The organism is Natronobacterium texcoconense, from assembly GCF_900104065.1.
In the GTDB taxonomy this organism is placed as follows: domain Archaea; phylum Halobacteriota; class Halobacteria; order Halobacteriales; family Natrialbaceae; genus Natronobacterium; species Natronobacterium texcoconense.
Window position 1 is genome coordinate 834497 of the sequence record NZ_FNLC01000002.1, and the last position, 57252, is coordinate 891748.

The 57252-nt window shown below is 63.0% G+C and carries 53 protein-coding genes and 1 tRNA gene (2 of these 54 only partly in view); 22 read left to right on the plus strand and 32 right to left on the minus strand.

Annotated features, from left to right (window positions below; translation table 11 throughout):
• Positions 1-1073: the 5' portion of a peptidase gene (locus tag BLR35_RS11485; RefSeq protein WP_090381867.1), read on the minus strand. Its footprint begins 25 nt before the window's first position; the window shows 1073 of its 1098 coding nt (coding positions 1-1073); it begins with the start codon at positions 1071-1073; the stop codon falls past the left edge of the window.
• A gap of 314 nt (positions 1074-1387) precedes the next feature.
• On the opposite strand from BLR35_RS11485, the gene BLR35_RS11490 reads away from it, so the two are divergent.
• The 3 genes from BLR35_RS11490 (at position 1388) to BLR35_RS11500 (ending at position 3441) form a co-directional block, all read left to right on the plus strand.
• A complete protein-coding gene (locus BLR35_RS11490) occupies positions 1388-1618 on the plus strand; it encodes a hypothetical protein (RefSeq protein ID WP_090381870.1) in 231 nt (76 codons plus the stop codon).
• A gap of 43 nt (positions 1619-1661) precedes the next feature.
• Complete coding sequence (locus BLR35_RS11495; RefSeq protein WP_090381872.1) at positions 1662-3152, plus strand: replication factor C large subunit; 1491 nt, start codon at positions 1662-1664, stop codon at positions 3150-3152.
• Positions 3153-3237: 85 nt separating this feature from the next.
• A complete protein-coding gene (locus BLR35_RS11500; protein ID WP_090381874.1) occupies positions 3238-3441 on the plus strand; it encodes a hypothetical protein in 204 nt (67 codons plus the stop codon).
• 24 nt (positions 3442-3465) lie between these two features.
• Here BLR35_RS11500 and BLR35_RS11505 read toward each other — a convergent pair whose 3' ends face one another.
• On the minus strand, positions 3466-4665 hold the full coding sequence (locus BLR35_RS11505) for an aminotransferase class I/II-fold pyridoxal phosphate-dependent enzyme (protein WP_090381877.1): 1200 nt from the start codon (positions 4663-4665) through the stop codon (positions 3466-3468).
• A gap of 366 nt (positions 4666-5031) precedes the next feature.
• Here BLR35_RS11505 and BLR35_RS11510 point away from each other — a divergent pair, with 366 nt between their 5' ends.
• The gene (locus BLR35_RS11510) at positions 5032-5910 is read left to right on the plus strand and encodes a prolipoprotein diacylglyceryl transferase (protein ID WP_090381879.1); all 879 of its coding nucleotides are present in this window, start codon (positions 5032-5034) and stop codon (positions 5908-5910) included.
• A gap of 69 nt (positions 5911-5979) precedes the next feature.
• On the opposite strand, the gene BLR35_RS11515 is transcribed toward BLR35_RS11510, so the two are convergent.
• The 3 genes from BLR35_RS11515 to sucC all read right to left on the minus strand — a co-directional run bounded on the left by BLR35_RS11515 (position 5980) and on the right by sucC (position 8542).
• Entirely contained in the window at positions 5980-6420 is a 441-nt protein-coding gene (locus BLR35_RS11515; RefSeq protein WP_090381881.1) for a universal stress protein, read from the minus strand.
• 104 nt (positions 6421-6524) lie between these two features.
• Positions 6525-7394 (minus strand): succinate--CoA ligase subunit alpha, encoded by an 870-nt coding sequence (gene sucD, locus BLR35_RS11520; protein ID WP_090381883.1) that lies wholly within the window; start codon positions 7392-7394, stop codon positions 6525-6527.
• On the minus strand, positions 7391-8542 hold the full coding sequence (gene sucC / locus BLR35_RS11525; RefSeq protein WP_090382950.1) for an ADP-forming succinate--CoA ligase subunit beta: 1152 nt from the start codon (positions 8540-8542) through the stop codon (positions 7391-7393). Before sucC ends, sucD begins: the two co-directional genes overlap by 4 nt.
• A 231-nt stretch (positions 8543-8773) precedes the next feature.
• Here sucC and BLR35_RS11530 point away from each other — a divergent pair, with 231 nt between their 5' ends.
• Entirely contained in the window at positions 8774-9643 is an 870-nt protein-coding gene (locus tag BLR35_RS11530; protein WP_090381885.1) for a UbiA family prenyltransferase, read from the plus strand.
• Between the two features lie 11 nt (positions 9644-9654).
• On the opposite strand, the gene BLR35_RS11535 is transcribed toward BLR35_RS11530, so the two are convergent.
• Positions 9655-9882, minus strand: a complete 228-nt coding sequence (locus BLR35_RS11535) for a DUF5795 family protein (RefSeq protein WP_090382952.1) — start codon at positions 9880-9882, stop codon at positions 9655-9657.
• 132 nt (positions 9883-10014) lie between these two features.
• Here BLR35_RS11535 and BLR35_RS11540 point away from each other — a divergent pair, with 132 nt between their 5' ends.
• Positions 10015-10332: a hypothetical protein gene (locus tag BLR35_RS11540; protein WP_090381888.1), complete on the plus strand. Its 318-nt coding sequence runs from the start codon at positions 10015-10017 to the stop codon at positions 10330-10332.
• Positions 10333-10336: 4 nt separating this feature from the next.
• Here BLR35_RS11540 and BLR35_RS11545 read toward each other — a convergent pair whose 3' ends face one another.
• Positions 10337-10585, minus strand: a complete 249-nt coding sequence (locus BLR35_RS11545; protein WP_090381890.1) for a DdfA family disk-determining factor — start codon at positions 10583-10585, stop codon at positions 10337-10339.
• Positions 10586-10840: 255 nt separating this feature from the next.
• On the opposite strand from BLR35_RS11545, the gene BLR35_RS11550 reads away from it, so the two are divergent.
• From BLR35_RS11550 to BLR35_RS11560, 3 genes are all read left to right on the plus strand, one after another.
• Positions 10841-11050 carry a DUF7979 domain-containing protein gene (locus BLR35_RS11550; protein WP_090381892.1) on the plus strand — a complete coding sequence of 70 codons (210 nt, stop codon included), beginning with the start codon at positions 10841-10843 and terminating at the stop codon, positions 11048-11050.
• A 129-nt stretch (positions 11051-11179) separates the two neighbouring features.
• Entirely contained in the window at positions 11180-11584 is a 405-nt protein-coding gene (locus BLR35_RS11555; RefSeq protein ID WP_090381894.1) for an SPW repeat domain-containing protein, read from the plus strand.
• Positions 11585-11629: 45 nt separating this feature from the next.
• Positions 11630-12079 carry a universal stress protein gene (locus BLR35_RS11560; RefSeq protein ID WP_090381896.1) on the plus strand — a complete coding sequence of 150 codons (450 nt, stop codon included), beginning with the start codon at positions 11630-11632 and terminating at the stop codon, positions 12077-12079.
• A 28-nt stretch (positions 12080-12107) separates the two neighbouring features.
• Here the strand turns inward: BLR35_RS11560 and BLR35_RS11565 are convergent, their stop codons facing one another.
• From BLR35_RS11565 to BLR35_RS11575, 3 genes are all read right to left on the minus strand, one after another.
• Positions 12108-12581, minus strand: coding sequence for a response regulator (locus BLR35_RS11565; RefSeq protein ID WP_090381899.1), 474 nt, complete (start codon positions 12579-12581; stop codon positions 12108-12110).
• Positions 12582-12664: 83 nt separating this feature from the next.
• Positions 12665-13240, minus strand: a complete 576-nt coding sequence (locus BLR35_RS11570; protein ID WP_211704973.1) for a hypothetical protein — start codon at positions 13238-13240, stop codon at positions 12665-12667.
• 48 nt (positions 13241-13288) lie between these two features.
• Positions 13289-13363, minus strand: a tRNA-Glu gene (locus BLR35_RS11575).
• A gap of 263 nt (positions 13364-13626) precedes the next feature.
• Here BLR35_RS11575 and BLR35_RS11580 point away from each other — a divergent pair.
• Positions 13627-14364 carry a fumarylacetoacetate hydrolase family protein gene (locus BLR35_RS11580; protein ID WP_090381903.1) on the plus strand — a complete coding sequence of 246 codons (738 nt, stop codon included), beginning with the start codon at positions 13627-13629 and terminating at the stop codon, positions 14362-14364.
• 8 nt (positions 14365-14372) lie between these two features.
• On the opposite strand, the gene BLR35_RS11585 is transcribed toward BLR35_RS11580, so the two are convergent.
• Positions 14373-14660: a DUF357 domain-containing protein gene (locus BLR35_RS11585; RefSeq protein WP_090382954.1), complete on the minus strand. Its 288-nt coding sequence runs from the start codon at positions 14658-14660 to the stop codon at positions 14373-14375.
• A 117-nt stretch (positions 14661-14777) separates the two neighbouring features.
• Between BLR35_RS11585 and grxC the strand changes: the two genes are divergently transcribed.
• Entirely contained in the window at positions 14778-16097 is a 1320-nt protein-coding gene (grxC, locus tag BLR35_RS11590; protein WP_090381905.1) for a glutaredoxin 3, read from the plus strand.
• Between the two features lie 155 nt (positions 16098-16252).
• Here the strand turns inward: grxC and BLR35_RS11595 are convergent, their stop codons facing one another.
• From BLR35_RS11595 to BLR35_RS21140, 3 genes are all read right to left on the minus strand, one after another.
• Positions 16253-16846 (minus strand): class I SAM-dependent methyltransferase, encoded by a 594-nt coding sequence (locus tag BLR35_RS11595; RefSeq protein WP_090381907.1) that lies wholly within the window; start codon positions 16844-16846, stop codon positions 16253-16255.
• Between the two features lie 255 nt (positions 16847-17101).
• Complete coding sequence (locus tag BLR35_RS11600) at positions 17102-17710, minus strand: TetR/AcrR family transcriptional regulator (protein WP_090382957.1); 609 nt, start codon at positions 17708-17710, stop codon at positions 17102-17104.
• Complete coding sequence (locus BLR35_RS21140) at positions 17703-17834, minus strand: hypothetical protein (RefSeq protein WP_280139366.1); 132 nt, start codon at positions 17832-17834, stop codon at positions 17703-17705. Before BLR35_RS21140 ends, BLR35_RS11600 begins: the two co-directional genes overlap by 8 nt.
• A 205-nt stretch (positions 17835-18039) precedes the next feature.
• On the opposite strand from BLR35_RS21140, the gene BLR35_RS11605 reads away from it, so the two are divergent.
• From BLR35_RS11605 to BLR35_RS11615, 3 genes are read left to right on the plus strand one after another with little or no spacing between them, the layout of a single operon-like run.
• Positions 18040-19635, plus strand: a complete 1596-nt coding sequence (locus BLR35_RS11605; RefSeq protein WP_090382959.1) for a COG1361 S-layer family protein — start codon at positions 18040-18042, stop codon at positions 19633-19635.
• Positions 19636-19638: 3 nt separating this feature from the next.
• Positions 19639-22326 (plus strand): efflux RND transporter permease subunit, encoded by a 2688-nt coding sequence (locus tag BLR35_RS11610; protein WP_090381910.1) that lies wholly within the window; start codon positions 19639-19641, stop codon positions 22324-22326.
• A 33-nt stretch (positions 22327-22359) separates the two neighbouring features.
• On the plus strand, positions 22360-23409 hold the full coding sequence (locus tag BLR35_RS11615; RefSeq protein WP_244510232.1) for a hypothetical protein: 1050 nt from the start codon (positions 22360-22362) through the stop codon (positions 23407-23409).
• 198 nt (positions 23410-23607) lie between these two features.
• Here the strand turns inward: BLR35_RS11615 and BLR35_RS11620 are convergent, their stop codons facing one another.
• The 3 genes from BLR35_RS11620 to BLR35_RS11630 form a co-directional block, all read right to left on the minus strand.
• Entirely contained in the window at positions 23608-24396 is a 789-nt protein-coding gene (locus BLR35_RS11620) for a VOC family protein (RefSeq protein ID WP_090381915.1), read from the minus strand.
• A gap of 48 nt (positions 24397-24444) precedes the next feature.
• Entirely contained in the window at positions 24445-26145 is a 1701-nt protein-coding gene (locus BLR35_RS11625) for a Na+/H+ antiporter NhaC family protein (RefSeq protein WP_090381918.1), read from the minus strand.
• Between the two features lie 110 nt (positions 26146-26255).
• On the minus strand, positions 26256-27368 hold the full coding sequence (locus tag BLR35_RS11630; RefSeq protein ID WP_090381921.1) for an OBG GTPase family GTP-binding protein: 1113 nt from the start codon (positions 27366-27368) through the stop codon (positions 26256-26258).
• 199 nt (positions 27369-27567) lie between these two features.
• On the opposite strand from BLR35_RS11630, the gene BLR35_RS11635 reads away from it, so the two are divergent.
• Positions 27568-27771, plus strand: a complete 204-nt coding sequence (locus BLR35_RS11635; RefSeq protein ID WP_090381924.1) for a VNG_1110C family protein — start codon at positions 27568-27570, stop codon at positions 27769-27771.
• 431 nt (positions 27772-28202) lie between these two features.
• Here BLR35_RS11635 and BLR35_RS11640 read toward each other — a convergent pair whose 3' ends face one another.
• Entirely contained in the window at positions 28203-29132 is a 930-nt protein-coding gene (locus BLR35_RS11640) for a branched-chain amino acid transaminase (protein WP_090381927.1), read from the minus strand.
• 182 nt (positions 29133-29314) lie between these two features.
• On the opposite strand from BLR35_RS11640, the gene BLR35_RS11645 reads away from it, so the two are divergent.
• Both BLR35_RS11645 and BLR35_RS11650 read left to right on the plus strand, forming a co-directional pair.
• On the plus strand, positions 29315-30562 hold the full coding sequence (locus BLR35_RS11645; RefSeq protein WP_090381929.1) for a beta-propeller fold lactonase family protein: 1248 nt from the start codon (positions 29315-29317) through the stop codon (positions 30560-30562).
• Between the two features lie 3 nt (positions 30563-30565).
• Positions 30566-32626 carry a copper resistance CopC/CopD family protein gene (locus tag BLR35_RS11650; RefSeq protein ID WP_090381932.1) on the plus strand — a complete coding sequence of 687 codons (2061 nt, stop codon included), beginning with the start codon at positions 30566-30568 and terminating at the stop codon, positions 32624-32626.
• A gap of 33 nt (positions 32627-32659) precedes the next feature.
• Here the strand turns inward: BLR35_RS11650 and BLR35_RS11655 are convergent, their stop codons facing one another.
• Complete coding sequence (locus BLR35_RS11655; protein WP_090381935.1) at positions 32660-33178, minus strand: winged helix-turn-helix transcriptional regulator; 519 nt, start codon at positions 33176-33178, stop codon at positions 32660-32662.
• A gap of 168 nt (positions 33179-33346) precedes the next feature.
• Here BLR35_RS11655 and BLR35_RS11660 point away from each other — a divergent pair, with 168 nt between their 5' ends.
• Positions 33347-33706 (plus strand): DUF7471 family protein, encoded by a 360-nt coding sequence (locus tag BLR35_RS11660; protein WP_090381937.1) that lies wholly within the window; start codon positions 33347-33349, stop codon positions 33704-33706.
• Positions 33707-33783: 77 nt separating this feature from the next.
• Here the strand turns inward: BLR35_RS11660 and ribB are convergent, their stop codons facing one another.
• From ribB to glpK, 9 genes are all read right to left on the minus strand, one after another.
• A complete protein-coding gene (gene ribB, locus BLR35_RS11665; protein WP_090381940.1) occupies positions 33784-34497 on the minus strand; it encodes a 3,4-dihydroxy-2-butanone-4-phosphate synthase in 714 nt (237 codons plus the stop codon).
• Positions 34494-35201, minus strand: a complete 708-nt coding sequence (locus BLR35_RS11670) for a DUF120 domain-containing protein (protein WP_090382960.1) — start codon at positions 35199-35201, stop codon at positions 34494-34496. Before BLR35_RS11670 ends, ribB begins: the two co-directional genes overlap by 4 nt.
• Before the next feature lie 141 nt (positions 35202-35342).
• Positions 35343-36371, minus strand: a complete 1029-nt coding sequence (gene twy1, locus BLR35_RS11675) for a 4-demethylwyosine synthase TYW1 (RefSeq protein ID WP_090381943.1) — start codon at positions 36369-36371, stop codon at positions 35343-35345.
• Between the two features lie 58 nt (positions 36372-36429).
• Positions 36430-36729, minus strand: coding sequence for a hypothetical protein (locus BLR35_RS11680; RefSeq protein ID WP_090382963.1), 300 nt, complete (start codon positions 36727-36729; stop codon positions 36430-36432).
• Positions 36730-37035: 306 nt separating this feature from the next.
• Positions 37036-37503, minus strand: coding sequence for a type II toxin-antitoxin system VapC family toxin (locus BLR35_RS11685; protein WP_090381948.1), 468 nt, complete (start codon positions 37501-37503; stop codon positions 37036-37038).
• Entirely contained in the window at positions 37496-37780 is a 285-nt protein-coding gene (locus BLR35_RS11690; RefSeq protein ID WP_090381950.1) for an AbrB/MazE/SpoVT family DNA-binding domain-containing protein, read from the minus strand. The genes BLR35_RS11685 and BLR35_RS11690 overlap by 8 nt, the downstream gene beginning before the upstream one ends.
• Positions 37781-37876: 96 nt before the next feature.
• A complete protein-coding gene (locus tag BLR35_RS11695) occupies positions 37877-38557 on the minus strand; it encodes an HAD-IIB family hydrolase (protein WP_090381953.1) in 681 nt (226 codons plus the stop codon).
• Positions 38558-38687: 130 nt separating this feature from the next.
• Positions 38688-39779, minus strand: coding sequence for a DUF7973 family transport facilitator (locus BLR35_RS11700; protein WP_090381956.1), 1092 nt, complete (start codon positions 39777-39779; stop codon positions 38688-38690).
• Positions 39776-41317, minus strand: coding sequence for a glycerol kinase GlpK (glpK, locus tag BLR35_RS11705; protein WP_090381959.1), 1542 nt, complete (start codon positions 41315-41317; stop codon positions 39776-39778). The genes BLR35_RS11700 and glpK overlap by 4 nt, the downstream gene beginning before the upstream one ends.
• Positions 41318-41515: 198 nt before the next feature.
• Here glpK and glpA point away from each other — a divergent pair, with 198 nt between their 5' ends.
• The 4 genes from glpA to BLR35_RS11725 all read left to right on the plus strand — a co-directional run bounded on the left by glpA (position 41516) and on the right by BLR35_RS11725 (position 48067).
• Entirely contained in the window at positions 41516-43219 is a 1704-nt protein-coding gene (gene glpA / locus BLR35_RS11710) for an anaerobic glycerol-3-phosphate dehydrogenase subunit GlpA (protein WP_090381963.1), read from the plus strand.
• The gene (gene glpB / locus BLR35_RS11715; protein WP_090381965.1) at positions 43220-44503 is read left to right on the plus strand and encodes a glycerol-3-phosphate dehydrogenase subunit GlpB; all 1284 of its coding nucleotides are present in this window, start codon (positions 43220-43222) and stop codon (positions 44501-44503) included.
• Positions 44500-45900, plus strand: coding sequence for an anaerobic glycerol-3-phosphate dehydrogenase subunit C (locus BLR35_RS11720; protein ID WP_244510233.1), 1401 nt, complete (start codon positions 44500-44502; stop codon positions 45898-45900). Before glpB ends, BLR35_RS11720 begins: the two co-directional genes overlap by 4 nt.
• A gap of 61 nt (positions 45901-45961) precedes the next feature.
• On the plus strand, positions 45962-48067 hold the full coding sequence (locus BLR35_RS11725; RefSeq protein ID WP_090381967.1) for a hypothetical protein: 2106 nt from the start codon (positions 45962-45964) through the stop codon (positions 48065-48067).
• Between the two features lie 26 nt (positions 48068-48093).
• On the opposite strand, the gene BLR35_RS21145 is transcribed toward BLR35_RS11725, so the two are convergent.
• From BLR35_RS21145 to BLR35_RS11745, 4 genes are all read right to left on the minus strand, one after another.
• On the minus strand, positions 48094-48228 hold the full coding sequence (locus BLR35_RS21145; RefSeq protein ID WP_280139367.1) for a DUF7503 family protein: 135 nt from the start codon (positions 48226-48228) through the stop codon (positions 48094-48096).
• A 419-nt stretch (positions 48229-48647) separates the two neighbouring features.
• Positions 48648-51818: a BGTF surface domain-containing protein gene (locus BLR35_RS20700; protein ID WP_090381973.1), complete on the minus strand. Its 3171-nt coding sequence runs from the start codon at positions 51816-51818 to the stop codon at positions 48648-48650.
• A gap of 448 nt (positions 51819-52266) precedes the next feature.
• On the minus strand, positions 52267-54999 hold the full coding sequence (locus tag BLR35_RS11740) for a BGTF surface domain-containing protein (protein WP_090381975.1): 2733 nt from the start codon (positions 54997-54999) through the stop codon (positions 52267-52269).
• A 503-nt stretch (positions 55000-55502) separates the two neighbouring features.
• On the minus strand, positions 55503-57252 hold the 3' portion of the coding sequence (locus BLR35_RS11745) for a BGTF surface domain-containing protein (protein WP_090381978.1). 1148 nt of this gene lie beyond the right edge of the window; 1750 of the gene's 2898 nt are visible here — the last part of the coding sequence; its start codon lies off the right edge, out of view; the stop codon is at positions 55503-55505.

The window sequence follows — 57252 nt, forward strand, 5'->3', positions numbered from 1 at the left end:
CGCTCGCGAAGGCGCTCGATTCGTTCCGCAAGCGGCGGTGTTTTCGAAAATAGGTTCCACCCTGGCGCGTCCTCGAGGTCGACGCCCGCCGCTTTCGCAGCGCGTTCGAACGCGTCGGCCAGCGTTTCGGCACCGACAGCGGCACCAGCACGAGCATCGGTGTAGTACCGGAGTTTCCGGGTTCCGAGGAGTCCGACCGCGGCGACAACGAGAGCCGCCACGAGCCCCGGAACCAGCGAGACCGAATCGGAGCCAAGCACGAGTAGAACCACGATCAGGGAACCCACGTATGGCGCTACCGAAAGCAGTTGTTCGAAATGAGTCGCCTGCTCGCGACGGGACGCGAGCAGCGCCGTCAGCGTCTCGTCGTCGAACGTCTCGAGTGCGGCTTCCGGAACGAACAGGAACCGACCGCCGGGCGCGCCGGCCACCTCGACCCTGAGATACTGATCGTCGGCCTCGACGATCCGAACGTCCCGGATCGACAGGTCGACGCGCTCGAGCAGCGGATCGATCCGCGCTCGTTCGTCGTCGGTCGGACGACGCGTCCTCGAGGAGAGTCCGGAGAACAACGGTGAGCCCGCCCAGGCCGCGATCCATAATCCGAAGAGTAAGAGGACGAGACCGACCGGTCCGCCGTCGAGTGCCGTTACGATTCCGGAGGCAAGCAGAAAGACGAAGACGAAGAGAACGGTCAGATACCGCAAGTAGTGACGCCGGACCGTCGGCACGTGGTCGACGCCCGGCAGGTCAGGGTCGGCACGGAGGATCGCGGTAATCGTCGCGCCGCTGACGACGATCGCTGCGCCGGCACTGGCGAGAATCGTGACGAGAGTATCCACGAACCCGTCTCCCGGTGCGAAGAGGCCGGCGTTACCGACGACCCAGGTCACGACGCCGGCGAGAAACCCCGTCGCACCCGTGAGGACGTTCGTCCAGCGGGCGGCGGCCTCGCCGGACCAGTTCCGGGCGAGTCGACCGTACAGGTAGCCAACGGCGAGCGAACAGACCGCACCGATTGCGACGAAAACCGCGAGCAAGGTCCATGAAACTGCGGTGACCAGCAGGGACATACGTGGCCGCTCGTAATGGGTGTGCTAATATATTACTACTCCAACGTATCTCGAGGCGGTAGCGTTGCCCGCGAGCGCGCTGAACGTCCTCTCGGCCGACCGGGACCGTGCCGTTCCCGGGCCGTCTCGCACACCCCTGTGACCGACGAGCGGAGCGGACGCCCCCAATAGTCGAACCCTCGAGAACGACGGGACGTGTCCGACTCGAGGTGAAACCGATCGGTGAAGAAACACCCCTCGTCGAACGCTTTCGGCGGTCGGTAACGAAATCGGCCCAGGGAACGCTTTTGATGGTATCCACTGTAACCGAAGCCATGGCCGACGTAGCGTTGGACGACCGCGGTCGTCTCATGCTCCCGAAGGAAATCCGGGAGAAATACGGTGAGCGCTATCACATCGTTCCGCTCTCCGACGGGATCAAGCTAGTTCCGATCGCGGACGACCCGCTCGAGGCGCTGCGAGACGAGTTCGCCGACGGCGAGAAGTCGGCTGTCGAACATCGTGAGAAGGGACGCAACACTGCCCTCGACGAAGCCGGCCGGTAACGCTCCGCAATCCCTAAACGCGACTCTCACCAACTACGTTTCAATGAGCGACTGGACCGAGAAGTACCGACCGACGACGCTGTCGGAGGTACGCGGGAACAACAAGGCCCGAGACAAGTTGAAAGAGTGGGCCGACACCTGGGACGAGCACCGGGATGCGGTGATCGTCCACGGCAGCCCCGGCATCGGGAAGACCTCCGCCGCCCACGCGCTGGCCAACGACATGGGGTGGCCCGTAATGGAACTCAACGCCAGCGACAGCCGCGGCGCGGACGTGATCGAACGCATCGCGGGCGAAGCCGCAAAGACCGGCACGCTCACGAGCGGCGGCGCGGGTCGACGACTGGTCATCCTGGACGAAGCGGACAACTTCCACGGCAACGCCGACTACGGCGGCTCTCGAGAGGTTACTCGCGTCGTCAAGGACGCCAACCAGCCGATCGTTCTCGTGGCAAACGAGTTCTACGACATGAGCCAGTCGCTTCGCAACGCCTGCGAGACGATCGAGTTTCGGGACGTCTCGAAGCGGTCGATCGTCCCCGTGCTGCGTGACATCTGCCGGCGCGAGGGCATCGAGTTCGAGGAGGAAGCTCTCGAGTCGATCGCCGAGGATACGAGCGGCGACCTTCGTTCGGCAGTCAACGACCTGCAGGCGGTCGCCGAGGAAGCCGAACGGCTGACCGTCGAGGACGTGGTGACGGGCGAACGCGACACCACTGAGGGAATCTTCGACTACCTCGATACGCTCATCAAGGAGGAAGACGCCGAGGGTGCACTGCGGGCGTCCTACGACGTCGACGAGACGCCCGACGACCTGCTGAACTGGATCGAGGACAACGTGCCGAAAGATTACGAGGGGGAGGAACTGGCTGACGCCTACGAGTTCCTCGCGAACGCCGACCGCTGGCTTGGCCGGGTTCGGTCGACGCAGAACTACTCGTACTGGCGCTATGCGACCGACAACATGACCGCTGGCGTCGCCGCGTCCCGACAGGAGCCGAAAGGCGGCTGGACCCGGTACGGTCCGCCGAGCTACTGGTCGAAACTCGGGCGGACGAAAGGTACGCGAAACACCCGCGACGCGATCGCCGAGCGGATCGCCGAGCGAGAGGGGACTAGCGTCGCCACGGCTCGTCGCGAGATCCTCCCGTTCCTCTCGGCGATGACCCATCACTGCAAGAACCGTGAACTCACCGTCCAGATGGCGGCCGTCTACGAACTCGACGAGAAGGAGGTCTCGTTCGTCACCGGCAGCGGAAAAGACACCAACAAGGTCCAGTCGATCGTCGAGGATGCCGAAGAACGGCGAACGGAAGCGACCGTCGAACACTCTGGCTCTGCCTTCTTCGGCGGCGAAGACGACGGAGACGAATCGCGAGACCAGACCGACGACGAGCCGACCGGAGACTCGAGCGACGACGAGCAAGCGACGATCGCGGCCTCGAGCGACGACGGTGGCTCGACGGAGGTCGAGTCGACGTCCGAGACGGGAGAGACCGACGACGACCAGTCGGGTCTAAACGACTTCCTCTGATCGCGGCCGATGGCTCCTCATCTATCAGGGTTCCGACCAGCGATAGTATTAGGTCGCTGAGCAGCGTCACTGGGTAGTGACCGTTATGACGACCGACCAGCAGCGCTGTCCGCTCTGTACGGAACAGTACGACGATCGAACGGATCTCCGGGTCCACCTCGAGGTACAACATCGGAAATCCGAGATCGTCTCGTCGCTGCTCGACCTCCACGGATCGTCCTATTTTGTGCCAGTGGAGGAGTCTGGGTCGGTTCCAGGCGATCGAGAGCAGCCGGTGCCGCCGGCCTGATTGACCGGTTTCCTCCAGCCTCAGTCACAACAACCCGACTTCTTCGCCGGCCGCCTGGAACGCCTCGAGACAGGCGACGACGTCGACGGGTCGATGCGTCGCCATCGGCGTCACCCGGACTCTGCTCGCACCAGTGGGTACTTTCGGCGGCTGGATCGGCGTTGCGACGACGTTTCGCTCCCTGATCCCGTCGGCGAGGGCGGTCGCGTCCTCCCGGTCGCCGACCACGACGGGGAGAATCTGGGAATCGCCGAGAACCTCGAACCCCATTGCCTCGAGGCCGTCCCGGAGGTGGGCGACGTTCTCCCAGAGTTGTTCGCGGGCATCGCTGTGTCGGGCGACGTGCAACGCCTCACTCGCCGTGGCAGCGGCCGTCGGCGAGAGCCCAGTCGAGGAGACGAACGATCGAGCGTCCTGAATCAGACACTCGATCAGCGCGTCGCTGCCTGCGACGTAGCCGCCCTGACTGGCGAGTGCCATCGAGAGCGTTCCCAGTTGAACGTCGATGCAATCCTCGAGCCCTTCAGCCTGGACGATCCCGCCGCCGTCGGCGTAGAGCCCGGTAGCGTGGGCCTCGTCGGCCAGCACCCACGCACCGAACTTCTCGGCGAGGTCACAGATCGACGAAAGCGGTGCGACCGTACCGACCGCCCCGAAGACGGTGTCAGTCGCGATCAGCCAGGACTCGTCGTCGTCGCCGCGTTCGGCTCGCGTCTCGAGTTTCGACCGCAAATCCTCGAGGCTACAGTGATCGTAGACGACCGTGTCGGCACCCGAGAGCCGACAGCCGTCGACGATCCCCGCGTTGTTCGACTCGTCGGAGAAGACGACGTCCGGCTCGAGTGCTGTGAGCGTGCCGACGTTCGCGGCGTACCCCGAGGAAAACGAGAGGGCGCGATCGGTGCCCTTGACCTCGGCCAGCTGGCGCTCGAGGTCGTGGTGGACGAGCGTGTCACCAGTGGCTGGCCGGCTCGAACCGGCACCTGTTCCGACTGTCGCGGCGGCCTGTCTGGCGGCGTCCTGTACTCGCTGGTCGGTGGTCAGCCCCAGGTAGTTGTTCGATCCGAACACCAGCACCTCGTCTGACTCGAGGACCGGTAGATCACCCTCCGGTGGCGGAGCGAAGTGACCCCGCTCGGCCACTCGATCCGCAGGTGACAACGTCCGTCGTCGCGCCTCGAGAGACGTCACCCGATCTTCGAGGTCGAACCCGCGGTCTTCCATTCGCGTGAACGGAATCCTCGGCGTGCTTTTATTCTCACGGTTCCGTTTTGTCGTCTATCATTGACAGAAATAGCGGTCGGATACAGTACACGAACGCGTCTACGGGTCGAAAACGGTAGGGAGAGCCAAAATACGTTCGTCTCGGCTGACGTTTTTCGCCGTGTTTCGATCGAGTCGTTCGCTGGACAACGTGATCGAGTCCGCCGATCGGACGAACTATCACGTGACTGATTAATTGTCGAACGAGTGTCGAATTAAATACTCGAAACGGCCAGTACACTAATATGGAAGTGCTCTAACTCATTCCGATTGGAATAATTCCAAAAGTTAAATACGTGTGAAAATGTAGTTCGGGCAAGCCGACCCATGACTAACAGTACGATCGACGACGAGACCGGGGACGGGGGTGGGTTCGACGTCGGCTCGAGCGGGGACGAACTGTTCGGCGGGATCGCGGAGGACTCCCAGGACGAGCCGGCAGTCGACGACTGGGCGACCGATCACGAGCGGGTCAGCCAGGCGGTGGAGGATCGAACTGCCGACTCCGTTTTCGGCGAACTCAAGGCAGACGTCGGGAACGATGCCGACGACGTCCTCGGCGACGAGAGCCCCGACGACATCATCGCGAGCGCGGACGAGCCGGAACCGGAACCCGAGTGGCCTGTCGGCGACGATCTCGTCGCCGACGAGCAGGAACTGGAAGCGCTGCTGTTGACCGGCCGAACGAAAGAACAGGAGTTCCTCTGGGTCGATCCGGCCGACGAAGACGCCGCCACCGACGCCCCATCCGCTCCGGAGGAGACCACCGAGACGGACGACTCTCAGGAGACCAGCAACGTGGACGACTCTCGAGACACCGATCCCGAACCGGCCGAGACGGACGAGACCACTGCAATCACACCCTCTGCCGGCTCGGAATCCCAGGAGACCGACGCGGGTCGATCGACCGACACACGCGAAGATGAATCCGCGTCAGATCGGCTCGAGGAGCCCGCAGGCGAAGCCCTCGAGTCGGAAGCAGGAACTGAAGTCGTCGATTCGGCGGCACCTCCGACAGACTCCTCGACCGGTTCAGCACCCGAGACCGACGAGCCGAAGCTCACCGCTGACATCGATCCCGATTCCGGCGACGAAATCGGGAGCGGCGACGAGACGGCGGATGCAGAAACCGACTCCAAAGCCGCCGAGCGAGACGACTCCCCCGGAACAGTTCGCCGGCTGCTGTCGCAACTCAACCCGTTCTAGCTATCTTTTCGGCCGTGCTCGTCGCTGTCGCTGACCGCTCTCTCGTCGACTCGAGACTCCGCGAAGGGATCATTCGTCGCCGACGTTGACCGTCACGACCGGAACCGGCGACGAGCGAACGACTCGTTCGGCGACACTGCCGATCAACTCTCGAGACGTCCCCGTCCGACCGGACGTCGCCATAACGACGATGTCGACGTCGTTCTCATCGATGCAGTCGAGAATTTCCTCGTGTGGGACGCCACGGACGACCGACGACTCGACCTCGAGTCCTGCCTCCTCGCCGCGCTCCGTGACGTCGGCGACGGCACGTTCGCCGGCGTCGAACAGCGAGCCGTAAATGTCCTCTTCGGCGTCGTCGTCGAGCGTGTCCCCGAACGCCGGCGACGATTCGACGACGTACTGAGTGTGCAGGGTCGCGTCGTACTTGTCCGCGAGGTCGATAGCGTGTGCGAGCGCGGTGTCTGATCCGTCCGAACCGTCGGTCGGTGCGAGAACTGTCTCGTACATGAACAGTCGTTCGAACAATCGACGTGAAGCGTTTTCGGGTATTACTACTCGGTAGGAACGAGCGACGAGAAACGAACGAGTCGAAAAAGACTGCGGTCGCCGGTTTAGAGGAACTCTTCGATGTGGTCGGCGACTTCCTCGGGGGTGTCACCGACCGGGACGCCGGCGTCGTTCAGGGCGTTGATCTTGCTCTCTGCGGTACCGGTACCGGAGCCGGAGACGATCGCACCGGCGTGGCCCATGCGCTTGCCCGGCGGCGCGGTGCGGCCGGCGATGAAGCCGGCGACGGGCGTGTCGACGTGTTCGTCGATGAAGGCTGCGGCCTGTTCCTCGTCCTCGCCACCGATCTCACCGCACATGACGATGGCGTCGGTGTCGGGGTCGTTCTCGAACAGCTCGAGGGCGTCGATGAAGCTCGTGCCGATGATCGGGTCGCCGCCGATACCGATCGCGGTGGTCTGGCCGATGCCGCGAGAGGTGAGGTTGTCGACGACCTGGTAGGTGAGAGTGCCCGAGCGGGAGACGAGACCGACGTTGCCCTCCGAGAAGATGTTACCGGGGAGGATGCCGAGTTTGGCCTCGCCAGGGGTGATGAGACCGGGACAGTTGGGACCGATGAGTCGCGTGTCGGTCTCGGAGAGGCGCTTGTTGACCTTGGCCATGTCCTGGGTCGGGATGCCTTCAGTGATCGCGACGGCCAGATCGAGGTCCGTATCGAGCGCCTCGAAGACCGCGTCGCCGGCGAACGCCGGCGGGACGAAGATGACCGACGTGTCGGCGTTCTCTTCTTCCACCGCTTCGTGGACCGTGTCGTAGACGGGAACGCCAGCAGCCTCCTGGCCACCTTTGCCGGGAACCGCACCGGCAACGACGTTGGTGCCGTACTCCATCATCTGTTCGGCGTGGAACTTGCCTTCCCCGCCGGTGATGCCCTGTACCACGACGCGCGTGTCGTCGTCGACTAGAACGCTCATTGTTCGTTCACCTCCTCAGCGTACTCGACAGCACGCTGGACCGCATCCTCGAGGGTCTGTTCGACCGTCACGAGGTCCTCGTTCAGAATCTCCATGCCTTCCTCCCAGTTCGTGCCAGCGAGACGGACGACGACCGGCTTGGGAATCTCGTCGAACTGCTCGAGTGCCTCGTTGATCCCGCGGGCGACCTCGTCGCCACGGGTGATCCCGCCGAAGATGTTGAAGACGACCGAATCGACGTTGTCGTCCGAGAAGACCATATCGAGCGCGTTCGCGATACGCTCTGCCTTCGCGCCACCACCGACGTCCAGGAAGTTCGCGGGTTCGCCGCCGTAGTGGTCGACGAGGTCGAGCGTGGTCATGACGAGGCCGGCACCGTTGCCGATGATACCAGTGTTACCCGAGAGACGGACGTAGTCGAAGTTGTACTCGTCTGCCTTCTGCTCGAGTTCGTCGCCGCTTGCGGCTTCCTCTTCCATCTCGGCCAGTTCCGGCTGGCGGAAGAGAGCGTCCTCGTCGACGTTCATCACGGCGTCGGCCGCGATGACCTCGTCGTCTGCCGTGATCATCAGCGGGTTGATCTCGACGTCGGAGCCGTCCTTGTTCTCCCAGAGATCGTACAGCGTCTTCAGGATGCTCGAGACGTCGCGGGCAACCGCCTCGTCGACGCCCGCGTCGTAGACGGCCTTGCGGGCCTGGTAGGGGTGCATGCCGAAGGACGGATCGACGTGTTCGCGTGCGATCGCGTCGGGGTCTTCCTCGGCGACTTCCTCGATGTTGACCCCACCCTTGGTCGAGACCATCGCGACGGGCTTGCCCTCGCCGCGATCCATCGTGATGCCGACGTAGAGTTCGTTCGTGAAGTCGACGGCCTCCTCGACGAGGACCTGCTCGACGTGGTAGCCCTTGAGATCCATTCCCAGGATCGAGTCGGCTGCCTCGCGAGCCTCGTCTGCGTCGTCGACGAGTTCGATTCCGCCGGCCTTGCCCCGGCCACCGACGTGTACCTGCGCTTTGACTGCGACTGGATACCCGATCTCGTCTGCCGCGGAGACGACCCCGTCGACGTCGGAGGCGAGTTGTGACTCCGGCGTCGGGATGCCGGCGTCGGCGAAGACATCCTTCGCCTGATATTCGTGTAGTCTCATATCCATTCGAACGGGCGTTCCGGCCTTGCTTAAATCCTGCCAGTTTCCGTTCGTCACGAACCGTCACTCACGGGACAAGCCCCCGTCGATTGCCGGTTCACGAACGATTGCGAACGACCCCGACCGAAGCGTTTGACTCGAGCGAACCCAAACGGTCGAACGCCAACCGCGACTCGAAGAGCGGATCGAACGCATGCTACCAACCCACGTCTCACGGCGGAGGCCCTGCCGGTGACGAACCCGACCGTCGCCCGGCCCAGCCAGTGGGTCAGCACGCTCGAGAACGTCCTTCGCGTGCTGGTCCACAGCAACCTCTTTATCTCGACCGCGACCACGAGCGTGGCGGTGACGACGATACTCCTGGCCGGCCTCCCGCTCGAGGCGCTCCCGCTTTTCATCGTCTTCGCCGCGACGCTTTTCGTCTACACGGTCAACCGGCTCACCGACATCGAGGAAGACGAACAAAACGTTCCGGGACGAGCGACCTTTACGAGGCGGTACGGGCGTCTCTGGCTGGTCCTGGGGTCGGTGCTGTATCTCGCTGCGTTCGTCACCGCGCTCGCGCTGGGACTCCCCGGAGCGATCTACATGCCGCTACCGCTGCTGGCAGCCGTACTCTACTCGCTGGTCGGTGTCAAACGCGTCTTCTTCGTGAAGAACCTCTTCGTCGGACTCGCCTGGGGGTTGATTCCGTTCGGGGTCGGCTACTACTACCAGCAGCCCTGGACGGCCGAGATCCTGTTTCTGGCCGGCTACGTGACCGCCATGATCACGGTCGCTGCAGTGATCTTCGACGTCAAAGACATCGAGGGCGACCTCGAGGAGGGAATTCCGACGATTCCCAACACCGTCGGTCCAGCCCAGACGCGAACGCTGGCACAGGTCGGTAACGTCGCCGTCGCACTCGGCGTCCTCGCTGTCGTGGCCGTCGGCGTCGCCGCTCCTCGTCTGCTGGTCGTGCTCGCGATGAACGTCTACGTCGCCGGCTACATTCCCTTCTCGACGCCCGACCGGGGACCGCTGTTCTACGGGTTCGTCGTCGACGGCGAACACGTCTTTCTGGCGGCCGTCGTGATCGGTCTCGAGTGGCTCGTCTGGTAGTCGATCCGAGTTTAGTCCCGATCGGTCTCCGCCCAGTCACAGTCCTGGCACTTCCAGCCGGTGACGAACTCGGTGACAGAGGGCATGTAGCCGACCGTCAGGACGTCGCCGCCACACTCCGGACACTCCCGGTCGGCGTCCTCGATCGCCTCGGCCTCCATAACCGAGTCGTCCTCGATGAGTTCCGCGAGTTTCTTGGCCGTCACCATTCGCCCCTGAACGACGCGATTCTCGCTCACGTTCGAGAACGCGGGCCCGACCATCCTAAGCGTTTCCGGGATACTCGGCGACGACCCGGCGCGAACAACTCGAGAGCCCGGCCTGTAGTTGCGGGCACAATGGTATAGGAATCCCACTGCCAACGCTCCGCCATGGAAACGCGATGGGCGACGGTCGACGGCGTACGGGTTCACCTTCCGGAAGACGTCACCGCAGATCAGTTGCGGGAGAGACTCCACAAACCCGACGACGCCGTCCTGATCGGCGTGACGGGTGATCTCGTCTCCGTCGTACACGAAGAAGAACGCCCGCTCTCGGAACTGATCGCCGGTTGTGCCGATACCTACTACTTCAGACGGGATGGAGGCCTCGAGCGAGGCGACATTCCGGCGATGGCGGAAATCGAGACGGCGTTGGCAGATCCGTCACAGGACGAGACGACGTTCCAGCGACCGGACGTCAACCGCTGACGAACTACTCGACGGTGACAATCGATTGCTCCCCGAATTCGACCGTGACGTGGTGGCCAGCGTACGGAAACTCGATTCGGCCCGTTCGCTCCGTCCCAGACTCGGTCGTCGCGAACGCGGACGTCAACGCATCCGGATCGACCGCTTCGAACAACGGCGGTAACTCCATGGGTTCCGTGTTTTCGAGCGTAGCGACCGCCATTACGATGCGTTCACATACCCCGTCACTGTCTACCTCGAGGGTCTGAGTCATTGCTATCGTTGGCCACGCTCTCGCGTTAATATGTTTCGAATTTCTCATAGCCGATAGTAATCCCTACCGTCGGCAACTGGCTGCTACGGCCGTTCGAATCCCGGGTGTCGCCCAATTTTATGCTAATAGTCGCCATTACTCATACATAAACACTTGTCCACTTGAATTCCGTTTTACGGCCTCCAGATGTACAATTCATCCAATAGGCGGGAAAATATTGAAGTTATTACGACCCATTGTGTGTATCGGAGACTCATGGGAGAGAATATCACGCTCGAGCGAGTCGACGACGTCCCCGCCGAATCACGGATCTGTCACTACGACGAACTGGGTGAAGCGGCGAAAGAACGACTCCCCGCACTCACTGATGAGCCCGAATCGGCCGTCGGCGGTACCGTCGTCGACGGCTTCCACGACTGCGACCTGGTAAAGTACACCGACTATTACGAGATTTCGGTCCGCTGACTTCTGGTTCGGTCGCTCGTCTCGTCACGGAACACACCGCCTCGAGATCGAACCTGTCGCCGACCGGGACCGACACGAGATTCGACGGTCTCGTACCTTTAGTGTACTCGAGAGCGTACTGTCGGTACGATGACGACGAGTGATCGCGGATCCGTCCGAACGGCGTCGTCCAGCGCACAGCGGACGATCGGCCTTTCGGCCGGTATCGGAGCGTGGCTTCTGGTGTCGGGCGTGTTCTTTACCGGGACGGGCTGGATCGTCATCCACAACGTGCTGGTCGGCGGTGCCATCGCCGTTACCGCCTCCTACGCAGCGGCATTTCCGAACGGGAGTCCGATTCCAGTCCCGAGCGTCGCCGCGAGAGTCGTCGCCGTCCTCCTCGGCCTGTGGACGATCGCATCGGCGTTCGTCTTCGATCCCGTGGGAATCCTGTTCTGGAACAACCTGCTCGTCGGCGCCGCCGTCACCGTCCTGGGCGCGGCGAGCGTGTACACGAGCCAGCAAACGGCAGACGTCTCGTCGACGACCACGTAACGAACACCCCCAGCACTTACCGCTCATCGCGTGAAACGCTAACGCATGAGCACACACGTTCTCGTCCCGGTCGACGGATCGGCGGCTGCTCGAGCGGCACTCGAGCACGCCTGCGAACAGTTTCCCGACGGCCACCTGACGCTGCTGTACGTGATGGATCCGATGGCAGACTACAGCCGCCGCCGGTCGTTTCCCGGCTACCGCGACGACGACCAGCACACGAACGAACGGGAGAAAGGCGAACGCGCCCTCGAGGACGCACTCGAGGCCGTTCCGGACGATATCTCGGCCGAGACCGAACTCGAGGGCGGCGATCCAGCCAACGCGATCGTCCGATACGCCGACGACAACGACGTGGATCAGGTCGTTATCGGAAGCCACGGCCGAGAGTCCATCGCACGATTCCTGCTCGGCAGCGTCGCAGAGGCGGTCGTCCGCCGATCGGTAGCGCCAGTGACGGTCGTCCGTCCGGACGAGACCGACTCGAGTCGCTAACCCGGGAGTCCGACGAATCGCGTTTCCATCACTTCGTGGCCGACTCGGAACCGTTCACGAGCGCGAGCCACAACTCCTCGATCTCCTGGACGAACTCGAGAAAATCACTCGCCTCCATCGGTTTCTGGACGAAAAAGTCGGCCTCGAGGCCGTTGTCTTTCACGATCTCCGCCTCGGTTTCCGACCCCGTCAGTACGACGACTGGAATCTCGCTCACAAGCGGTTCGTCGTCTAACTCGGCGACGACCTCTTTCCCGCTCTTTCCGGGCAACTGTGGCTCGAGCAAGATGAGGTCGGGACGCGACGCCTCTTCGTACTCGTTTCGCTGGTGGAGGTACTCGAGTGCCTCCTCTCCGTCGGAAACGGCGTGAAAGTCGTTCAAAAACTTGGAACTCCTGAGATTCTCCTCGAATAGACGAGTATCGCCCGAATGTGGCTCGATCAACAGGATGTCGATCATTTCGTCGGATTCGGTGCTGCTCGAATCGTCTCCTGAACCCATACCTGCTAGTGAAGGCGGAAGCGTAAAACAGAAACTCTCGTCATATCGGGACAGTCGACGTTTCTGGACAGTCGAATCGAGAACTATTCCCGCCAGTACAGGACCGCAAAGAGGACGGCCAGCAGCGTTTCCGTGACGACCGAAACCAGCGCCCAGCGATCGTTCCGAAGGTGATTGACGACGACCTCGTGTGGTGCAACCCCGTGATAGTGGGGTTCGCGTCCGGGCAGGAATCCACCGTGACCGGTGAGATGCCACGCGAAGTAGCCGACGACGTACGTCATCATGAGCAAAATCCCGAGCACGTAAATCGGCTTCTCCAGAACACCGAATAGAACCAGATAAATACCGATGACGATCGCAATCGCCGACAGCACGAACGCAAGCGGGCGCGGATGGGTGACCAGCAACGTCGGATCCGCCGAGACCAGTATTATCAGTCGCTCGAGGCCGTGTTGCGGATGGAAGAGGTGTAGCCCGGCGACGATCAGCGCGAGTGCTCCGGCGACGTATCGGATCTGCTGGCTCGAGACGCGATGCTCGGTCACGTTGCAGTACGCACTGAGAACGTGAGGTACAAAGAAGTGCTCCGTCTGGGATTTGAACAACGCGAAGACGGTCACCTCGCTACGCTCGGCGCTGCGACTTCTCTCGTTCAAATCCCAGAGCGTGCGCTTCCTTCTTCGTTACGTCGTTCCTCAGAAGAGTGCTCCGTCTGGGATTTGAACCCAGGTCATCGGCTCGAAAGGCCGAAATGATTGGCCGGACTACACCAACGGAGCGTTCACGCACCACCTTGCGGGGCGCGTCTCGAACGCATTCGATGATTGCTCGGGGCTAATAAAAAACGTTCCGTTCCAGTGGCGTAGTGGCATGGGCTGACGTACCCGACTGGTGGCGATCTCCTCGACGAGAACCGCCGTCTTCTCGTACAGTCTACTGTACCGATTTCCCGGCGCAACCGTGAATCGGCTGCGGTTGCGCCGTCAATGACTTACAGTAGCCTGTATCAACGTTTTTGAACCACCGCCACGAGCCACCAGCCATGAGATACGTTCGATTCCGCGATCCTGCAGGTGCCGTTCGCCGCGGCGAGTACGAAGACGGTATCGCCCACTTCGCGAACGAGAGCTACGACCTCGAGAGCGACGAGATCGACGTCCTGCCGCCGTGTGAGCCGTCGAAGATCGTCTGTATCGGCCGCAACTACGCCGACCACGCCGACGAGATGGACTCGGACGTTCCCGATCGTCCACTCCTGTTCCTGAAACCACCGAGCGCGCTCGCGGGCCACGGCGACACCGTCACCGTCCCCGCGGGGAAAGACCGCATCGACTACGAGGCCGAACTCGCGGTCGTCATCGGCGAACAGTGCCGTCACGTCCCCCAGGACGACGCGATGGACGTCGTCGAGGGCATCACCTGCATGAACGACGTCTCGAACCGCGACGACCAGCGCCAGGAGAAAAACTGGATCCGCGGGAAAGCCTTCGACGGCGCCGCACCGCTCGGCCCGGTGCTCGCGACACCCGACGAGGTCCCCGAGGACGCCGCCGTCCGCTCGCGCGTCAACGGCGACCTGAAACAGGACGGCACCCGCGACCAGCTCATCTTCCCGATCCCCGAGCTGATCGCCGAGATCACGACCTACCTCACCCTCGAGCCGGGTGACGTCATCGCGACCGGCACGCCCGAAGGCGTCGGCCCGCTCTCCGACGGCGACGAGGTCGAAATCGAGGTCGAGGGTGTAGGGACGCTCGAGCACACCGTCCGCATCCCGTAACGACACTCCTACTCGACGGTGAACAGGTGCCCTTCCGTGGGCACGTCGAACAGTCCGATTCGCGCGCCCGCGTCGAGCCACGCGTGCCCGTAGGAGAACGATGCCAGGGCGTTGACCGGATCGTCGTGCTCGCGGAAGTGTCGTCCGTCCTCGAGATACGAGTCGGCCATCTCGTAACACTCCGCGGCGGCGTCGTACATCGGCGACCCCTCACGCGGCGCGATCGTCGCTTCCTCGAGCGCCTCCGCGAGTAGTTCGCCGTAGCGGTCTGTCTTCTCCTCGAGATCGGCGGCCATACCGGACGATCGGTGGTGACGGCCGTAAACGCGTCGACACGACGCAGTTCGCTCGTCGACCACTCTGCAGGGAACGCAACTCGTATACGCCACGTTTCCCTACACCTGAACAGAGAAATGAGCGACCAGCCTCGAGTCGAGATCTACACGAAGGAGGATTGTCCGTACTGCGACAAGGCCAAGGACCTCTTCGACAGCAAGGGAATCGAGTACGAGGAGTACAACGTCACGGGCGACGAGGAACTGTTCGAGGAGATGGTCGAACGCGCCAACGGGCGCAAGACCGCACCCGAGGTGTTCATCGACGACGAACTGATCGGCGGCTGGGACGACACGAGCGCGCTCGACGAGACGGGCGAACTCGACGAGAAACTCGGCATCGAAGACGACGGCGACGGGACGGTCGAACACCGTCCGCTCATCATCGCCGGCACGGGAATCGCGGGCCTCACCGCAGCGATCTACGCCGGCCGAGCGAACAACGACCCGCTGGTCATCGAGGGCGACGAACCCGGCGGTCAGCTCACGTTGACGACCGACGTCGCGAACTACCCCGGCTTCCCCGAGGGAATCAGCGGGCCGGAGCTCGTGAACAACATGAAAGAGCAGGCCCGCCAGTTCGGTGCCGATCTGAAAAACGGCATTATCGAGTCGGTCGACGACTCGAGTCGACCGTTCCGCGTCGAACTGACGAACGGCGACGTCTACACCGCAGACGCCGTCATCGCCGCTTCGGGTGCGAGCGCCCGCACGCTCGGGGTTCCGGGCGAGGACGAACTCATGGGCTATGGGCTCTCGACATGTGCGACCTGTGACGGCGCGTTCTTCCGCGGCGAGGACATGCTCGTCGTCGGCGGCGGCGACGCAGCCATGGAGGAAGCGACCTTCCTCACCAAGTTCGCCGACACCGTCTACATCGCCCACCGCCGCGAGGAGTTCCGCGCGGAAGACTACTGGGTCGACCGCGTCCACGAAAAGGTCGAAGAAGGCGAGATCGAGATCATGAAAAACACCGAACTGCTCGAAGTCCACGGCTCTCAGGAGGACGGCGTCGACTACGTCACCCTCGTCGAGAACGACAAGGGCCACCCCACCGACAGACTCGACGACCCCGAGACGAACGAGTTCGAGTTCGACGTCGGCGCAGTCTTCCTCGCGATCGGTCACACGCCGAACACGGCGTACCTCGAGGACACCGGCGTCGAGATGGATGACGACGGCTATCTCAAGACCCAGGGCGGCGACGGCGGCGGACAGACCGAGACCGGCGTCCCCGGCATCTTCGGTGCCGGCGACGTCGTCGACTACCACTACCAGCAGGCCGTCACCGCGGCCGGCATGGGCTCGAAGGCGGCGCTGGATGCCGACGAGTACCTCGAGGACTTAGAGCGGGCCGAGTCCACTGGCGAAGCGGAAGCGGCTGCAGCCGACGACTGAATCTCCTCGTTCGAATTTCTGGTTCTGTTGTGATTTTCAAAATGTGACAGGAGAGCGTGCTGCATACAGAGGATACGTTCAGTACGGCGTGTATGTTTCGCGTGAAAACTACTGAACAGTCGATCGGAAGGCCTGCGCACTGACCGGTGGGATTTCTACCAATTCCCGATAGTGGTCGTCGCCTCGTGTGAGATACGGCAGATATTACAAACATCGACGATCCGGGATACGTCGGTTACGACGTATTCATCACCTCGATGTGTGACAGATTGCGTCTTCGGGTCGCCGTAGGTTTCGCAGATCACATCGAAACTCGGAACAAAGAAGTTCAGGACGAGTCGTCCATCCGGCACCAAAGCCTCGCGGAGTTGTCGGAGAGCCGCCTTCTGATCCGCTATTGTGACGTTATGGAGGAAAGTGCGAAACGGGACGATGATGAGTTCGTACTTCCGAGTAGGGACGAAGTCCGTCATATCCGATTGTCGAACGGAAGGTGTGAGGTCAGCTTCGTCGGCTTTCTGTTCCAGAATGGCGAGCATCTCTTCAGAGATATCGATACCGTACGCGTCCACGCCGGCCCGAAGGAGATCGAGATATATGCGGCCTGTTCCGCAGCCGACTTCGAGAACCGGACCATCGACCTCTTGAGCCAGGTTGACGTAAAATTCGACATCTCCGATTTCCTGGTCCTCGTAATTAGCATCGTAAAAGCCCGCCCACTCGTCGAAAAACCCTTTTGCGGGATGCATACTCCGTCATTGTGATACGCCCCTTTCGTTCTACCGGTGGTGTGTCCCACGGTGTCTCTTCAGACACTAGAAACTGAGGATCCATCACCATTGGAGCACACCCTGTATTGAGCGATTAGACTTTTCCCCAAAATGGGTACCAGCTCGTGTTACATTCGCGCCTTCTATTCAGCACGACCGTTGAAACCGATCACCTACCACGGGGTTCGACGAGGCCGAACTTCTCACTTTGCGTCGTCGAAGGCGAGGACCAGATCACTCGTCGGTCGCGTACACGCACTGCTCGAGGTAGGCGTCGACCTCTTCGCGGACGCCCTCGAGCCATTCGGTGTCGTCGACGGAGGAGCGCCGAAAGAGCGCCCCGGTTAGAAGCGTCATCAGCGTCGAGGCGACGGCCTCGGGGTCGCACTCGCGAAACTCCCCCTGTTCGATCCCTTCTCGAACGATCGTCGCGATTCGGCGATCGAACGTCCGATCGCTACGCGTGAAGTGGTCGCGATACGCTGAGTCGTAGTTCGCCCGCGCTCGCAGTTCTAGCGTCGTCGCGAAGAACTGTCGGTGTTCGGAATCGAGTTCGGGCGCGAGCATCCAGTCGACTACCCGCTCGAGTCGGTCGCGTGGGTCGTCGAGTTCGTCCTCGGCCATCGTCGCCTCGAACCGCTCGAGCATGAACTCGAGACACGAGAGTACGAGGTCGTCCTTGCCGTCGTAGTGGTGGTAGATCAGCGACTGGCTCTTCTCGAGTTCGTCGCCGATCCGTTCGATCGTCAGGTCGGCGTAGCCGTGTTCGACGAGCGCCTGGTAGGTCGCTGCGAGAATCTCTTCGCGCGTTCCGGACGGATCGTCGAAGACGTCGTCACTCACGACGCCCACCACCGTTCGGACTCGAGCGATCGATCGGCTCCGTCGTGCGATGCTGATCCACCGTTCGGCGGTCGTGCCCCCACTCGAGTGTGTGACCGACGCCGAACACCCGCGAAATACCCATCACGTAGTCCCTCGGTTCGGTCCGGGATAAACGATGTGATTGAACGTTCAATCAGAACGATTATGTCCTCGGTGTCATATTATCCCTCAATGAGTAATTTCGCCGCTCGTCTCCGCTCAGCGACTGGGCGTTTCAGTTCGTGTATCGAGAGGGCCGCGTTCGACGATCGATGGACGGCCGATACGACGCGGCCGAGGGGGTGGCGATGAACCGGAACCGAGCGCGGTTACTCGCCCTGGTCGTCCTCTCGTGTGCCGTCGTGGGCGCCATCGCCGCACCGGCGATCGTAAGCGCCGTCGAGCGCGGGAGCCCGAACCTGGGCGTCTACCTCGAGGACGAAGAGATCGAACCGGGAACCGAAGAGACGCTCGAGTTGCAGATCCAGAACGACGCAGAGTTGATCGTCGGGTCCGGCCAACACGTGACGACCGCCCGCGGGGCTACCGTAGAGATCGAGGACGCCGGCCCGTTCGAAGCGAAGTCCGGAGAGACCGCGCTCGGGCCGATACAGGACGGACAGGTCGTCGAGGCACCACAGCGAATCGCCGTCCCCGACTCGGTCGAACCGGGCGAGTACGACGTGAGCGTTCGCGTTCGGTACTCCTACATGGAATACGTCTCGGAGCGATCGGGAAGCTCAACCCGAGTGTCGACGAGCGATCGGTTCGACGTGACCGTCGTCGTTCCGGACGAGCCACGCCTCGACGTGACTGACGTCTCGACGGCAGCCGAACCAGGTGGAACCTCCGAAGCAGTACTCGAGATCGAAAACACCGGTGCAGTACCGTCGAACCGGACGAAGGCAGCCGTTTCTGGTGGGAACGGCATCACCGTCGACGGCGGCACCGCTGAGATGCCGACCGAGGAGATCATCGGCGACCTCGAGCCGAACGAGTCGACGACGATGACCGTCGACGTCACCATCGACGAGGGCGTCAGCGCCGGCGACCGGCCTCTCGAGATCGACTTCTCCTATCACGACGAGGACGGCATCGAACGGCAGGCAAACAGCGTCGCTACGTCGCTGTCGACGATCGACCAGTCGTTCTCGATCGACGGTCTCGAGAGCACGCTCGCGGTCGGTTACGACGGTGTCGTCACGGGGACGGTCACGAACGACGGTCCGCGTGCGGTCGACGACGCCGTCCTGACCGTGACACCACAGAGTGACTCGCTGTTCGTCGAGGACACGCGGTACGCGCTGCCCGATTTGAAGCCGGGCGAGAGCACCGAGTTCCGGTATCCGACGGACGTCAGCGGCCAGGCCGATCCCGGCCCGCGACAGATGCAGTTTAGCGTGGAGTACTCCGCAGACGGCAGTTCGGTACTGGAAGATGGCCCGATGTCCGAACGCGTCGTCATCGCCGATCAACACGAGGAGTTCTCTATCGAGACCGCCGACGCCGACGTGCGACAGGGCGAGACGAGCGAGGTCTTCCTCGAGATCACGAACGAACGGCCGGAGACGCTCTCGAACATCGACGCCAAACTCTACACCGACAGTCCGCTCTCGGCTCCGAACAGCGACGCCTTCGTGAACGAACTCGGGCCGGGCGAGTCGGCCGAGATCCGCTTCGAGATCGGGGCCGCACCCGATGCAGCGATCGAGACCCACCCGATCGAACTCGACTTCGAGTACGACACCGAACGCGGCGATACGGTCGTCTCAGACTTCTACCAGCACCCGATCGACGTCGGCGCTGGCGAGGACGACGGCGGCAACGTCGGCTCGATCGTCACGGTGATGGCTCTCCTGACCGTCGCTGGCCTCGGCGTCGGCCTCTGGTGGCGACGAACGTAACCGATGAGCGACCCCGACGGTTCCCGCGACGACCGCAGCCGAGACCGGCCTGCCGCCGACGGCGACGGCGGCTCGAGATTCGCCTCTCTCTTCGGGTTCCTCGCCTCGAGAGTCCCGTTCGGCGGCGAAGCGGACGGCAACGACACCGACGGGACCCCCTCGAGCGACAGCAGTAGTCGACCTGCGGAAGACAGCGATCCGTTCACCAGGCGAGTCAATCCCCTGATTACGGACCGCCCCTGGACCATCGTCCTCGTCTTTCTCCTCGTAACGGGCGTCTTCATGGTCGGCGCGATGGCCGGCGGTGGCGGACAGGAAGCCGGCACGGACCAGTTCACGGAGGACTCGGACGCCCAGGACGCGTTCGACGAGATGCAGGACAACTTCGAACAGTCGGACCACAGTAGCGGCGGCACCAGCGCCCAGCTATTCGTTACGGACCAGAACGACGGAAACGTCCTCTCGAAGCCGAACCTGTTGCGGATGCTCGAGTTTCAGGATCGGGTCGAAACCGAAGACGGACTCCGGGTCACCTCGACGACGAGTCCGGCCTCCCTGGTCGCGACACAGCTCGATCCCGAGGCGACGACCGCCGAACAGCAGTACCGGGAGATCGATCGCGCCTCGCCCCGGCAACTCGAGGCAGCCATCGCGGATGCCGACGAGACGGCCGGGATCCCGGTCAGCACTGACTTCACGCGCCAGTCGGCGTCGGCGGACGTCGCCCAGATCGCAGTCACCTACGATACGCCGCCGGCCTCGGACACGAGCGACAACGCTCACCTCCAGTTCCGGACCCAGGAAATCGCAGACGAGATCGACGGCTTCGACACCGGTGACAACGTCGTCATCTGGGGTGACGCGCTCCTCGACGAGGAGGTCGTCCAGTTGCTGGGCGATACGTCGATCGTCGTCTTCCCGGCGGCGATGATACTGATCCTGTTTTTCCTGCTGGTCGCCTACCGCGACCCGATCGACCTCGGGCTCGGCCTGATGGCGCTGGTAATGACGTTGATCTGGACGTTCGGGTTCATGGGGATCGCGGGCATTCCGTTCTCCGACTCGCTGATCACCGTCTTCCCGCTGTTGCTCGCCGTCGGGATCGACTTCGGGATACACATCATCAATCGCTACCGCGAGGAGCGGGCTGAAGGGAAATCGATCGGGGACTCGATGGGGATCACGACCGGTCAGTTGACGACGGCACTGCTGATCGTCACGCTGACGACGGTCTTTAGCTTCATGGCGAATCTCGTCAGCGACATCACGCAGGACTTCGGAATCGTCGCCGCTGCCGGCATCATCTTCACGTTTCTCATCTTCAGCGTCTTCCTCCCGGCCGGGAAGGTCGGACTCGATCGTCTCCGCGAGGGGACGCGATTCCCCGAGTTCGGCACCAGCCCGCTCGGGCAGGAAAACTCCGTTATGGGCAACGTTCTCCCGGTCGGCGTCCACATCGCTCGCACTATCCCCGTAATCTTCCTCGTCGTGATCCTCGTCGTCGGGGCGAGCGCGGCGGCGTACGGTACCGGCGTCGACACCGAGTTCGATCAGGAGGCCTTCTTCCCCGACGAAGACCGGATCGAACAGTACGAGTCCCTGCCCGGGCCGCTCCAGCCAAGCGAGTACACGTTCATGGCCGTCCTCGATCACCTCGAGGAGGACTTCGACCAGAGTCTCGACGGGACAGTGACGATATACGTCGAGGACAACGATCTCAGATCCGACGGTGCGCTCAGAGAGATCGACCGCACACTCCAGAACCCACCGGACGCGTTCGCGACCGACGGCCGGGAGGCAGACGCCGACACGATCCTCGGAGTTATCGACTCCCAGGCCGCAACCGATCCTGAGTTCGCGGCGACCCGCGATCGATACGACAGCAACGGCGACGAGATTCCCGACCGGAACGTCGACGCCGTCTACGATGCGCTGTTCGACTCCAGCGCGGGCGACGAGGCCGCCGGCCGACTGACGACCGACCGGAGCGCGACCCGGATCGACGTTCGGATCGACGTCGACGCCGAACAGGACGAAGCCGTCGCCGCCGGCAGAGCCACCGCCGACGAGATGGCCCTCGACGCGACGGCGACCGGCCAACTGGTCATCTTCGAGGCCGTGATCGAACAGACCCTCGAGTCGTCGGTCAACAGCCTGATCGTCGCGTTCCTGCTGACGATGATCTTCCTCGTTCTCTCGTACTGGACTCTCGAGGGGCGGGCGATCTACGGGGTTTTGAACCTGGTGCCCGTGTTGCTCGCCGTGGCGCTGCTTGCCGGTTCGATGCGGTACTTCGACGTCCCGTTGACGCCGATCAACGCGCCGATCCTGTCGGTTTCGATCGGACTCGGGGTAGACTACACCGTCCACTTCATGCACCGGTTCGTCGACGAGTACGAGAACGGGAACGGCGTTCACGAGTCGTTGCTCGTGACCGTCCGCGGCACCGGCGGCGCGCTCACCGGCAGCATGCTGACGACAGTCACCGGACTCGGCGTGCTCTACGTGGCTCTGATCCCGCTGATCATGGAGTTCGGTCTCCTGCTCGCGCTGGGGGTGTTCTACGCCTGGCTCACGTCGATCGTCGTCCTTCCCTCCGTGATCGTCGTCTGGGATCAATACGAGCGAGGAGCGCTCTCGATCGACGGACTGCGAGACGATCTGACCGACGCGATCAGTTCCAATCGCTAGCGTTATACACTGTTCATATCTTACTACTACTGCATGAAATTAGATCGGCGGTCGATGCTTCGACTCGCTGGCGGAACTGCAGCGGCGACGATGGCCGGCACCGCCGGCTGTCTGGATACGGTTGGACTGGGAAACACCGGAACGGCGACGTATAGCTCGTGGCTGGCCGCAGGTGATACCGACGACGAGACGTTCTACGCGTACGTCGACTGGGCTGCGTTCGAACAGTTCGACGACCTCGAGCCGGAATCGAACCCCGAGGAGGACGAAATCGACGACGAGGCGGTAGCCGATCGGGACGATCCGATGCTGGCGGCACCACTGCTCGGCGTGGTCGTGGTCAGTTTCGGCGCGTCGTTTACCCTGATGGGGACGGGACTGACGGACCTCGTTGCAGTCGACGACGAGTCAGCGTTCGAGACGAGCGTCGACGACGTTCTCCTCACCGACGAGGTCGTCGTGTTGACCGGCGACGTCGACACCGACGAGATCGACGAGACGCTGGTCGAACCACCGGAGAGCGAGTGGGACGTGAAGACGGAGTACGAACAGACGACGACGATCGACGGATTCAGCGTCTACGAACCCACCGACGAGGACGGCTTCGGAATGGGGTTCAGCGAGGACGAGACGGTCGCCGTCGGGAACGATGCACTGCTGTTCGCGAACGGGTCGGATGACGCCGAGGCGATCGACCAGCTTCGCAACGCGATCGGCGCACATGCCGGTGACGAGCAGCGACAGCGCGAGGTGAACGAGGACATCGAGTGGCTCCTGACGGAAGCCGGAAGCGGCCACGTCGCCATCGGCAGCTACGGAAACCCCGACACCGACGACGACCTCGAGGCCGACGAGGAACTCGAGGAACTCGACGGCGCCAGGGGGTTCACCGCCTCGCTCACCATCGAAGGGCCGTCGAAGTCGACCGGCGAGTTCGCGGCTATCTTCGACGACCTCGACGAAGACGTCGAGGCCACACTCGAGACCGAGGTCGGATCGACCGCTGCATCGGTCGAGTACGAGGTCGACGGCGACCGCATCGTTTCGACGGCGACCTGGGAAGAAGACGTCGCGGACCTGTAGACCGAGTCCGCCTCGAAAAGACGCAGTCTTCGAATCTCGAATCGACTTCAGAACGGGAACAGCGAACCGGCCTCGAGGTCACGCTCGATGAGTTCGATCTCGTGGCCGTCGGCTGCCACTTTTTCGTCGCTCGAACGCCACGCTCACGGCTTTGCCGTTCGCGACGCGTTCTCGCTCGAAAAATCTGGACCAAAAATCTCAGAACGGGAACAGCGAATCGGCCTCGAGATCACGCTCGATGAGTTCGATCTCGTGGCCGTCCTGATCTTTGGTGAACGCGTACATGTTGTCGTTGCTCTCGGGGTCTCGGTAGTCGTCGGCTTCGCGTTCGATCAGCGTCTCCCAGTCGTCCTCGAGGTCGTCGACGCGGACGCAGAGGTGGCCCCAGGCGTCGCCCATGTCGTACGTGCGGCCGTCGTAGTTGTAGGTGAGTTCGACGGACATCGCCTCGTCCGCGGCGTCTGTGGGCTCGACGAAGTAGTTCGCGAAAGAGTCTGCCTCCCAGCGGCCGACCTCGTCGTATTCGAACTTGCGAGTCCAGAAACCGAGGGCTTCGTCGGCGTCCTCGACGCGGATCATCGTGTGGTCGAGCGACCAGGTTGCGCCCTGGTCGCGCTGGACGATCTCGATCTCGTGACCGTCGGGGTCTTTGACGAACGCGTAGCGACCGCCACAGGACTCGGGGTCGCGGTAATCCTCGACGCCCTCGTCCATCAGTTGCTGGTAGTGCTCTTCGAGTTCATCCTCGGGAACGCGGACGGCGATGTGCCCCCAGGCGTCACCTACTTCGACGTCTTCGCCCTCGTTGTGGGTGATCTCGAGCATCGCACCCTCCTCGTGCATCTCCTCGGGGCCGAGGTAGACGATGGTGAAGCCGTCGCCCTCGTAGCGGTCTTTCTCCTCGTACTCGAGGTGGGTCTGGTACCAGTCGAGCGACTCCTCGAGATCCGACACGCGGATCATCGTGTGGTCGAGCGTTCCGTCCATACGCGAGGGAACGCCCGGAAATATCAAAAACGTGGCGAAGCCGGCGGTCTACTCGCGGCCGGGGTCGTCCTGGCCGCTGCCGTTGGCTTCGACGGCGGCACCGGACTGGGCCTCGACCGAGGACGGCTTCGGATCGACGCCCTTTCGCATCGCGTCGAGTTCCGAGAGGCCGTAGACGAGTCCGACGAGTAGCACGACGCCGATCGGGAGAAAGACCGTCCACGGGACGCCGAGGTAGCCGTACAGCGCGTAACAGACGACCACGACGAGCATGACGGTGCTCGCGTAGTACAGCTGCGTCCGGATGTGGTCGATGAGGTCCGCTCCGGTGAACGTCGAGGAGAGGACGGAGGTGTCCGAGATCGGCGAGGTGTGATCGCCGAAGATCGCCCCCGAGAAGACGGCGCCGACCATCACCGGCATCAGGTCGAAGGTTCCGGTGAGTTCGTACGCGACGGGGAGTGCGATCGGCGTGACGATTCCCATCGTCGCCCACGACGACCCCATCGTGAAGGCGACGAACGCGGCGACCAGGAGGACGACGATCGGAAGCAGGGCGGGCGAGACGACGTCCTCTGCGACGCCGGCGACGTACGCGCCCGTCCCGAGGCTCTCGGCGACCGCGCTGATCGACCACGCGAGCACGAGGATCGTCACCGCCGTCAGCATGAGTGAAAAGCCCTCGAGTACTGTTTCGACGCTCTCGCCGAGGTCGAACAGATCGTACGCGAGGCCGATGACGATCAGGACGAACACCATCGCGAACGACCCCCAGACCAGCGCGGCCGCGAAGTCGCCAGCGCCGACGACGTCGACGATGACCTGTAGCGTCCCTTCCTCGGCCATCGCCGCCTCGAGCGTCGTCGGCAGTCCTTCCTCGGCCTGTTCGTCGATCCACTCCTGGTAGCCGGTCCAGAACGCGCCGGCCAGCGTGACGACGATCAGGACGACGATCGGCGCGAAGAAGGTCCGCAGCATCGGCCGGTCCTCGATCGGCGGGCTCAGGTCGGCCTCGACCTCCTGGAGCGGCTGTGCGTCGTCGCGGTTGACCTTCCCCGTCTGCCAGGAGCGGTGTTCGGCGTCTAACATCTCGCCGTAGTCCCGACGAGAGATAACGATGATTCCGACCATCAAGATTGCAAGCAACGCGTAAGTGTTGTACGGGATCGACCCCACGAACGTCTCGAAGATCCCCGGCGTCTCCACGCCGTGATCCTCCTCGATGACGCCGTACCCCTCGTCGATCATCGACAGCTGAAACGCGACCCAACTCGAGATGCCGATCGTCGCGACGGGTGCGGCCGTCGAGTCGACGATGTAGGACAGTTTCTCGCGGGAGATTCGGAACTGGTCCGAGATGTCCCGCATCGTCGAGCCGACGATGGCCGTGTTGGCGTAGTCGTCGAAGAACATGAGGATACCGAGCACCCAGGTCGCAAGTCCCGTGTTTCGCTGGGTCTCGAGTCGTTTGGTCGCCCAGTTGCGGACGGCGGTCGCGCCGCCGAGCCGCCAGATGAGCGCGACCCCCGAGCCGAGCAACAGGGTGAACACGAGGATGTTGGCGTGGAAGACGTCGCCGATCGACTCGGTGATCCAGGCGAACGTCTGCCCGATTCCGAGACTACCGGTCGCGATGACGCCACCGGACCAGATTCCCAGAAACAGCGAGAGGATCGGTCGCCGCGTCACGATCGCGAGGACGATCGCGAGTACCGGCGGGACGAGCGAGAGCGCCCCGAATTCGGACATGGTCGGACACTCACCGAACAGCGGGATAATGCTACTGGTTCACACACCAGTTTCGGAAAATCACAGGTCCTGAGAGACCGGATTACGAATCGGGGCGCGAGATGACGGTGTTACCGCCGGAGAATCAACTTCAGTACGTCCTCGTCCTCGAGGACGTGGTCCGTCCCGACCTGCTGTTCGTCGTGGGTGGCGCTGGGGCCGGTGACGCGGGCGAACCGGAACCGCTCTTCCATCTCGCCGCCGAGTTTCTCGATGGCCTCGCCGACGGTCGTTCCACGCTCGATTACGAGCGGTTCCTCCCAGTCGATGCCGCGACCGGGCTTGTTCATGTAGACCCGGATGAGCCCGAGGTTCTCCCAGATGCGGTCTTTGAGCGCCTCGAGACCTTTCTCTTCCGCGGCGCTGATGAAGGTGACCTCCTCGGGATCCAGATCGCGTTCCCTGAGTTGCTCGTCGACCGTCTCCTTGTAGTCGGGCTCGATGAGGTCGACCTTGTTGACGCAGGTGATCGACGGGATGTACTCGCGGTTGTCCATCAGACCGTCGATCAACCGATCGATGGTGACCGTCTCCTGAAGGTTCAGATCGGCGTTGACGTAGCCCTGGTCGCGCAGCACGTCCTTGATCGTATCCTCGTCTAGCTCTTGTTCGGTGCTCGAGGTGATCTTGATGCCGTCTTTGATCTTCGGACGGACAGTGACCCGAGGGGGCGCTTCGTCGACGCGGATGTTGATGTCGTACAGCTCCTTCTGCAGGCGATCGTACTGTTCGATCTCGAACACCGAGAGCACGAACACGATCAGGTCGGCGTTGCGCACGACCGCGAGCACCTGCTGACCGTCGCCTTTCCCTGTCGCCGCCCCCTCGATCAGCCCGGGGACGTCTAACATCTGGATGTTCGCCCCGCGGTGGCTCAACATCCCGGGATTGACGTCAAGCGTCGTGAACTCGTAGGAACCGGTCTCGCTTTCCGCGTTGGTCAGCGAGTTCAGCAGCGACGACTTGCCGACGCTCGGGAAACCAACCAGCGCGACGGTCGCGTCTCCGTGCTTTTCGACGGAGTAACCACCGCCGCCGCCCGAACCCGATTGCTGTTTCTCGAGTTTCTCCTTTTTCTCGGCAAGTTTCGACTTGAGCCGGCCGATGTGGGCCTCCGTCGACTTGTTGTAGGGCGTGTTGGCTATTTCTTCCTCGATCTCGTCGATCTCCTCCTCGAGCCCCATTTGTCTATATCCAGCCGGTCGTGCCGAAAAACCCTTTCCATGCGTCACCGCCGGAATCGGTGGCCTGCGTCGTGGCGGGTTCCGCTGCTCCGACTCACGATAGACCGGGCGCATCTGGGTAGATCGCCCAATAGTACTCATTACCGTTGCAAACCGACTTCGACACGTATATCACAGGGACAGCTAAATCCACAGCCGAATGCCCGACCCGTCACGGCTGCGTGACAGCACGCAAATCGTCGTCCACCGAGACACCCTGGACGGCCTCGAGCCGCCGATAGACGAGGAGTTTACCGTGACGGTTTTCGAGGAGAACGAGGAGTACTACCGGATCATCGGCAGCCCCGTCGAGATCAAGGAAGCCGGCGAATACCTGGCGCGTCGCGGCGTTTCCGTTCCCTGACCGATATCGCGGGGTTCCAACCGAACTGCGGTTGATCTGCACGACTCGGGTCACTGACTGGACAGTACGTGCGGTTTCGAATCGTCGCACCTGTACCGATACCACGCTGAGCCGTTCTGCCCGCACTGAAATCATACTGGTCACACGCGCACCGACAACCACACCAAACCGTCCTGCTCGCGCTGGCAACCACACCAAACCGTCCTGCTCGCGCTGGCAACCACACCAAACCGTCCTGCTCGCGCTGGCAGCGATGAGTATCCACGCCCTCCCCACCCGATTCACTCGTTCGTTCTACTCACTCGCTCATCCCTCGCGAGTCAGCGAGACGACCGAGCCGAGTGGCTCGGTCGCCCCGCCAGCACGCCACAGACACGGGAGAAAACGGTGTGAAACAGTGGAAAAGCGATAGTGCAGAGACCGATCTCAGTTCAGACGTAGTCGAACCACTCGTCGTACTCGTCGGTCCGCCGTTCGACGACCTCGAAGAACTTCGACTGAATCTCTTCGGTGACCGGGCCGCGCGAGCCGTCGCCGATGACGACGTTGTCGACCTTCCGAATTGGCGTCACCTCGGCCGCAGAGCCGGTGAAGAACAGCTCGTCGGCGGTGTTGAGTTCACCTCGAGAGATCGAGACGTTGTCGTGGACGGTGTAACCCAGATCCTCGGCGAGCGTGATCACGGTGTCGCGGGTGATGCCGTCGAGGATCGACTCCGAGAGGCCGGGCGTGTAGAGTTCGCCGTCTCGCACCAGGAAGAGGTTCTCGCCGGGGCCTTCCGCGACGTCGCCTTCCTTGTTGAGGACGATCGCTTCCGCGTAGCCGTTGCGCCGGGCCTCCTCCCCCGCTAGCATGCTGTTGACGTACAGTCCCGTCGTCTTGGCGTTGGTTGGGATCTGGCTCGAGGCGTGTTTCCGCCACGAGGAGACCATCACGTCGATGCCGTTCTCGAGGGCGTCTTCGCCGAGGTAGGTGCCCCAGGGCCAGGCGGCGATAGCGGTTTTCGTCGGGCAGTCACCCGGGCTGACGCCGAGCGACTCGTATCCGTAGAAGGCGATGGGACGGATGTAACAGGAGGCGAGGTCCTGTCGCCGGATGAGTTCGAGGGTTGCCTCGGTGAGTTCCGCCGCCGTGTGATCGATCTCCATCTCGTACGGTTTCGCGGACTGGTAGAACCGCTCTAAGTGTTCTTCCCAGCGGAAGATCGCGGGGCCTTCCTCGGTGTCGTAACAGCGGGCACCCTCGAAGATGCCGCTGCCGTAGTGGAGACCGTGGGTGAGCACGTGGATCTGTGCGTCCTCCCAGTCGACGAACTCACCGTCCATCCAGATCGTGTCGACATCCATCTCGTCGAATCCCATGGTCGTGTGTGTCGAAACCCACCGTACTAAGTGTTCGCGATTTTCCCAGCAGAAAACGTTCGATCGATCGCCTCGACGCCGGAATCGACTGGACGTTCCTCTCAGACGCCAGTGAAACCCTTTCCCACGGTTTCTACTATTGAACCAGAACCCGAAATATGAGGGGCGTTCTTGCAACTCGCATGAACGGTTCGATCGATCGACGACGATTCGTACAGGTGGTAACTGGCAGTGCCGTGATCGGACTCGCCGGCTGTCTCGGCGACGGCGGCGAAGGCGACGATGGCGATGACGACGCCGACCAGGGTGAAACCGGCGACGACGGGACCGACGACCCCGAGACCGAGGGGAGTGAGGGAATGGTCTACGCCTTCGCCCCGAACACGATCTCGATCATCGACCCCGAAGAGGGCGAAGTAGTCGACGAAATCACCGATGACCTCTCCGACGAGGGATGGGGCGACCCGCGGATCACGGCCGACTATAGCGAGATTTACGTCGTTCGGGAGTCCCCCTCGCAGGTGCTCGTCATCGACACCGAAGCCCGCGAAATCGTCGACGAGGTCGACGTCGGCCCCGGCGTCACGCACATGTACCACCCCAACGACGACGAGATGTGGGCACACAGCGACGACGAGGGGGCGTTCTACGTCATCGACACTGACTCCCACGAGGTCACCGAGATCGTCCAGTCGGGTCTCGAGAACGAGGGCCACGGGAAACTGCTCTACCACGAGGATCTCGGCACGAGGGCGTACGCGACGAACGTCAACGATCCCGCCGCGTTGATCATCGACCTCGAGGAGTACGAGCGAACGGACGACGTCGAACTCGAGAACGACGAGGAGGGAACCCACTACAAGGCCTACGCTCCCGAGACGGGGCTGGCGTACTTCGAACACGGCGACGAGACGGCAGTCGTCGACAGCGAGACCGACGAGATCGTCGACACGCTCGACGTTGCGGGCGGAATGTACCTCTCACCCGACGAGGAGGTTATGGGCGTGCTCGACGGCGACACGATCCGCTTCCTCGACGCAACGAGCGAAGATAGCGAGGAACTCGGCTCCGTCGAGGTCGACGACGGTCCCGACGCCCTCCGGTACCACGAGAGCGACGACGGAACGCTGTACGCCTACACCGCACATACGCAGACCGACGAGGCGTCGGTTATCGACGTCGAAGAGTTCGAGGTCGTCGAGACGGTCGACGTCGGCGACATCGTCCGTCCGGAGGGTGCTCGGCACCTCCACCGGACCGGGATCGCGGGCGGCGGCTACTTCGTCACGCCCGCGGACGACGACGGGATCGTCGCTATCGTCGACATGGAAGCCCAGGAGGTCGTCGACCACGTCGAGGTCGAGGACGGCGTCGACACGGTCCAGTACGTCGGCGATTCGGGCGTCGGCTACTCCGGACAACTCAGGTGACCGATGGCGTCGAACCCGTCGGTCGGTCGTGACGATACCTCCCGCCGCCCGTCGTCCGTCACGGCGGTAGCCGTCGGTCTCCTCGCCGTCGTGCTCGTGCTGGGACTCGTCGCGACGCCCGTCACCGCTCACGCTTACCTGAGCGAGACCGATCCCAGCAACGGCGAACAGGTCGAGACCGTTCCCGACGAGATCACGCTCCACTTCTCGGGCGACGGCGTCGTCAACGCCGACGTCACCGTCGAGGGGCCAAACGGCGAGGTCGTCTCGGCTGACCCCGATATCGATCCCGACGATACACAGATCGTCCGCGTGCCGATCGAGGACGACATCGACGACGAAGGCATGTACACCGTCGACTGGGAGGTGCTCGCCGAGGACGGCCACACTACCTCGGGGTCGTTCTTCTTCGCCGTCGGCGACGAACCACTCGATCGAGACGCCGTTCTCGAGGCCTACGAGGACGGCGAAGGTGAAGCAGACGAATCCGTCTCGCCGCTCGAAGCGGGAGCGAAGTCGTCGTTGCTGGTCGGCGTCGTCGGCCTGCTCGGGATTCCGGTGGCCGTCGCCGTGGTGATCGGACCGCGTTTCGCCCGACGGGAGTCCCCGCGGAACGGGGTCGCCGGACGGATCGACCGACTCCTCACTGGCGCTGCCGTGCTCGCCGCCCTCGGTGCGTTCGTGCTCGGACTCGCCCGGAGTCGAGCGCTCGGCCCGCTCTCGCTCGAGACGCTGACCCGGTTCGTGGAGACGCCGCTCGGACAGGCGTGGCTCGTTCAGGTCGCGCTCGGTGCGGGTCTCGTCGCGCTCACGGTTGCGACGATGCGCGGACGGCTCTCCCGTCGCGGTTCGCTCGTCGGAGTGTTCGTCGGGGCACTGGCACTCGCGGCGACGGTCGCCTGGACGAGCCACTCCGCGACCGCGATCGATCGGTTCTCGGGGACGGTCGTCGATCTCGTCCACCTTCTCGGGGCCGGCCTCTGGGCCGGTGGGCTGGTCGTTCTCGCGTTCGTCGTCGCGCCGGCGGTTCGAGACGCCGTTCCCGATGACCGTCCTTCACTCCTCGCGGACGCGATTCGCCGGTTCTCCGTGCTCGCCCTCCTCGGCGTTACGGCCGTCGTGACGACAGGATTCGTCCTCGCGTCCTGGCACGTCCCGACCGCAGACGGCCTCACGGAGACGTTCTACGGACTCATCCTGGTCTCGAAACTGGCCCTCATCGCCGCCGCGCTCGTACTCGGCGGAATCACCCGGTTCGTACTCCTGGATCGCCTCGAGTCCGCCCGCCCCACCGAAGCGGGCGACGCCTCGCGACCGACGAGCACCGACGGCGGGAGAGAAGAGAGACACGAGGACCGACACCGACGGACAGTCAGATGGATCACCCGAACCGTCCGACTCGAAGTCGCTCTCCTGCTCGTCGTCGTGGTGCTTTCCGGCGTACTCACCTCTGCACCGACGGCAGCGGTCGCGGGTGCGGGTGCGGACGCTGACGAACCGGTCGAGGGGACCATCGAGTACGAGTACGACGACGCTCTCGTCGAGCTATCGGTGCTCCCGGTCGTCGAGGAGACGGACGACGACTCGCTGGTCCTCCAGGCCGCCGAGCCGATCGTCTTCGAGGCCACGTTCCACGCAGACGGCGATCCGATCGAGTCCGAACAGCCCGTTCGGTTGCTGGCCAGCGACGGGGACACGGAGATCGAAGTCGAACTCGAGGAGACCGACGACGGAAGCTACGCGACGGTTCAGCCGTTGCCCGACGCCGGCGAGTGGGACCTCCGTCTCACGGGAGCACCCGACGGCTCCTACGTGAGCGAGTGGATCGACGCGACGGTAGTCTCCGAAGCTGGTCACGAACACGACCCAGATGACCACGAGGAGCACGAGCACGCGGACCACAACCACGACCCAGACGACCACGAAGAACACGATCACACGGTCCACGAACCCGACGACGCGTCGCCGTTCCAGACGCTTCTCGAGTTCGGCGCCGTCGCGACAGCGATCGTCGGAACGATCGGCGTCGTCGTCGAGTCACTCCGGCTGCGGGATCGAGAGTGAGCGGGAAGAGCGCCGATCGATCGGCGTCGCTGGCTACGGCGGCCCCTCGAGCAGTTCGTCGACCAGCCGCGTGAACCGGTCGAGCAGCCGGTCGGGGACGGTCGGTTCGACTTCCGAGAGCAGTTCGCCGGTCCGTTCGGGGCTGGCGAGCGCGAGCGTCACCCGGTTCCGGTGGTCGTACCGTTTCTCGACGATTTCGCGTTCGACGAGTCGATCGAGGTGGTACTCGAGCGTGCTGCGGGCGACCCCGAGGGCGTCCGCAACCTCTCCCGGGGCTGCGGATTCGTGTTCGATCAGGTAGACGACGATTTCGCGGGCTGTCTCGCGGCGAAACAGTGCGAGCGCGGCCCGTTGCCACTCGTCGTACTCGGGTGGATAGTAGTGGGTGCGGCCATAGAACTCTCCGCGAACGAGGTCGTCCTGGGAGATCAACTGCCGGACGTGGTACTGGATCTGGCCCGGCGCGAAGTCGGACTCCCTGACGAGTTCGTTGAAGTGGATACCGGCGTTGTTGCGGACGTGTGCTCTGATCTGGTGTCTGGTCTCGTTCATAGATATCGGGATAGACCGGTCGCTACCGGTGGCTAGGGCAGTGACGTTGATAACGGCTTTCGACCGTTCCCGGGAGCTGGGAACGGGTCATACAACGGGGCAGATCGGTGCGTCACTCCCTACGATAAAAGTACATACGTCATCGACTGCTCGTTACGAACGAGGGTCATGGATCACACGAACCCGCTCGAGGTCGGCTGGCTGGATCCGGAACTCGCACCGATCCTGCTCGCGGTGATCGTACTGGCAGTGCTCGGGACGACGATCCTCTTTCTGTGTGGCGTCGTCGCCTACTCGCGACGTCGATCGACCCGATATCTGCTGATTACGATCGTCCTCGGACTGCTCGTGGCGCGGTCGTTCGTCGGCCTCGGGACGGCGTTCGGACTCGTTCCCATGACCGTCCATCATCTCGTCGAACACGGCGTCGACTTCACGATCGCCGTGTTGATACTCTACGCTGTCTACCGGAGCGGATCGGGAACGGACGAGCCAGCAAGCGAGTCGATGGTCGGCTCCGACGACTAACGTCTTCTGCCGGATCTGGGAGAACGAACCCCGTCGTGTGGTTCGATTCAGCCCGTCAGTCGACGCCTGAAACGGTACTACCCCAGTCGCTCGAGGACGTCTTTCCCCTCGAGATACGCGAAGTCGTGGCGCTCGGCGTAGGCTCTGGCGTCGACGGGCGAGAGTGCCTCGCCGGTCTCGTCGTCTAACATCTCACAGACGACGACCGCGGGCGAGAGGTCAGCGGCGTCGGCGAGCGCGATTCCGAGTTCGGTGTGTCCTTCCCGCTGGGCGAGCAGGTCGGGTGCGGCCTTCAGCAGGTGGACGTGGCCGGGGACGCGAAACTGCTCGCTGAACGTCGTCTCTTCGGGGGTTGCTGCGGCCTCCCCGAGCGACCTGATCGTCAGCGATCGATCGTTGTCGGTGATCCCTGTGTAGGTGTCGCGGTGGTTGACCGTCAGCGAGAACGACGAGCGTTCGTCGTAGCCGAGGTCGTGGCCGCCGGACGCGGGGTGGTCGACCTCCTCGGTGTAGAACGGAAGGTCGAACGCCTCCGCGATTTCGTGGGCCAGCGCGACGCAGATCAGGCCACCAGCGTCGTTTCGCAGTCGGCTGACGGCCTCCGGCGTGACGGCGTCGGCGTGATAGATGAGATCCGTCTCGCCTTCGCGGTCGGCCGCGTCGTGGACGAGCACCGGTTCGCCCGTCCGCAGCGACTCGAGGGCTCGATCGATACTATCCGTCGGGGTGGTCGGTCCGTGGTCGCCCTCGCGTGCGTTCGAACGCGCTCCCCGGTGGTTCGTTCCCGTCATTGGCGATCACCCACGGCGACGGTGACGAAGTCCCCGTCTTCGAGACCCAGTTCCTCGCGGAGTTTCTCGGGGGCGATGATCTCGAGTTGATCGTCGTCGTGGTGGGTGCGTTCGGGCGCGATGGTGTGGGCGTTCTCGTAGGTTTCGCCGTCGCTGGTCTCGATCGTCGCAGGGTAACAGACCGCGGGGCCGTAGGTGCGTTCGTCGTCCTCCCAGCCGTCGATGGGAACCGGCTCGAGCGAGCCGATGGCGCTGCGTCGCCGAACGCTATCCTCGCGCAGGTCGAGATTCAGCGTGCCGGGGAACGGCTCGTAGCCGAGTCGGTCCTCGAACTGGCGTTTGTAGCCCGGCAGGGAGATGTAGTGGCGACCTTCACCCATGCCGCTCGTGACGGTTCCCTCGAGTTCGACCTCCGAATCGGTCTTGAAGATCCGTCGGTAGTCCTCGTACTCGGCGTGAAGGGCGCGTTCGCCGTCGTCGGTGATCGCGACCCACTGGCCGTCGCTGACGGTGTCGCGCTCGAGCAGTTCCGCCCCCTCGAGACGCTGGAGGCGGCGCGAGGCGGTCTGGTTCGAGGCGTCGAGGCGATCCGCGAGGTGAGAACAGGAGATCTTGACGTCGCCCTCGAGCCCGCCCTCGAGTGCCAGCAGTTTCAGCACCGCGAGTTCGTCGGGGCCGACGGCGGACTCCGTTGATAGTGACATATCTTCGGATTCGCCGTCGGCCCTCAAAAGCATACCGAATGTGGTATGCATCACACAATCGTTATTCAGTTGGCGAGAGTTTACTCGTACTCGTCGGTTGGTCGAGCGGTGGAAAAAGGCAGCGATGTCGACAGTACGAGGTCAGTCCCCGGTAACTGGATCTCGCTGCCAGAACTCGCTGTCTTTCTTCAGTTTGGGGACCCAGGTGTCGCTCGTCTTCGAGAGTAGGGCAACCCGCGAGGCCGGCACCTCTTTGACTTCGGTGAACTCGGGCATGTACTTCGCGACCTCGCGGGCGAACTCCGCGACCTCTTCGTGGTCGGGCATCGAGGTGCGATCGAGTCGGCCTCGCGAGTGACCGACGTGCATGTACGCCTTGAGTTCGACGAAGTCCGGATCGGCCTGCCCGTAGAAGCCGGCGTACCAGTCGGGGTGGTGCATGTTCTCCCCCTTGACGAGCGTCGTCCGCAGGACCGTACGCGTCTCGTCTTTCTCGGCGAGGACGTCCATCGTCTCGAGCAGTCGGTCCCAGGCGTCGTCCTCGACGGCCTTGACGACCTGGTCGAAGGTGTGGCGCTCGGGGGCGTCGACGCTGACGTACAGTTGCGTCGGCTCACACTCCCGGAGGACGTCGGGGTTGGTCCCGTTCGAGACGAGGAACGTCGTGATATCGCGGTCGTGGAAGGCCTCGAGCAGTTCCGGCAGGTAGGGGTACAGCGTCGGTTCGCCGTCCAGCGAAATCGCGACGTGTCGGGGTTCCATCGCCTCCTCGAAGACCTCGCGGGGAACCTCCTCGTTGCCGCCGAAGCCCGAGAGCAGTTTCTTCTGCAGTTTGATCGAGGCGTCGACGACCGCCTCGGGGTCGTCCCACTCGACGTCGCCCAGTTCGTAGGCGTGACCGCGGTGGTCGCGCCAGCAGAACACACAGCGTTCGTTACACTTGACGATGGGCGTCATCTGGATACAGCGATGGGACTCGATGCCGTACCAGATGTTCTTGTAGCATTTTCCCTCGCCGCGCAAGGCGTTTGCCGTCCAGCCGCAGGTCTGGGCCGCCGTGTGGTTCTCGCTGTGGTAGTCCGGACTCGAGACCTGTGCCGGACCCCCGTCGTCGCCGTCCTCCCCGACGTCGGTCCCCGGATCGACGCCGGAATCGGCGGAGTCGCTCATGTTGCCCGCGCTTGGACGGGCGCGGACAAAAGACGTGTGGTCCGTGCCCGCCGTCCGATCACTTCTGGTCCGGGAGCGTCCCCGGCTCTGTCGGTTCGGCTGACTCGTCGCTCTCGTTCACGACCTCGCGCTCGAACCCGTACAGGACGAGTCCCGTGTTGGCGGTCATGATGACGCCGGTCGTCGGGACAGAGGCGAACAGGTACATGAGGACGCCGACCGCGAACGCACCCGCGACGGCCACGGCCCACAGCCACGGCCTCGAGACGGCGACACGATTGGCGTCCCGGTAGGTCCAGGCGAAGAGGCCGACGGTCGTCGCGAGCCCGAAGACCGCGACGAGCGTGTCCAGTACCATACGTGTGAGTTCGTCGGGTGGAAGAAAAGCGTTCTGAGGAACAGACGTCGAAACCGATCGGGCGGTTCCGTCGTGAAACCGTTCGATCGATACGTCGGACCCTCGTTGTCGTCGTTTCTCCACCGATCGGCAACGTCACACGTTCGCACGTTCCGCGGTCGCCAGCGCAGAGAGATCTCCGATCGCTGTGTTGTCCTGCAGGACGTGGTCGCTCACGTCGACCCAGACCGATTCGGTGGCGACCGCCTCGAGTCCGGTCTTCAGAAAGAGAATCGACTCGTCGACCGTTCGTGGCGAAGAGCAGACTCAGTTTTCGAGAAACCGGTTCAGTTCGCTAAACTCGGCAGGTGAGAGAATGATCTCGGTATCGAACTCGTCGAATCGTTCGAAGTCCTCGTCGATCGTCAGCACAGTATTCACGCCTTCGTCGATCGCTACCTGAGCGTAATACCCGTCCCACCTGTTAATATTTGCGTCACTCGAGCACGAAAGCCCACCTCGAACGATGTCCTCAGGCATCCTGTCGTACCAGTGGATGCGCTTTGCGTCCATGAAATTTTGTAGCAGCCGGGATGCCTCCGTGTTCGAATGTCCGTAGTACGTCGTCAGGACAGTATGTGCACCGAATAGCGCGGGATATGGAACAATGGCCTCTATCTCACCGGCAATGGCATCTCGGACGTACGAGAGAGCAGCATCGCGGACCGGTGTCTCCGTGTGTGCGAGAGCAATCACTCCAACGTCGAGAAGATACGGTCCGCTCGGGTCACTCATCGCTGTCTCTGTTTGCCCCGCTTCGAATAGCGGATCGATGCTTCTGGGCAACTGGGTCGACCTCCCTGTCAAGTGGGGTAGTCTTCTCCCGTTCTGAATCCGTTTCCACAACCAGTTGTTCCATACGTTCGATAATCCGCTCGGGATCGTCTTCAGGCTCAACGACGGCCTTTCCGCCCTCTTCGTGGATCTCTACTTCCGTTCCAGGTGTGATCCCGAGACGCTCCCGAACCTCCTGTGGGAGGACGATCCGCCCTTTCGAATCCACTTTCACCATATTCCCACTAGATGTGGGAATGTCTATAACGGTTGTGGTCAGTACCAACGACGAATACGGGAGATCAGCCGCTGGAACCCGCTTCTCGAGTGCCGATCACGTCCCGTGAACCCGCTCGAGTACCGCCAGCGTCCCGTCGGCGTGGGCCTCCTCGAGTAGTTCGTCCGCCGCCGCTCGTGCCGGTTCGTCGGCGTTTGCGACCGCGAAGCTCCGACCGACGACCTCGAAGGTGGAGACGTCGTTGATCGAGTCGCCGACAGCGACGGCCGCCTCGAGGTCGAAGCCGACGTGGTCGGCGATCCGTTCGACCCCGTCGCCCTTGTTCGGATCGGCGTCCTTGACGTGGTAGGCGTAGCCGGTGTCGATCACCTCGAGGCCGTACTCCCTGGCGATTTCCCGCAGCGGGTCGACGGGCGACTCGAGGTTGACGGCGATTTCGGTCTCGCGCCAGCGATTGACGGTGTCTTCCTCGCCCCAGCCGAGGTCGTAGCCCGCGGCGCGGTACTCCTCGACGACGGCCTGGGCGGCCTCGCGGTCGGCAGTGAAGAAGACGTCGTCGCCGGTGTAGACGACGCCGCCGTTCTCGGCGACGACGAGTTCCGGGATGCCGGCGAAGTGACAGAGCGCGACGGGATACGGGAAGGCCTTCCCGGTCGCGACGACGACGGAAGCATCCCACTCACGCAGCGGATCGAAGATACGTGGGTCGATGCCCCACCCTTCCGGGCGGGTGAGGGTACCGTCGATGTCGAGCACGAGCGGCGGATCGGCAGTCATACCCGTGGTTGGGTGGGCCGTCGCCTAAAGTAGCTGGTTCTCGGAGACGACGTCGGTACTCGAGCGGACGGACACGACTGCGAGACGACCGACGTCGATGGCAAAAATCGAAGCGGTCAGACGGCGACCCTTACGGCGTCGGGACCCAGACCACGTCGGGGAAGATGCCCGCGAAGTACATGAGCGCGACGAGGAACGTCCCGAAGACGATCGCCGCGGCGGGCGGGTCGACGTGGGTGTCGCCGTGGGCGTAGAAGACGCGCTGGAACAGCTCGCCGAACAGCGCGGAGACGAGACCGAAGACCAGCGCGACGATGAGCGCGCCGCTCTCACCGACTCCGGCGAGGACGGCGTCGCCCTCGGCCATCACGGCGAGCGCGGCCGTCCCGGCCGGCAGCGTGATGTGGTGGGTCACCGGCACTTTCTCGATACCGAGATTGAGGAACAGCAGCGACGCCGCGCTGATCCCGAACCCGAGGAACGCGCTTCCGGTCGCGATGGAGATCCAGCCGCCGAGGATTCCCACGAACGCACCGAGGGTGGCGACGTGGGTCCACTTGTATTGGTGGGGCAGCCACGGTTCGACGGCAAGCCGGCCGGCAGCCGCACCGCCAGCCTGCTGTTCGGGAGTGATGGCGTCGCCGCCTTCAGGGGTTGCCGGGGCCTCGGCCATCCGTTCGCCCCCGTCGGCCGTCGTCCGGCGCTCCTCGCGCTCGAACGGGCTCATGTCGAGGATATTGCTACCGCGGACTTTGCCGATGATGCTGTAGCCCAGGATGAGGCGGTGGAAGATCGCCGAGAGGACGACACCCATCGCGATGGGGTCGTACGGCATCCCCAGCCCGGCAGAGAGTTCCGTCAGCCAGTAGCCGAGAAGACCGAACGCAGCGCCGACCGCGAGGACGTCGGGCTTGGTGCCAAGCGCCTGCGCGATGTTCTTTGCCTGATGGTAATCGTGCTCGAAGTCGTCCATGTACCCCTGCTTGGCAGCGTAGGCCGTCGCGGCCACACCGCCAGCGAAGCTCACTGCTGGGGAGAACGCCGGACCGAAGGCGATCTCGTCGGTGATGAACCCGTCACCGCCGGCGAGTACGGACGCTTCGCCGGCGATCACCATGAACCCGGTGAAGACGAACGCCGGGAGCGGGCCGAGCGCCGCACCGAAGGCTCCGCCGGCGAGCGAGGCGATGATGGCCGCGAGATCCGTGAGCGCCTCGATCATTCGCCACCACCGTCGTTCGCCCAGTCACGCGATCGCTCGACCGCGTCCTGCCAGCGGCCGTACTTCGCGTCGACGTCGTCGTCCTGGTCGGGTTCGAACTCGCGGTCGACCTGCCAGTTGTTCCGCAGGCTGTCGACGTCGTCCCAGTAGCCGACCGCGAGCCCGGCCGCGTACGCAGACCCCAGCGCCGTCGTCTCGTCGACGATCGGCCGAACGATTTCCGAGCCGATGATGTCCGACTGAAGCTGACAGAGATAGTTGTTCTTGACCGCACCACCGTCGACTTTCAGGCTCGTCATCTCGATGCCCGAATCGGCCTCCATCGCCTCCGTGACGTCACGGGTCTGGTAGGCGATCGACTCGAGGGTCGCCCGCACGATGTGTTCTTTGCGGGTGCCGCGGGTCATGCCGACGATGGTGCCACGCGCGCGTTGATCCCAGTGGGGCGCTCCAAGGCCGGTAAAGGCGGGGACGACGTAGACGCCGTCGGTCGAGTCGACGCTGCGGGCCAGTTCCGCGGTTTCGGCGGGGTCGGCGATCAGGTCGACGTCCTCGAGCCACTCGATCGCCGCGCCGGTGACGAAGATCGATCCCTCGAGGGCGTACTGGACTGGCTCGCCCGATCGCTGGAAGCCGATCGTCGTCAGCAGGCCGTGGTCGCTCTCGACGGCTTCCTCGCCGGTGTTCATCAGGACGAACGACCCCGTCCCGTAGGTGTTCTTCGCGTCGCCAGCGTCGAAACAGGTCTGGCCGAACAGCGCCGCCTGCTGGTCGCCGAGTGCGCCCGCGACCGGAACTTCGGCCTCGAGGAAGCCATCGGGATCGGTCGACCCGTAGGTCGCGTCGTCGCTCGAGGGCCGCACCTCCGGGAGCATCTCGCGTGGGATCGAGAATTCCTCGAGCAGTTCGTCGTCCCACTCGCAGTCGTGGATGTCGTACAGCATCGTCCGCGAGGCGTTGGTGACTTCGGTGACGTGGTTACCCGTGAGGTTGTAGATCAGCCAGCTATCGATCGTCCCGAACAGCACGTCGCCCGACTCGGCCCGATCCCGGACGTCCGCTGGACGGGCCCGTTCCATCTTGATGGGGTCGCCTTCCTCTAGGAGCCACTCGGCTTTCGTTGCCGAGAAGTAGGCGTCGGGCTCGAGGCCCGTCTTCTCGCGGATCCAGTCGGCTTTGCCCTCGTCCTCGAGTTCTTCGATCCGGTCGGTGGTTCGTCGATCCTGCCAGACGATGGCGTTGTAAACCGGTTTGCCGGAGTCGGCGTCCCACAGGACCGTCGTCTCGCGCTGGTTGGTGACCCCGATGGCCGCGAGCTGGTCCGGCGAGATTCCGGCCTGCCCGAGCGCCTCCGTGACGACCGTCTTCGTGTTCTCCCAGATCTCTACGGGGTCGTGTTCGACCCAGCCGGGTTCCGGATAGATCTGTTCGTGGGTCTCGTAGGCGTTCGCAACGACCTGGCCCTCGTGGTCGAAGACGATGAATCGAGTTCCGGTCGTTCCCTGGTCGATTGCGCCGACGTACGTGCGTGCTGTCATGGATGATCACTGTGGCGTATCGCAGACCGTCACTAGCAGGGTCGCGAGCCAATAGTAATGGCTACAACTATCATTATAAATATTATCACTACGACAGTATTACAATGTAATTGGGTTGGGGTGTTCCCAGTATAGCTGGTAATAATTTAGTGTTGGCGACAAAGTAAAGGCCCGGGCAGTCGACCTTCCACCGAAGAAATGGCACGGGACACGGACGTCCTCGTTCTCGGCGGCGGATCGACTGGTTGTGGCATCGCTCGCGACCTGGCGATACGCGGCCTCGAGGTCACTCTCGTCGAACGAGGGAATTTGACCGACGGGACGACCGGCCGGATGCACGGCCTCCTCCACAGCGGCGGCCGGTACGCCGTCTCCGACCGGGCGAGCGCACGGGAGTGTATCGAGGAGAACAGAGTCCTGCGGGAGATAGCCGGCCACTGCGTCGAGGAGACGGGCGGCCTGTTCGTCAAACGGCCGGACGACTCGGACGCCTACTTTCAGGAGAAACTCGAGGGCTGTCGCGACTGTGGGATTCCAGCGACGGTGCTCTCAGGTCGGGAGGCCCGCGAGGTCGAGCCCTATCTCGCGGACGATATCGAACGTGCGATCGAGGTGCCCGACGGCGCGGTCGACCCGTTCCGTCTCTGCGTCGCAAACGCCGTCGACGCCGAACGCCACGGTGCCCGAATCGAGACCCACGCCGAGGTGATCGATCTCTTGCGGGAGGGCGACGACGTCTACGGCGTCGAAGTTCGCCACGAGTCGGGCCCCGGAAAGCGAACGCACGCGACGCCGGGGACGACCGAGGAGATCACCGCCGAGTACGTCGTCAACGCGACCGGCGCGTGGGCCGGACAGATCGGGGCGCTGGCCGACCTCGAGATCGAGGTCCGACCCTCGAAGGGCGTCATGACGATCATGAACGTCCGGCAGGTCGACACCGTGATCAACCACTGTCGGCCGAAAGGCGACGCCGACATCGTCGTTCCCCACGAGACGACCGCGATTCTGGGAACGACCGACGAGGAAGTCACGGACCCCGACGACTACCCCGAGGCACAGTGGGAGGTCGACGAGATGATCGACCAGTTATCGAAACTCGTCCCTATCCTCGAGGACGCACGCACGATCCGCTCGTTCTGGGGCGTGCGGCCGCTGTACGAACCGCCGGGGCGAGGGACACAGGATCCGACCGACATCACGCGGGACTTCTTCCTGCTGGACCACGCCGACCGCGACGGTGTCTCGGGCATCTCGAGCATCGTCGGCGGCAAGTTCACCACCTATCGGGCGATGGCCGAGGAGATCGCCGATCACGTCTGTGACAAACTCGGCGTCGACGCCCGATGTGTGACCGCCGAGAAGCCGCTTCCAGGAAGCGAGAACGGTGGGGTGCTCGAGGACGCGATGGCCGACTTCGGCCTGCGGTCGCCGATCGCCCGCCGGAGCAAACAGCGGCTGGGATCGCGCGCGAAGGAAGTGCTCGAGACCGACGAGCCGAATCCGGTGATCTGTGCCTGCGAGGGCGTCACGCGCGCGGAGATACAGGATGCGATCGAGGGGTCCGGATCGGATCTGAACGCCGTCCGCATCCGGACGCGGGCGTCGATGGGCAACTGCCAGGGTGGATTTTGCTCCCAGGAGATGGCCCACGAACTCCATCCCGAGTACGACGAGGAGACCGTCCGTGCGGCCCTGGACGAACTCTACCAGGAACGCTGGAAGGGCCAGCGCCACGCGCTCTGGGGCGAACAGCTCTCGCAGGCGATGCTGACCCACGCCCTGCACGCGACGACGATGAACCGCGACCGGGATCCCGCGGACGGCCGCGAGGAGATCGAGTACGCGGCGTTCGACGCGGGCCAGAAACGGGGACAGGCTCCTAGCCAGGAGGGACCCTGAATGGCGATCGAGGACGACGTGCTCGTCGTCGGCGGCGGACTCGCCGGAACGATGGCGGCGCTGTCGGCGGCAGAACGCGACGTCGACGTTCGACTCGTCACCCACAAGGAGAGTACGCTCCGACACGCCAGCGGCCTGATCGACGTGCTCGGGTACGCGCCGGACGGCGACGGTCCGATCGTCGATCCCTTCGAGGCGATTCCCGACCTGCCCGACGGCCACCCCTACGAACGGGTCGGCCTCGAGAACGTCCGCGAGGCCCTGTCGAGGTTCGACTCGATCGCAGGCGACGCCTACGCCGGCGGCCACACCGACAGGAACGCGCTGATGCCGACCCACGGCGGGACCGTCAAACCGACCGCGCGGTATCCCATCTCGAGCGCGGCAGCCCTGGCCAGCGACGACCGCGACGCCCTGCTGGTCGGCTTCGAGACGCTGCCGGCACTCGAGGCACCGCTGACCGCAGAACACCTCGAGGCCGCGGGCGTTCCCTTCGAGGCCCGTGGCGTCACGATCGGCTTCCCCGGCATTCGACGGGACGACGCGAAGGTGACGCGGTACGCACACCTGCTGGACCACGACGAACCGGTCGCGACGGGAAGCGGGGAGACCGGTGCGCGCGAGGCGCTGGTCGGTGCCGTCGAACCCCACCTCGACGGGGAAAAGCGGGTCGGCTTCCCCGCCGTGCTGGGGGACGATCAGACGGAGGAAGTACGCGCCGCGCTCGAGGACGCCCTCGGCGTCGACGTCTTCGAGGTCCCGATGGGGCCGCCCAGTCTCCCTGGGCTACGACTCGAGGACCTGCTGTACGACGCGCTCGAGGATGCTGGCGTGCAGGTCCGGTCGGGCGTTCCGGTCGTCGACTACGAGACGGACGGCAGGCGGATCGATCGGGTCGTCGTCGACCGCAACGGAGCCGAGATTCCGCATCGGGCGAGCCAGTACGTCCTCGCAACGGGCGGGCTGGTCGGCAAGGGAGTCGACTCGAGTCGCGAGCGGGTGTACGAACCGATCTTCGACTGTCACGTCCCGCACGCGGACGATCGGTACGAGTGGTTCGTCGACGACGCTTTCGGCGAGCATCCCTTTGCCCGGTTCGGGGTCGTTCCCGACCGCGACCTGCGGCCGCTCGATGCGGACGGCGAACCGGAGTTTCCGAACCTGCGGGCCGCCGGCGGCGTGCTGGGGGGCTACGACTACGCCGCCGAGAAGTCCGGTGCCGGCGTCTCGATCGCGACGGGATACGTCGCCGGGAAGCGGGCGGCAGAAGAGGTGGATCGATGACGAACCGACGAGACGCGAACGGATCCGGTGATTCGATGACCAACGAGAACGGCTCGACCGACAGGGAGACAGCACAGGACGACGAGCGAGGGGAGATCGCGACGGACGGCGCTGGCTCGGCGACGGACAGCGAGTTCGACCCCGTCGAGGTCTTCCCCGAGACCGAGGAGATGGACCTCCGGCCGGGTGCAGACGACTGTTACAAGTGTTCGACCTGCGACACCGCCTGCCCCGTCGCCGAAGTCGACGACGAGTTCCCCGGCCCAAAGTTCCAGGGACCCGAACAGTGGCGGCTCAAACGCCAGGACGACCATGATATCGACGAGTCCGTAATGAAGTGCTCGAACTGCATGCGCTGTGACGGCGCCTGCCCCTCGAGCGTCCCGCTTTCCCAGATGCACAACACGGCCCGCGGGGAGTACGTGGAGGAGAACATGAGCAAACTCTCCCGGGAATACCTGCGAAACCGGATGCTCGCGAACTACCGACGGCTCGCTCCGCTTGCCGCCACGTTCCCACGGACGTCGAACTTCGTGATGGGACTGGCTCCCGTCCGCTGGCTCGGTGAGAAGGTACTCGGCGTCACGAGCGAGCGGGAGTTTCCCGATTTCGCGACCGAGACGTTCCGGGAGTGGTGGCGGAAACGAGGCGGCGCGAAGGTCGAAAGCGACGAGAAACGGATCGCCTACTTCCACGGCTGCTACGCCAACTACAACACCCCAGAGGTCGCGAAGGCGCTGGTCCGGGTGTACGAACAGTTCGGCTACGAGGTCATGGTTCCCGAGCAGCGCTGTTCAGGGACGCCGATGTTCGCAAACGGCATGCTCGCGGACGCACGCCGGGCGGCCGAGACCAACGTCTCCGAACTCGCGGCCGCGATCGAAGACGGCGCGGACGTCGTCGCCTCCTGTAGCTCCTGTTCGATGTCGATCCGTCAGGAGTATCCCGAACTGTTCGACCTCGAAGGGGTCGAAGACGTCGCCGCGAATACGTGGGACGCCGTCGAATACCTGCAGGTTCACGAGGACCTGCTCGGCGAACTCGAGGGAACCAGCGTCGAGGCGTTCGACGACTTCGCCTACCACGCCCCCTGTCACGCCCGCAACCAGGGGCTTGCCGGCCAGACCCTCGAGGTGCTCGCACCGATCGACGGCGTCGAAGTGGAAGACGTCGGCGACTCCTGTTCGGGCATCTCGGGAACCTACGGCTGGAAAGAGGAGAACTACGAGACCTCCATGAAGATCGGCGCGGAGATGTTCGAGCACATGGAGTCGGCCGAGGCCGAGTCGGGGCTCACCGAGTGTCCGACCTGTTCGATGCAGATGGGCCACGGGACGGGCTACGAGATCACCCACACCCTCGAGGTGCTCGAGGCGGCGCTGGTCGGCGACCGGTAGTCGGCGTGCTCGAAGGTACCCTTTTAGTGATAGCGTCGAATACTCTCTGTACTTACGAGTAATGATCGAAATCGAGGCGACGACGGATCCACCGGGGCTCGAGGTGTACGATTCGATCGAGCAGCGCCGGCTTCGGTTCGAAACGGGAGCCGTCGCCACACCCCGGGACACGTCCACGGAGGAATTTCCGTTTCCCGTCGACACGACGTGTTCGATCGAGACGGACGAACTCGTTTTCGATCGGCCATACGCCATCACGCTCCACGACGGCGCGGGCGTCACCGAATCGAGCCTCGAGATCGGCGAAACCGCGTCGCTCGACGACCGTCACCAGTTCGTCGGCGTAAGCGGTCCGATCAAACTCTACGTTCGAGCCGAAGGACCCGGACGGGTCGAACGGCGACTGCGGTCGTTTCGGATCGCTTTCGACCGGGAGACGACGCTCGTTCTCGGTGCCAGATCGTTACACGATCGACCGGCAGGGACGATCACGACGTCGCCGGACCTCGAGTCCATGCTGACCGCGATTTCGGCGTCGGCCTCCGCACTGAAGACGACCTCGCCGGAGCGAACCTGGCCGACCCTGCGAGGCCACCCGCCGCTGATCGAACTCGGGGACCGACTCGAGATCCCCGCGGCTATCGAACAGGAGCGGCCCGACCCCGGCGTCACCCTGACGATTCCACCCAACTACGCGGCGCTGTTTGCCGCTGCGCCGCTTGCGTACTTCCTCGGAGCCGACCTCCGGACCGGCGACGAACCAGCGCTCGCAACCGACCGGTTCGACCACCCGTTACCGACGGGAACGGCCTTCGAAGATGCGGTGGCACAGCTCCTCAAGCAGTGTTTCTTCCTCGACTGTCTCGCCCGGACGGAAGGCATCTTCCAGTCTACGCTCCACGAACGGGTTGCACTCGAGGACGACCTTCCCTTCGAGTTCGCGTCGCTCTACGACGCACCGTTAGCCGAACGACTGAATCGATACCTCGAGGTTCCCTACGAACGGATCGAACCGTACGTCCCACGGTGGCCGCTGACGGCCCACGTCCCGGCCGACCCGGACAGCGTCGAGATCGTCCCGTTCGTCACGCACGAACTCGGCGTGATTCGTGCGGCCCGGAGAACCGAGATCGACGGCGTCGACAAGACGTCGGCTCCCTCGACGGCAGAAGCCGCCGACTCACAGCTCGTCCGGTCGGCGAGTCGATCACAGCGTCTCGATCGGTCGCCAACCCGCGGCCCGGCGGGGACGACACTGATCGAACCGGACGTCACCACCGAGTCGGTCGAACACGCCTGGTTCGGGGACGCGATTCCCTACGGCGCGTCGAAAGCGACCGTCGAAGCCTACCGAAACCAGCTGGATCGCGGAACGCGAAAGGAATCGATCGACATCCTGCTCGTCTGTAACGACGCGCGAATGATCGACGAACACGACCTGCTCGACGACGCCTACGACGGACACGAGCAGGTGCCGTTCGACGTCGACTCCGAGTTCGGCGTCGACACCGACCGGCTCGCGACGCTTTTGACCGACGGCGGCTACGACTTCTTCCACTACATCGGTCACGCAACCGAAGACGGGCTTCACTGTTCGGACGGCAAACTCGACATCCGACGTCTCGAGTCGGTCGACGTCAGCGTTTTCTTCCTGAACGCCTGTCGCTCCTACGAACAGGGGCTGGCGTTGACCCGCAAGGGTGCCTACGGCGGCGTAAGCACCTACGCCGACGTCGAAAACGAGCGAGCCGTCGAAGCCGGCGAAACGATGGCACAACTGCTCAACTGCGGGTTCCCGCTCCGGGGCGCACTCGAGATCGCTCGCGAGAACGCCGCGATCGGCGACCAGTATCTGATCATCGGCGACGGCTCGACCGACATCGCCCAATCGGACGGCGGTGCGCCGATTCTGGTCGACCTCGAGAGCCGCGAGGACGGGTTCGCGGTTGCGGTCCAGTCGTACTCGACCAAAGAGTACAAACTCGGAACGACGACCGAATCGACGCTGCCGACGGTGTCGGACCGACACCTCGGGCCAGCACACACGTCGTTTGTCGGGGTCGATCGGGCGTCCCTCCAGGAGTATCTCGTCTGGAACGATCCGCCGGTGCGACTGGACGGGGAGCTACAGTGGTTCCACGGGATCGGCTCGACGCCGCTGGACTGAACTGCAAGAAGGATCCGCGAGCTGTTTTACGGGCCGACCTGCGACGCACTCGAGGCTGCAGCCGTTCCTGCCTGACTCAGGAGGACGAACAGGGTAAACAGCGCGCCGATCATTCGTGGATGCTGTGCGAGGTAATTCGTCATGGTGTCTGTGTCGGACATCACAAGCCAATAGTTATTGCCATTAGATTTATATTTATCTTAAATATACGTACAGTAGAAGTGGAAAGAAAAACCCATGATCGATTGTCATGAGTTGGAAGGCTGGTTCCCGACAGCGAGACACCACCGATACGACGGGCCGCGTTTAGCCACGATAGTAGCCACTGCAAGTCAATGCACACCTGATCGCACGACAGCTGTGCGATCAGTGTGTAAATAGTTGCAGTTGTTACTATAGAATTGATTCGCAACGAAACCTGCTCCCGGCTGTCGCGGTCAGATATAGTGACTCTCGAGGACCAGACAACTCACGCCATTTCTACCGTCGTCCTCGAGATCGGAGCGGTGCAGCTACCGGGTGTAGCGTCCGTCGAAGAAAAGCGAAATACGGCGGGAACGAAACCGGTGGGTTCAGTTAGTTAGTCCTGTCGCCGCAGCGCCAGCATCGCGGTTGCGAGCAAGGCGACGACAGCGACAGCGACTTCGAAGCCGGGCGTTCCGTCTTCGTCGTCGTCATCGTCCACCGGTTCCGGGTCGGACTCCTCTTTTTCTTCTTTTTCGCCGACGGTCAGGATGCCGCTTCTGGTGTCGAAACCGGCAATGACGACCCAGTCGACGTCGCCTTCAGTCGACGTGTCGAAGTCGAAGCTCTCGCTCCAGGTATCACCGGTCTCGAGGACGACAGTCGTGTCTTCGACGTCCTCGTCGTCGATCGTGACCGTCACGTCGACGTCGTCGGCGGCACTGTCGTCGTTGCTGACGGTCACGTCGAGGGTGGCAGCCTCGCCTGGTTCGACGTCGTCGGGTGCGGTTGCCTCGAGGTCGATCGGAGAGCTGGGAACACCAACGAGGACGGCGTCGACGTCGTCCTCGAGCAGAGCGTGGTCATCGCCGTCGAATGGAGCCCGGTCGTCGTGATACGCCTCCAGTTCGAAGGCAATGCCGGGCTCGTACTCGCTGAAGTCGTACTCGACGGTGAAGGTGCCGTCGTCGGCGACGACGGCGCTCGCCGAGTCGGTGAAGTTACCGGGCGACTCGGCGGTAGATTCGACGGCGCTGCCGGGCGCGACGTTGGTCGTCCCGATCACGTCGGCGTCCGCAGCGTTCGGGATTTCGTCGTTGGTGGGATAGAGGTCGAACTCGGGGTCGACGATTTCGAACTCGGTCTCGATCTCGATCGTCTCCTCGGCGTCGGCGGCAAAGATACTCTCCTCGGTGGCTTCGAACGTGAGATCGTAACTCCCGACGTCGAGGTCGGCACCATCGTAGTCGACGTGAGCGACGAGGTCGCCGTCGTACTGTGCGAGATCGGTAACCGTCGCGTTCGCGTCGAGACGATCCTCGGCACCGGGGTAAGTGGACCAGGTGGTCGCGGCGACGTTCGGACCGGGATCTCGCTCCTCGACAGTGATATTCATCCCCGAGGTGGTGAGCATCTCGCCGATGCCGTCGCCGTAGTCGTGGGCGGAGACGTCACCGGACATCCCGTAGTCTTCGAGAATCAACACGAGTTCGTCGCCGTGAGCGACCGTCGAACTGGCCGTGCGCTCGGCGTCGTCGTAGTCCTCGTAGTCGCCGAAATCGGTGCCCGCCGGTGCAATCTCGAAGTCTACGCCCGAGACCGGTTCGGGCTCCTGGACGGTGAAAAACGCCGTGTCGGTCTCTTCGTCTGTCTCGACGCGCTCCAGGGCAGCCGAATCGTTGTAGTCGGTCCCGGCGACCATCTCGTAGTCGTGAGCACCGAGGACGACGTCGTCTCGGTCGCTGAAGGCAGCGTCCGTGAACGTGTCGTCAGTCAGTTCGCCACCGGACGTCTCGGGAATCCGCCAGGCGTCGCCGCTGGCATTTGCCGCACTCGTGTCGAACTGGAGCGTAACCTCGTCGACGTCGTGGCTGTCGACGGTAAACTCGGCAGCAGCCCGGAAGTTGTCCTCCTCGTAGTCGCCAATGTGGACAGCACCAGCCTGTGTGTGCTCGAGTTCGATCGGGATCTCGATCACATCCCCGCGTTGGCCTTCGGCGTCGCCAGCAAAGTCGACGGACGCGTCGTCGTCGACGACTTCGATCGTGGCGTTGTCCCACGCGTGAGAGTCCGTGGTGTCGAACTCGAACTCGTACTCGCCGGGTTCGACGTCGTCGAAGCTCACGTCGAACGTCGACGTATCGTCGCTGGCGTCGACGTGCTCGAGCGTCAGGACGTCGTCCGTGTGGGCGTCGGCATCGCCGGCGTACGCGTTCTCGTCGTGGCCGACGAACATCCCGTAGAGGTCGTCACCGTCGAACTCCTCGCTGGTGACGTTTACGTGCTGGTGGTCGCGGTCGGAGTCGATCGAGAGTTCCGCTTCACCACCTTCGATAACGGTGTTGGTCGTGAAGTCGACGTCGAGGTCTTCCTCGTCGGTCCAGAACTCCACCTGGTCGAAACTATCGGCGATGTTCGGGCTGTCCCCCGTATCGAAGTGGTACACCTCACCGGGTTCCAGATCGGACGTGTCGAACGTTGCCGTGCCATCGTCCCGAACCCGAATCGCCGTTTCGACGTCGCCGAACTCCGCGTTCCGAGGTCCGGGACGAACCACGAGACTGCTGTGATCGTCGAGGACGCCACCGGTGAGCGTGACCTCCTGTCCGCTCCAGACCGTGTCGACGTCGTCCGGCTCCCAAGTCGGCCCCGCCTCGTGGTATTCGTGACCGACACTGCCGGGATCGACGACCGGAATGATACCCCGTATATCCAGCACGAGATCGGCGTTCGCCCCGTCTCCGTAGGCATCAATATCGACGATCTCACCCGGTTCGTCGACGGTGCTGAACGTCAGGGGTTCGTCCCAGTCGTCCCACTCGTCGTCGACGACGATTCCGTCCTGCTCGTAATGCTCGCTGGTTTCGGCACCGTCACCACCGATATCGACGCCGAGATCGAGTTCCACCTCACCGTCTCGGAGGTGATTGACCGCCAGGTCGAACTCGGCATCGTCTCGATCAGCTTCGAACTCCAGCGAAGCAGGGTCGAAGACGACGTCCGCGGCGTACATGGCGTATTCGGAGTCCGCTACACCGTCGTCTTCTTCAGCATCGTGGACGTGCCTGTCGTATTCGGAGGCCACCACGACGTCGTCCTCGCCAGCCACCTGAACGTCGACCTCGTGTGCGATGTCACCCGCCTCGACGGGCTCGAACTCGAGTTCGGCCGGCTCTTCGTCCTCGAGATCACCCTCGTCCGAGGCAGTCCACGCCTGGCCCTCGTCGAGCTCGAGTTCGCCACCCGCGAAGGTCTCTTCGAAAGTGACGCCCGGATCGACTGCACCCGTATCACCGTCTGCGACGTAGACGTCGATTCGCTCTATCGTGACGTCGTCCTCGGTTGCAACGACGGTAACGTCGAAGTCGTCGACGGTTTCTCCAATCGCGAGGTAGCCGTACTCGTTAGTTACTTCGGGATAGTCAATCGTAATCTCGACCGGTTCCTCCCCCTCGTCTGCCGCCGCGGACCCCGCAAACAGAGCGGACATCGCGACGACAGAGACGATCATGATCGCTGCCAGGAACGCTGCACGTCCCTTTTCGCGACGTGATAGTTCGCCTGTCATGTACTGTGATTCGGTCGCGTCGGTTGGCCTGCGGTCGATGCCTCAGAAAACGGTGAGTTTGCCCCGTTCACGTGCGTCGCTCGACAGCACGGCCTCCCGAATAGCGGTGTCTCTATCAAGTCATCTATATGTAATAAATTTTCTCGCCAGTGGCTAGAACCAGACGCTACCGACACGAGATAACACGACGTAGAGCAATCTGTCGAAACGACCTCGAGCGCGGTAGCTCGAGGGTGTTCCCGGTTTCTTCAGCCACGTCGTAGCACTCTCTGTGCCGTTGAAACGAAATCTCGAAAATACGCGTCTATACTCACTCTGTCGTCCTACGAGAGTACTGATTCGACGGCTACCAGCTACTCGGACGAGAGTGCTGCAGCTACGGGGTGTAACGTGCGTCGAAAGAAAAGCGAAATGCGGCGGAAACTGAACGCGGTGTTCAGTTAGTTAGTTAGTCCTGTCGGCGCAGCGCCAGCATCGCGGCTGCGAGCAGGGCGACGACAGCGACAGCGACTCCGAAGCCGGGCGTTCCGTCTTCGTCGTCGTCATCGTCATCGTCGTCGTCCGTGGTGTCGTCGTCATCGTCGTCGACGACTTCCTCTTCTTCAGCGACGGTCAGGGTGCCGCTGTCGGAGTTGTCTCCGGCAGTGACGTCCCAGTTGATGTCGCCTTCCTCGGCGGTGTCGAAGTCGAAGCTCTCGCTCCACTCCTCACCAGCGTCGAGGGTGACCGTGGTGTCCTCGACGTCCTCACCGTCGATCGTAACGGTGATGTCGACGTCGTCACCGGAGCCACCGTCGTTGCTGACGGTCACGTCGAGCGCGGCAGCGTCGCCAGGCTCGACTTCACCGGGTGCGTCAGCGTTGAGGTTGATCAGCGGGTCCTCAGCGTCAACGAGGACGGCGTCCATGTCGTCCTGAGCGTCGCCGCGCGTGGTGTAGGCATTTTCGTCGGCTTCAGCGTCCAGTTCGAACGGCGTGCCGGCCTCGTACTCGCTGAAGTCGTAGACGGCCGTGAAGGTACCGTCGTTCTGGACGACAGCGTCTGCGGCGGCGGTGAAGTTACCGGGCGAGTTCGCACCGGTGTCGACGTCGTTACCGGGTGCGATGTTGGTCATGCCGGTCACTTCAGCCGAGTCGCTGTTGGGGATCTCGGCGTTGTTCGGGTGGAGATCGAGTTCGGGCTCCTCGAGTTCGAAGCTCGTCTCGAACTCGATCGTGTCATCGGCATCGTCGACGAAGATGCTGTTTTCGTTCGCCTCGAAGATGAGCTCGTACTCACCGTACTCGAGGTCGGTGGCATCGTAATCGATAACGAGCACGAGGTCTCCGTCGTACTCGTTGAAGTCGCTAATCACGGTGGACGTCACGAGTTGACCGTCGTAATCGTCGAGGGTCCCATAATCGTCGTGGGTCGTCCAGACCTGCGGTGCGACGTTCGGACCGGGGTCCTGTTCCTCGAGCGTGATGTTCATACCGGCGTGCTCGAAGACGTCGTGGGCATCGCTGGCCCCGTCGACGGCACCGGACATGCCGAAGTCCTCGAGCGTCAGGATGAGTTCGTCTCCATCGGCGACGATGTCACCGGACGAGAGGAGGTCGTCCTCCTGCGCCTCGGCCAGGTCGTCGGCGTTGTTGAAGTTAGTGTCGGCCGGCGCTCGCTCGAGCACGACGTCCGAGATCGTCTCGGGTTCGGTCACGGAGAGGAACGTCGTGTCAGTTTCCGAGTCTTCCGCGACGGCGTTGGCTCCGTCGTCGTGCTCGGTACCGGCGGTCATCTCGTAGTCGTAGACACCGAGCACGAGGTTGTCTTCAGCTTCTGGGTCGTCGACCCAGCCGACGTCAGCCTGGTCGTCTACCAGCGTAAGGTCGTACTCGTCTTCGTACTCTTCAGGAACGTTCCATGGGTCCGCTGGATCGTTCGTGTCGAACAGGATCACGATCTCGTCTGCGTTCGGCGTATCGAGACTGAATCCAGTAGATGCCTGATAGTTCTCCTCGTCGATATCGCCGACCTGAATCGCACCCTCTTCGGTGTGTTCGGGCTCGAGGACGATTTCGATCATGTCACCGCGCTCGCCAACGGGGTCTTCGGCGAAGTTGACAGCGGTGTCTTCGTCGGTGACTTCGATCGTCGCGTTGTCCCACGCGAGCGAGTCAGTGGTTTCGAACTCGAACTCGTAGACACCCGGGTCGACGTCTTCGAACTCGATTTCGAACTCGGCACCGTCTGCAACGTCCGTAAGCGTCAGGATTTCGTTATCGCTGTCGACCAGCTGGTCCGTTCCAGTCTCGCCGTAGTCGATGTAGTCATCGAGGTCGCCAGCGTCGAAGTCCTCGCTGGTGATGTTGAGGTGCTGGTAGTCGCGGTCGCTGTTGACTTCGATCTCAGTGCCGTCGTCCTGTGGGACGGTGTTGACACTGAAGTCGACGTCGAGTTCTTCCTCAGCGGTCCAGAACTCCTCACCGTCGAAGTGGGAGCCATCAGCGTCGAAGTGGTACGCTTCGCCCGTTTCGAGGTCGGACGTGTCGAACACGGCAGTCCCGTCAGTTGCTTCGATCGACGTCTCGTGGTCGGGGTTGTCGAGCGACTCGGGGCCTTCGTAGAGAATGACGGCACTCACGGTGTCGCCAAAGGCAGCGTCCTCGAGCGTGATTTCCTGCCCGATGTAGACGGTACTGACGTCATTTTCGTCTTCCCAGGTTGGGCCATCGTCACTGTAGAGGTGGCCGACTCCGGATTCTTCCTCGCCGGATTCAGGCTCTTCGACGGTGACAGTCTGTACACCCGACTCCCAGGTGCTGCCTTCACCGTCGTCAAGGGCGACCGACCACTCGATCGTGTCGCTGTCAGTCATTCCGGAGGCGTCGAACTCGACGTTCCACGTCTCGGAGTCTTCGTGGTCAATCGTCACCGATTCATCGACCGAAGTAGCTCCGTCGACAGTGATCGTGACGTCAACTTCGTCTGCAGGGTCTACTTCCTCGTTCGATACCGTAATCGTACGGTCCTCAGTTGCGTCTTCATCGATGGTATCGTCATCGATGTCAACGGAGTAGTTACTCTGATCGTATGCCACCGCACTGCCCGCGAACGCTGCGGACATCGCGACGACAGAGACGATCATAATCGCTGCCAGGAACACTGCACGTCCCTTTTCGCGATATGATGGTTCGTTTTGCATGTATATTGTCTCGTAATTTCGTCTTCGTTGGTTGGTCTGGATTCGATTCATCGGGAGGCGGCCATTATCGGCGTTTACGACGTGTCTCACCGACCAGCTCGGCCTTCCGGGTAGGGGTACTGTGAGAGATGAAAGTAATGAGTAATAAGCTTTCCGTTTAACAGGTCAGAATTTGTGGTTGTTCTAATGGCATATTACTGGATTATAGTGGCCTATTACCTTGATAGAGAATAGACATAATAGTCTAACGGTTGTTTGGGGTGGCTGGAGACAGTCAAGAACTATTCTCGAGAGGACTCGATCAAAAGAGTTCACACCAACGGTGTTCGACGGCCGATACCGATCGTCGACCATCTACGCCCGCTTCTCGGTTCGGTTCGTACGGCCGAGCACGGCCATCCGGATACCGGTCACCAAAATCAGTGCTGCAGCTACGGGGTGTAACGTGCGTCGAAAGAAAAGCGAAATGCGGCGGAAACTGAACGCAGTGTTCAGTCAGTTAGTTAGTCCTGTCGGCGCAGCGCCAGCATCGCGGCTGCGAGCAGGGCGACGACGGCGACAGCGACTCCGAAGCCGGGCGTTCCGTCTTCGTCGTCGTCAGTTTCGTCGTCGTCAGTTTCGTCGTCGTCATCGTCGACGACTTCCTCTTCTTCGGCGACGGTCAGGGTGCCGCTGTCGGAGTTGTCTCCGGCAGTGACGTCCCAGTTGATGTCGCCTTCCTCGGCGGTGTCGAAGTCGAAGCTCTCGCTCCAGGTGTCTCCGTCAGCGTCGAGGGTGACGGTCGTGTCCTCTTCGTCCTCACCGTCGATCGTGACGGTGATGTCGACGTCGTCGGACGCGCCGCCGTCGTTGCTAACGGTCACGTCGAGCGCGGCAGCGTCGCCAGGCTCGACTTCACCGGGTGCGTCAGCGTTGAGACTGATCAGCGGGTCGCCAGCGTCGACAAGGATGGAGTCCATGTCGTCGCCGTTGTCGCCTTCGTGGTCGTCGTAGGCGTTTTCGTCGGTTTCAGCTTCGATTTCGAACGGCGTGCCAGCGTCGTACTCGCTGAAGTCGTAGACAGCCGTGAAGGTGCCGTCATCCTGGACGACAGCGTCTGCGGCGTCCGTGAAGTTACCAGGCGAGTTCGCGTCGGTGTCGATGTCGTTACCGGGCGCGACGTTGGTGATGCCAGTCACTTCGGCACTATCGGAGTTTGGCACTTCATCGTTCTCGGGGAGCAGGTCAACTTCAGGCTCCTCGAGCTCGAAGTTCGTTTCGAATTCGATGGCGTCCTCGTCGTCGTCGACGAAGATGCTGTCGTCAGTTGCCTCGAAGGTGAGATCGTATTCACCGTAGTCGAGACCGCTGGTTTCGCTGCTGCGGTCGCCGGGCATGTCGTAGTCGTCGTAATCGATCACGAGCACGAGGTCGTCATCGTATTCCTCGATGTCGCTGATGACGTTGGACAGTTCGATGCCCTCGACGTCACCTTCGTCTGCGCTGGCTTCGTAATCGTCGAGGTTTTCAACGCCCTCGTAGGTCGTCCACCATGCTGCGTCCTGGTTCGGACCAGGGTCTTCTTCTTCGATGGTGATGTTAATGCCGGCGGTGTCCTCGAAGACATCTTCGCTGTCGGCGGAGCCTTCGATGAGACCGGACATGCCGAAGTCTTCGAGGGTCAGGACGAGTTCGTCACCGTAGGCGGCTTCCGTACCGTCCGTCAGGAGGTCGTCCTCGTAGGCTTCCTCGAGGTCCTCGGCGTCGTCGAAGCCGGTGTCGTGCGGCGCACGTTCGAGCACCATGTCCGAGATCGTTTCGGGCTCGGTCACGGAGAGGAACGTGGTGTCGGTTTCGTGTTCGCTGTCGACGGCACCAACGTACCCATCAGGGGTATCGTCAGCATCTTCTTCGTACTCGGTGCCGGCGGTCATCTCGTAGTCGTAGATACCGAGGACGTAGTTATCGTCGTCCTCTTCCCAGCCGACGAAGGTGTCGTCTTCGGGGTCGTTCTCGATTGTGAGGTCGTACTCGTCTTGGTACTCCTCAGGTTTGGTCCACGGGTCGTGTGGATCGTTCGTGTCGAACAGGAGTCCGATTTCGTCGGCGTCAGGGGTGTCGATGTCGAACTCGACGGTCGACTGGTAGTTCTCTTCGTCGTAGTCACCAACCTGAACCACACCTGTTTCGGTGTGGTCGGGTTCGATCACGATCTCGACCATGTCACCCTGCTGGCCGATCGGGTCCTCACCGAAGTGGACAGCGGTGTCCTCG

Coding starts and splice junctions, on each gene's coding strand:
- BLR35_RS11490 (WP_090381870.1), top strand. CDS start 1,388: ATGGCCGACGTAGCGTTGGACGACCGCGGTCGTCTCATGCTCCCGAAG.
- BLR35_RS11495 (WP_090381872.1), top strand. CDS start 1,662: ATGAGCGACTGGACCGAGAAGTACCGACCGACGACGCTGTCGGAGGTA.
- BLR35_RS11500 (WP_090381874.1), top strand. CDS start 3,238: ATGACGACCGACCAGCAGCGCTGTCCGCTCTGTACGGAACAGTACGAC.
- BLR35_RS11505 (WP_090381877.1), bottom strand. CDS start 4,665: ATGGAAGACCGCGGGTTCGACCTCGAAGATCGGGTGACGTCTCTCGAG.
- BLR35_RS11510 (WP_090381879.1), top strand. CDS start 5,032: ATGACTAACAGTACGATCGACGACGAGACCGGGGACGGGGGTGGGTTC.
- BLR35_RS11515 (WP_090381881.1), bottom strand. CDS start 6,420: ATGTACGAGACAGTTCTCGCACCGACCGACGGTTCGGACGGATCAGAC.
- sucD (WP_090381883.1), bottom strand. CDS start 7,394: ATGAGCGTTCTAGTCGACGACGACACGCGCGTCGTGGTACAGGGCATC.
- sucC (WP_090382950.1), bottom strand. CDS start 8,542: ATGAGACTACACGAATATCAGGCGAAGGATGTCTTCGCCGACGCCGGC.
- BLR35_RS11540 (WP_090381888.1), top strand. CDS start 10,015: ATGGAAACGCGATGGGCGACGGTCGACGGCGTACGGGTTCACCTTCCG.
- BLR35_RS11545 (WP_090381890.1), bottom strand. CDS start 10,585: ATGACTCAGACCCTCGAGGTAGACAGTGACGGGGTATGTGAACGCATC.
- BLR35_RS11550 (WP_090381892.1), top strand. CDS start 10,841: ATGGGAGAGAATATCACGCTCGAGCGAGTCGACGACGTCCCCGCCGAA.
- BLR35_RS11555 (WP_090381894.1), top strand. CDS start 11,180: ATGACGACGAGTGATCGCGGATCCGTCCGAACGGCGTCGTCCAGCGCA.
- BLR35_RS11560 (WP_090381896.1), top strand. CDS start 11,630: ATGAGCACACACGTTCTCGTCCCGGTCGACGGATCGGCGGCTGCTCGA.
- BLR35_RS11565 (WP_090381899.1), bottom strand. CDS start 12,581: ATGGGTTCAGGAGACGATTCGAGCAGCACCGAATCCGACGAAATGATC.
- BLR35_RS11580 (WP_090381903.1), top strand. CDS start 13,627: ATGAGATACGTTCGATTCCGCGATCCTGCAGGTGCCGTTCGCCGCGGC.
- BLR35_RS11585 (WP_090382954.1), bottom strand. CDS start 14,660: ATGGCCGCCGATCTCGAGGAGAAGACAGACCGCTACGGCGAACTACTC.
- grxC (WP_090381905.1), top strand. CDS start 14,778: ATGAGCGACCAGCCTCGAGTCGAGATCTACACGAAGGAGGATTGTCCG.
- BLR35_RS11595 (WP_090381907.1), bottom strand. CDS start 16,846: ATGCATCCCGCAAAAGGGTTTTTCGACGAGTGGGCGGGCTTTTACGAT.
- BLR35_RS21140 (WP_280139366.1), bottom strand. CDS start 17,834: ATGGGTATTTCGCGGGTGTTCGGCGTCGGTCACACACTCGAGTGGGGG.
- BLR35_RS11605 (WP_090382959.1), top strand. CDS start 18,040: ATGAACCGGAACCGAGCGCGGTTACTCGCCCTGGTCGTCCTCTCGTGT.
- BLR35_RS11610 (WP_090381910.1), top strand. CDS start 19,639: ATGAGCGACCCCGACGGTTCCCGCGACGACCGCAGCCGAGACCGGCCT.
- BLR35_RS11615 (WP_244510232.1), top strand. CDS start 22,360: ATGAAATTAGATCGGCGGTCGATGCTTCGACTCGCTGGCGGAACTGCA.
- BLR35_RS11620 (WP_090381915.1), bottom strand. CDS start 24,396: ATGGACGGAACGCTCGACCACACGATGATCCGCGTGTCGGATCTCGAG.
- BLR35_RS11625 (WP_090381918.1), bottom strand. CDS start 26,145: ATGTCCGAATTCGGGGCGCTCTCGCTCGTCCCGCCGGTACTCGCGATC.
- BLR35_RS11630 (WP_090381921.1), bottom strand. CDS start 27,368: ATGGGGCTCGAGGAGGAGATCGACGAGATCGAGGAAGAAATAGCCAAC.
- BLR35_RS11635 (WP_090381924.1), top strand. CDS start 27,568: ATGCCCGACCCGTCACGGCTGCGTGACAGCACGCAAATCGTCGTCCAC.
- BLR35_RS11640 (WP_090381927.1), bottom strand. CDS start 29,132: ATGGGATTCGACGAGATGGATGTCGACACGATCTGGATGGACGGTGAG.
- BLR35_RS11645 (WP_090381929.1), top strand. CDS start 29,315: ATGAACGGTTCGATCGATCGACGACGATTCGTACAGGTGGTAACTGGC.
- BLR35_RS11650 (WP_090381932.1), top strand. CDS start 30,566: ATGGCGTCGAACCCGTCGGTCGGTCGTGACGATACCTCCCGCCGCCCG.
- BLR35_RS11655 (WP_090381935.1), bottom strand. CDS start 33,178: ATGAACGAGACCAGACACCAGATCAGAGCACACGTCCGCAACAACGCC.
- BLR35_RS11660 (WP_090381937.1), top strand. CDS start 33,347: ATGGATCACACGAACCCGCTCGAGGTCGGCTGGCTGGATCCGGAACTC.
- ribB (WP_090381940.1), bottom strand. CDS start 34,497: ATGACGGGAACGAACCACCGGGGAGCGCGTTCGAACGCACGCGAGGGC.
- BLR35_RS11670 (WP_090382960.1), bottom strand. CDS start 35,201: ATGTCACTATCAACGGAGTCCGCCGTCGGCCCCGACGAACTCGCGGTG.
- twy1 (WP_090381943.1), bottom strand. CDS start 36,371: ATGAGCGACTCCGCCGATTCCGGCGTCGATCCGGGGACCGACGTCGGG.
- BLR35_RS11680 (WP_090382963.1), bottom strand. CDS start 36,729: ATGGTACTGGACACGCTCGTCGCGGTCTTCGGGCTCGCGACGACCGTC.
- BLR35_RS11685 (WP_090381948.1), bottom strand. CDS start 37,503: ATGAGTGACCCGAGCGGACCGTATCTTCTCGACGTTGGAGTGATTGCT.
- BLR35_RS11690 (WP_090381950.1), bottom strand. CDS start 37,780: ATGGTGAAAGTGGATTCGAAAGGGCGGATCGTCCTCCCACAGGAGGTT.
- BLR35_RS11695 (WP_090381953.1), bottom strand. CDS start 38,557: ATGACTGCCGATCCGCCGCTCGTGCTCGACATCGACGGTACCCTCACC.
- BLR35_RS11700 (WP_090381956.1), bottom strand. CDS start 39,779: ATGATCGAGGCGCTCACGGATCTCGCGGCCATCATCGCCTCGCTCGCC.
- glpK (WP_090381959.1), bottom strand. CDS start 41,317: ATGACAGCACGCACGTACGTCGGCGCAATCGACCAGGGAACGACCGGA.
- glpA (WP_090381963.1), top strand. CDS start 41,516: ATGGCACGGGACACGGACGTCCTCGTTCTCGGCGGCGGATCGACTGGT.
- glpB (WP_090381965.1), top strand. CDS start 43,220: ATGGCGATCGAGGACGACGTGCTCGTCGTCGGCGGCGGACTCGCCGGA.
- BLR35_RS11720 (WP_244510233.1), top strand. CDS start 44,500: ATGACGAACCGACGAGACGCGAACGGATCCGGTGATTCGATGACCAAC.
- BLR35_RS11725 (WP_090381967.1), top strand. CDS start 45,962: ATGATCGAAATCGAGGCGACGACGGATCCACCGGGGCTCGAGGTGTAC.
- BLR35_RS21145 (WP_280139367.1), bottom strand. CDS start 48,228: ATGTCCGACACAGACACCATGACGAATTACCTCGCACAGCATCCACGA.
- BLR35_RS20700 (WP_090381973.1), bottom strand. CDS start 51,818: ATGACAGGCGAACTATCACGTCGCGAAAAGGGACGTGCAGCGTTCCTG.
- BLR35_RS11740 (WP_090381975.1), bottom strand. CDS start 54,999: ATGCAAAACGAACCATCATATCGCGAAAAGGGACGTGCAGTGTTCCTG.